Origin of the sequence: Streptosporangium carneum, from assembly GCF_027922005.1 — a bacterium.
GTDB classification, from domain to species: domain Bacteria; phylum Actinomycetota; class Actinomycetes; order Streptosporangiales; family Streptosporangiaceae; genus Streptosporangium; species Streptosporangium carneum.
Window position 1 is genome coordinate 283663 of the sequence record NZ_BSEV01000002.1, and the last position, 57671, is coordinate 341333.

Consider the following 57671-nt stretch of genomic DNA (forward strand, 5'->3'; position numbering starts at 1 on the left):
GGTCGGACTCGCCACCGCCACGCTTGACCGTCAGCACGCCGCCCTCGACGAGGACGCCGAGCACGGGCGCGTGCTTAGGCATGATACCGATCTCGCCGTCAATGGTCTTGGCAATCACCATGTCGGCCTCGCCTGACCAGATCTCACGCTCCGGCGAGACGACGCCTACTCGCAGCTTCGCCACTTTCCTAAGTTCCTTTCGAACCAGGCACCGGTACGGCATGGCCGTACCGGTGCCGAAGGCGACTAGCGGGCGAGTTCCTTGGCCTTGGCGATGGCCTGCTCGATGCCACCGACCATGAAGAACGCCTGCTCGGGCAGGTGGTCGTAGTCACCGGCGCACAGGCCCTTGAACGAGGCGATCGTCTCGTCCAGCGGCACGAACTCACCAGGCTGGCCGGTGAACGCCTCGGCGGCGTACATCGGGTGCGACAGGAAGCGCTCGATGCGGCGGGCCCGGTTGACCGTGACCTTGTCCTCTTCGGAGAGCTCGTCGATGCCGAGGATCGCGATGATGTCCTGCAGTTCCTTGTACTTCTGCAGGATCCGCTTGGTCTCCTGGGCCACGCGGTAGTGCTCCTCGCCCAGGATGAGCGGGTCGAGGATCCGCGAGGTGGAGTCGAGCGGGTCCACCGCGGGGTAGATGCCCTTCTCCGAGATCGGCCGAGACAGAACGGTCTGCGCGTCGAGGTGCGCGAACGCGTTGTGCGGGGCCGGGTCGGTGATGTCGTCCGCGGGGACGTAGATCGCCTGCATCGAGGTGATCGAGTGACCGCGGGTCGAGGTGATGCGCTCCTGCAGAACGCCCATCTCGTCGGCCAGGGTCGGCTGGTAACCCACCGCGGACGGCATGCGGCCGAGCAGGGTGGAGACCTCGGAACCGGCCTGGGTGAACCGGAAGATGTTGTCGATGAACAGAAGCACGTCCTGCTTCTGCACGTCACGGAAGTACTCCGCCATGGTGAGGGCGGACAGCGCCACACGCAGACGGGTGCCCGGGGGCTCGTCCATCTGGCCGAAGACGAGGGCGGTGTCCTTGAGAACGCCGGCCTCCTCCATTTCCAGCCAGAGGTCGTTGCCCTCACGGGTGCGCTCGCCGACGCCCGCGAACACCGAGGTGCCCGAGAACTTCAGCGCGACACGGCGGATCATCTCCTGGATCAGAACGGTCTTGCCGACGCCCGCGCCGCCGAACAGACCGATCTTTCCACCCTTGACGTACGGGGTGAGCAGGTCGATGACCTTGATGCCGGTGGGCAGCATCTCGGTGCGCGACTCGAGGGTGTCGAAGGCGGGCGAGGGACGGTGGATGCCCCAGCGCTCCTCGATCTTCAGCGACGCGGTCGGCACGTCCAGGGACTGGCCCAGGGTGCTCCACACGTGGCCCTTGACGACGTCGCCGACCGGCACGGAGATGGCGGCGCCGGTGTCGGTCACCGCCGCACCGCGGGTCACGCCGTCGGTGGGCTGCATGGAGATGGCGCGGACCAGGTTGTCACCCAGGTGCTGGGCGACCTCCAGGGTCAGGGTCTTGGTCTCCCCGGCGAGGGTGACGTCGACCGTCAACGCGTTGTAGATATCGGGCATCGCCTCGACGGGGAACTCCACGTCGACGACGGGACCGGTGACCCGCGCGACGCGGCCCACGCCGGTCTCAACAGTCTGTGCAGTCATTTCACTCTTTCCCCGCTGCGGCGTCAGCCAGCGCGTTCGCGCCACCGACGATCTCGCTGATTTCCTGGGTGATCTCGGCCTGGCGAGCCTGGTTCATCTGCATGGTGAACACGCGGATGAGCTCGTTGGCGTTGTCGGTCGCCGACTTCATGGCCCGGCGACGCGAGGCGTGCTCCGAGGCGGCTGACTGGAGCAGCGCGCTGAAGATGCGCGACTCCACGTAGCGCGGCAGCAGCGAGTCGAGCACGGCGCCCGCGCTGGGCTCGAACTCGAAGTACGGCAGCGGCGTGTCCGGCTTCTCGGGGGTCTCCTCGACCACCAGCGGCAGGACGCGCTTGACCGCGACCTCCTGCGTGAGCATCGACACGAACCCGGTCGAGACGATGTGGATCTCGTCCACGCCGTCCTCGGCCGAGAAGGCCTCGATCAGCGTGTCCGCGATCTGCTTGGCGTGGGTGTACGACGGGTTGTCGGAGAACCCGTCCCACTTGCCGCCCATCTCGCGACCCCGGAAGCTGTGCCAGCCGATGCCCTTGCGGCCCACCACGAAGGGCACGGGCGTGATGCCCTTGCCCTTCAGCAGCGTGCTCAGAGCCTCGGCCTCACGCAGGATGTTGGCGTTGAAGCCACCACAGAAGCCACGGTCACTGGTGACGATGAGCACGGCCGCCTTGGTCGGCTGCTCCTTCGTCACGGTCAGCGGGTGGTCGACGCTGCTGGTGTTGCTGACGACGCCCGTGACGGCGCGGGTGATCTCGCGCTCGTACGGCACGGCCGCCTGCATCCGCTGCTGCGCCTTGACGATGCGCGACGAGGCGATGAGCTCCTGGGCGCGCGTGATCTTCGCCGTGGACCTGACCGACTTGATCCGCCGCCGCAGCAGTCTTAGCTGGGCACCCATCGGCTACTTCTTCTCAGCCGAGCGGACGTGCTTGGTGATCTTCTCCTGGCCGACCTCGTCCGCGCCGAGCGCGGCGACCGGCTCCTCGTTGACCAGCAGCTCGCCCGCGGAGGTCTCGAAGGTCTTCTTGAACTCGGTGATGGCGTCCTTGAGGGCCGTCACCGTGTCGTCGGACAGGTCCTTCGTCTCGCGAATGCTGTCGAAGATGCCCTTGTTCTCCCGGGAGAGGTAGTCCAGGAAGTCCGCCTCGAAGCGACGGATGTCCTCGACCGGGACGTCGTCGAGCTCGCCCGTGGTGCCGGCCCAGACCGAGACGACCTGCTTCTCGACCGGGAACGGGGTGTACTGGGCCTGCTTGAGCAGCTCGACCAGGCGCTGGCCGCGCTCCAGCTGAGCGCGGGAGGCCGCGTCCAGGTCGGAGGCGAAGGAGGCGAAGGCCTCCAGGTCACGGAACTGCGACAGCGACAGACGGAGCGTACCGGCGACCTTCTTCATCGCCTTGATCTGCGCCGAACCGCCGACTCGGGAGACGGAGACACCGACGTTGATGGCCGGACGCACACCCGAGTTGAACAGGTCGGTCTCGAGGAAGCACTGGCCGTCGGTGATGGAGATGACGTTGGTCGGGATGAACGCCGAGACGTCGTTGCCCTTGGTCTCGATGACCGGCAGACCGGTCATAGAGCCGGAGCCCAGGTCGGCCGACAGCTTCGCGCAGCGCTCCAGCAGACGGGAGTGCAAGTAGAAGACGTCGCCGGGGAAGGCCTCACGGCCCGGCGGGCGGCGCAGCAGCAGCGAGACGGCGCGGTAGGCGTCGGCCTGCTTGGTCAGGTCGTCGAAGACGATGAGGACGTGCTTGCCCTGGTACATCCAGTGCTGGCCGATGGCCGAACCGGTGTAGGGGGCGAGGTACTTGTAACCGGCCGGGTCGGAGGCCGGAGCGGCGACGATGGTGGTGTACTCCATCGCGCCCGCCTCCTCGAGGCGGCCCTTGACCTGGGCGATCGTGGAGCCCTTCTGACCGACCGCGACGTAGACGCAGCGAACCTGCTTGTCGGGGTCGCCGGAGAGCCAGTTCTCCCGCTGGTTGAGGATGGTGTCCACGGCGACGGCGGTCTTGCCGGTGCCACGGTCACCGATGATCAGCTGGCGCTGGCCGCGGCCGATCGGCGTCATGGCGTCAACCGCCTTGAGGCCGGTCTGCAGCGGCTCCTTCACCGGCTGGCGCTGGACCACGGACGGGGCCTGGAGCTCGAGGGCGCGCAGGCCCTCGGACTCGATGGCGCCCTTGCCGTCCATCGGAACGCCCAGCGGGTCGACCACTCGGCCGAGGAAGGCGTCGCCGACCGGCACGGACAGGACCTCACCCGTCCTGCGGACCGACTGGCCCTCCTCGATCTTGCTGAAGTCGCCCAGAACAACGACACCGATCTCCCGGACGTCCAGGTTCAGTGCCAGGCCACGCGTGCCGTCCTCGAACTCAAGCAGCTCGTTCGCCATCGCCGAGGGAAGGCCGGAGACATGGGCGATGCCGTCGCCGCAGTCGACGACGGTCCCGATCTCCTCGCGCGCGGCGCCTTCCGGCTCGTACGCCTGGACGAAGCGCTCAAGCGCGTCCCGGATCTCGTCCGGCCGGATCGTAAGCTCCGCCATCTCTCTTCAGTCTCCCTATTCGCCTAGCCGGCCAACCGGCGGCGGACTTCTTCGATTCGTCCCGCGATGGTGGTGTCGATGAGGTCGTCCCCGATCCGCACCGAGAACCCTCCGAGTACCCGCGGGTCCACCTCGACGTTCAGATGAACGTCGCGGCCGTACGAGGTGCGCAGCCACGTGGCGAGACGTCGCTTCTGCTCCTCGGAGAGCTCGACGGCACTGCGCACCACCGCGACGAGGCGCTGCCTCTGGGCGGCGACCAGGTTGCCGAACTCGTCCAGCCCTCTGTCCAGGCTACGTCCTCGTGGGTGTACCACAAGCTGCGTGACCAGGCGGAGAGTGGGGGCGGCGACCTTGCCGTCGATCAGGGAGCCGAGCAGCTCCCGTTTGGCCTGCGCGGGGACGGCGGGGTCGGCCAGGACCCGGTGCAGTTCCACGTTCGAGGCGACGATGCGCCCGAACCGGAACAGCTCGTCCTCGACGTCGTCGAGCTTGCTCTGCGCCTCGGCCTCGGCCGCGGCGGCGACGACACCGAGCCGCTCGAGGGCGTCGGCCAGGTCTCCCGAGCCGGACCACTTCACGGAGACGGCCGTGACGACCGTCTCCAGAGCGGCGTTGCTGACCTTGCCCTCCAGCAGGCCCCGTACGACCTGGGCCTTCTGGGTCGCCGGACGGGCGGGGTCGGACAGGGAACGGCGAAGCCCGTGCTCGCGGTCGAACAGGTCGGCGACCGCGAAAAGCTCGTCGGCCAGCGAGCCGAGGTCAGCGCTTCCCGCCACGGCGTTGAAGCGCTCTTCGACCTCGGCGAGCGAAGCCCTGCTCAGACCGCGCATCAGCGGACCGCCGCGCTGGTGGTCTCGATCTCCTCGAGGAACCGGTCGACGGTGCGACGCTGACGCGCCTCGTCCTCGAGGGACTCACCGACGATGCGACCTGCGAGGTCGACCGAGAGACGGCCGATCTCCGCACGGAGCTGGGCGAACGCCTGCTGGCGGTCGGCCTCGATCTGGGCGTGAGCGGCCTCGACGAGACGACGGGCCTCGGCCTGCGCCTCCTCGCGGAGCTCCGCCTTGATCTGCGCACCCTGCTCGCGAGCCTCCTCACGCAGGCGGGACGCCTCGTGACGAGCCTCGGCAAGCTGGTCCTTGTACTGCTTGAGCAGCGCCTGGGCCTCTTCCTGGGCCTCCTGCGCCTTCTGGATCCCGCCCTCGATGGCCTCGGTCCGCTCAGCCAGGGTCTTCTGGATGCGCGGGGTGAGGATCTTGCCGACGACGATGAGAACGACGAAGAACGAGAAGACGCCGACGACGAGCTCGTAGGTGTGCGGGATGAGAGGGTTGGCGCCCTCTTCCGCCGCGAGGAGCGAAGCTGCCTGAATCATTGGTGCAGCCTTCCGTCAGTGGTTTTCTGCGTCTTACTGACCGAACATGAACGGCGCGACAAGGCCGATCAGAGCCAGCGCCTCGGTGAGAACGAAGCCCAGCAGCATGTTCTGGCGGATGAGGCCGTAGGCCTCGGGCTGGCGGGCGATGGCCTGCACACCCTGACCGAAGATGATGCCGACGCCGATGCCCGGGCCGATGGCGGCAAGGCCGTAGCCGATGGAACCGAGGGAGCCGGTGACCTCAGCGAGGACGCTCATTGTCTCTTCCTTTACTGGTCGGCCAGTGGAACTTTGTCCACCGGTCTGGATATTCGAGGGTGGTCTTTAGTGTTCGGCGTGGAGCGAGTTGCCGATGTACATCGCGGCGAGCATCGCGAAGAGGAACGCCTGCAGGAACTGGATGAACATCTCGAAGCCGGTCATGGCGATCGTCATGACGACACCGACCACGCCGAGCGGAGCACCGAGCGGCGTGAGCTTCTCGAAGAGGAACCAGAAGCCGACCAGGCTGAAGAACGCCAGGATGATGTGGCCGGCGAACATGTTGGCGAACAGTCGCACCGCGTGCGTGAAGGGCGCGATGATCAGGTTCGAGAGGAACTCGATCGGGGCCAGCAGCACGTAGATCGGCTTGGGCAGCCCCGGCGGGAACATCATGTTCTTGAAGTAGCCGATCGCCCCCTGGTGCTTGATGCCCAGGTAAACCTTCAGAACGTAGATCGTGAGCGCCAGGACGATCGGGAAGGCGATGTGCGATGCGACCGGGAACTGCAGGATGGGGACGACCCCCATCAGGTTCCAGATCCAGACAAGGAAGAAGATGCTGAGCAGCAGGCCCATCCACCGGTCTGCGTCCTTGCCGAGGAACGGCCGGGCGACCTGGTCGCGGACGAACATGTAGCCCATCTCGCCGACGTTCTGCACGCCCCGCGGAACCAACTTGGGGTTGCCGAAGGCGGACCAGCAGAAGACCACGACGATGAGCGTGCTCAGGAGCGCCAGCAGTACCGGCTTCGTGAACCAGTCGACGCCGGCGATGATCGGGGGGGAGTCGAACAGTTCGAGGCCCGGAGGCGTGAACTGGTCCTCCCCGGAAGCGAGGAGCGTCAGCGTGCTCACGCGGCGTTCCCTTCAGCGTGGTAGTGGATCAAAATGGCTTCGTCAGCGAAGCGACCGCCGCCGAAGGCTAGCGACCGTACTTCCGATAGACCAGGTAGACGGCTAGAGCGACACCGAGGATCAACCCGATCGGGGTGAAGGCGACCACGCCAGTCCACCTGGACAGCAACCAGCCGGCGCCGCCGTACAGAATCATCCCGGAGAGGAGATAGCTGGGAATTGACCATGCGGCGCTGGCGAAGTCGCGGCCGTCGTCCTCGGGCCGGATTTTCTTCTCGCTCATCGCGGGCACGACGATAGCAGCCCCGGTAAGGACTAGTCATATCGGGCCGGACAGTGCCCCCGAGGATCCTACGCCTCATCGTCGCTCACCGGGACCCTGGCGGTTTGCCGCCGGGCTCGACGTAGAGCATTTTGAGCTTCATGAAGCCGCGCATCTCGCCGACGGTCCAGGCGAGGGTGCACACGATGGCAGCCCACCCGAAGGCTTTCGGCTCGAACGCGGTGGCACTCTCGAAGGCCTTGAGCAGCGCCATCACACCGAGGATCTTGATCGCGTAACCGACGACCGCGGCGGTCATCATCGCCATCGGCGAGACGCGGCTGGCGAAGGAGACGGCGACGAGGCCGACCGTGAAGAAGACGCAGACGACCAGCACGCCGATCGCCGCGCCGAGCGCGCCCTTGCCGCCGGCCATCAGGGTTGCGACGAGGACCACGACCAGACCCACCAGGGCGGTGGGTATCGCGGCTCCTTTCAGGAGGCGCACGTCGTCGGCCTGCATCGGCACTCCAAGTAACTGTTATCAAGCGAGCGATTGCTACCTTACAGAGCTCGACCAACCGAGCCCCTGCTAGTGAAAGCTATCACAAGCTCATGGAAGAGCGCCTTTACCTGCCATTTCAAGTAAACGATCAAGAAGTTTCCGGGGAGGCGCTCAACGGAGCGTCTCAGGATCCGAGAACCCCGGGCTGGGAGCGGTGAGTGACAGGTCGGGCAGCGCGGAGAGCACGCTCGTGTTCTCCCCCGAAGGGGAACGGGGACCGGGCGCCTGGGGCGCGCCCGGCGCCTGCTGCGGACCTGGACCCCACGCCGGACCTGGAGCCTGCGTCGGAGAGGGGGCCCGCGTCGGAGCGGGCGAGAACCACTCGGAGGTGTTCTGCCCCTCGGGGCGGGAGTGACGCCCCGCGGCGTGCGCTCCCCCGTCGCCGTCACCGCCGCCGTCGCCGCCGGTGCCACCGCCGCCGCCTCTGCGCGCGCGCCAACGCGGCAGCGCCATCATCACCAGGACCACGACGGCCAGCAGGAAGGTCAGCGGGAACAACACGAGCGGGACGCCCTCGAAGGACATCGCCACCACCGCGAAGGCGAACAGGAACGTCCAGGCGTACATGATCAGCACGGTGCGCCGGTGCGAGTGGCCGATGTCCAGCAGTCTGTGGTGCAGATGGCCCCGGTCGGGCGCGAAGGGCGAAAGGCCGTTCGAGGTGCGCCTGATCACCGCCATGATCAGGTCGAGCAGCGGCAGCACCAGGATGGCGACCGGCACCAGCAGCGGGAGGACCACCGGGAAGCGGTTGATGGTGGTCGAGTCGAGCGGGGTGATGGTGATCATCGTGGAGGCCAGCACCAGGCCGATCAGCATCGCCCCGGTGTCACCCATGAAGATCTTCGCCGGATGGAAGTTGTGCGGCAGGAACCCCAGGCACACCCCGATGAGCACCGAGGTGACGACGGCCGTGACGTTGATGCTGGTGTTGCCGTAGTCCTTGGAGAGGGCGACGGAGTAGGTCCAGGTGGCCATCGCGGCGATGCCGACGATCCCTGCGGCCAGCCCGTCGAGCCCGTCGACGAAGTTCACGGCGTTGATCATGACGACCACGACGAGGATCGTTATCAGCGGGCTGAGCGTGGAGTCGAGACTGGTCTGCCCGCCCAGCGAGGTGGGCAGCGGAAGCCACGGCAGGCTGACGCCGAACGCCACCAGGATGCCCGCGGCGCCGATCTGCCCGGCCAGCTTGACCAGGGCGCTCATCCCCCACCAGTCGTCCAGGAAGCCGGTGACCGTGATCAGGCCGCCCGCCGCGATCAGCGCGATCGCGGTGTTGCCCTCGGCCAGCTTGCCTCCGGCGTACGGCAGATGGCTGGCGATCAGCAGGCCCGCGACGAGCCCGCCGTACATGGCCAGGCCGCCTAGTCGGGGGGTTGGAATGGTGTGCACGTCCCGGTCGCGGACCTCCGGCATCGCGCCGATGCGGATGGCGAACACGCGCACCAGCGGAACCAGGAGGTATGTCGCCGCCGCCGCGACCAGTGCCATGAGAAGGTATTCGCGCACGGACCTAGTTTCGCTGATAGTCCGGCCTTCTGTGACCGGAAAACCTGCCAGAACACCTCATAGTTCCCTGGGATATATCTGATGAGCTCGCGCGAGCTCCCTCGCCCGCACCCTGGTTTCCTCCACTGCGTCGGGGTTGCGGATGACCTGCGCCACCATCGAGGCCACCTCTTTCATCTCCTCGCCCCCCATCCCCTGCGTCGTGACGCAGGGGGTTCCCACGCGGATCCCCGACGTCACCGTGGGCGGCTCGGGATCGTAGGGGATGGCGTTGCGGTTGAGCGTGATGCCCGCCGAGGCGCACCGGTGCTCCGCGACCGCGCCCGAGATCCCCGTGTCCCGCAGGTCGACCAGGGCCAGGTGGCTGTCGGTCCCCCCTGAGACGGGACGCATGCCCTCGGCCGCCAGACCGTCGGCCAGCACCTGGGCGTTGGCCACCACCTGCCGGGCGTACTCGGCGAACTCCGGTCTGAGCGCCTCGCCGAACGCCACCGCCTTCGCCGCGACCGCGTGCATGAGCGGGCCGCCCTGGATGAAGGGGAAGACAGCCCGGTCGATCTTGTCCGCCAGCTCCTCCGTGCACATGATGCCGCCGCCCCTCGGGCCGCGCAGCGCCTTGTGCGTGGTGAAGGTCACCACGTCGGCGTACGGCACGGCCGACGGCAGCGCTCTTCCCGCCATCAGCCCGACGGTGTGCGCGATGTCGGCCAGCAGCCAGGCCCCCACCTCGTCGGCGATGCCCCGGAAGGCGGCGAAGTCGATCTGCCGGGGATACGCCGTCGCGCCACAGATGATCATTTTGGGCTGGTGGCGCAGCGCCAGCTCCCTGACCTCGTCGTAGTCGATCAGCTCGGTGTCCCTGCGCACGCCGTACGCCACGACGCCGAACCACCGCCCGGAGAAGTTGACCTTGGAGCCGTGGGTGAGGTGGCCGCCGTGGGGCAGCGCCATGGCGAGCACGGTGTCACCGGGCTGGAGCAGCGCCGCGTAGGCGGCCAGGTTGGCCGAGGCGCCCGAATGGGGCTGCACGTTGACGTGTTCGGCGCCGAAGAGACGTCTGGCCCGGTCGATGGCGAGCCGCTCCGCCCTGTCGACGACCTCGCAGCCCGCGTAGTAGCGCCTGCCGGGATATCCCTCGGCGTACTTGTTGGTCAGCGTCGATCCGAGCGCGGCGAGCACGGCGGGTGAGGCGAAGTTCTCGCTGGCGATGAGCTGGATGCCGTCGCAGAGCCGGTCGAGCTCGTCTGTGAGGATCTGCGCGATCTCGGGATCCTGCCGCTGCAGGAGACCGAAGTCGGGTCCGTAGTACGGCTCAGCACCCATGACTCACATCCCGGGGATGACGACTCACCCCACTGTATGCCCGCCCGTCGCCGTTTTCCCACGCCAGGGGCGCGTTTCCCGGAGCGGAGAGGTGTTCCTTCCGCCCCGGGACGCCTGCCTGTCAGGGATTTCAGGAGGACGTCGTCACGAGAACGCGTGCGGCGCCCCCGCGTTGACGGGCACCCATCTCGGGGTGTCGGCCGCCTGGTCGCTGATGGAGGTGAGGATCGCCTGCCGGTAGAGGCCGAGACGGGAGCGCCACTCGGCCATCTCCTCCACGTAACGCCCCGAGACCGGGGCGTCCCAGACATCCTTGCTCCTGGCCAGCTGGTAGGCCTTGTCCAGGCTCGCGGTCAGGGTGTCCAGCGCGGGAAGCACCTGCCGCCACATCAGGACCAGTCGCTGGTAGTCGGGGTTGAACTCCCAGGAGACGGCCGTGTCCGGAGTGGGCAGGCCGGGCGCTCCCGAGACGGGAGGCGTCTCCCCCGGCTGCAACGGCTGCGGTGCGGGCGGATCCACGAACATCACAGGCTCCTCACACTCACTTCACACCCGACTGCCCGGCGCCGGGAGACGGTTTCGGCAGCAGCGGAGCCGTCGAGTCGACGTCGGCCGCCTCGCCGTCCGACTCGATCTCCTCCGTCCAGGCGTCCTCGCCCCAGTCCCCGTCGTAGGCCTGATCGTCCGGCGTGTCCAGCGGCTCGACGTCGGTCACGTCGTCGGCGGACGTTTTGAGCGCGTCCGGGTCCGGCTGCTCCGCCTTCGCCGAGACGACGTCGTCTCCGTCGGCCGCCCACTGCGTGAGAACGCCCTCGGCCGTACCGGTCGGGTGCGCGCCCTTCGAGCCGCCCTTGGAGTCGGCGTCGCCCTTGGAGTCCGGCCCGGCCTTCGAGCCGTCGGAGCCCGAGTGCCCGTCCCTGGGAGAACGCTCATCTCCCTTTGAACCGGCGTCGCCCTTGGAGTCGGCTCCGCCCTTCGACCCGTCGGAGGCCGAGTCTCCGTCTCTCGGAGAGGTCTCGTCACCCTTGGAGTCCGGCGTGCCCTTCGACCCGTCGGAGCCCGAGTGCCCGTCCCCCGGAGAGGTCTCGTCACCCTTGGAGTCCGGCGTGCCCTTCGACCCGTCGGAGCCCGAGTGCCCGTCCCCCGGAGAGGTCTCGTCACCCTTGGAACCGGTGTCGCCCTTGGAGTCCGGCCCGTTCTTCGAGGAGGAGTCCTCTCTCGGTCCCTCGGAGGCCGAGTGTCCGTCCCTCGGAGAGCGCTCGTCGCCCTTGGAGTCCGTGTCGCCCTTGAGGTCGGCGTCGCCCTTGAGATCGGCTCCGGTCGGGTGCGCGCCCTTCGTGTCGGGCTCTCCGGTGTCCAACGGCACATTGTCGAAGTAGGGACTCATGCCCTGCGTGCTCGACTCCCCGCCCGCGCCCTTGGAGTCCGCCCCGGTTGGGTGCGCGCCCTTCGTGTCGGGCTCCCCCGTGTCCAACGGCACATTGTCGAAGTAAGGGCTCATGCCCTGCGTGCTCGACTCCCCGCCCGCGCCCTTGGGCTGGGGCGACTGGTCGAGGGCGGGATCGGCGTTGTCGGGGGTCGGCAGGACGGGCCCGGCCGACTTCGGCGCTTCGCTCTTCGGTGTTTCGGTCTTCGGCGGCTCGGTCGCCTCGACCTGGCCTGGATTGTGGGAGTCCGCGCCTGTGGCGTCCGAGGTGCCGTCGATCGCGGGCGAGTCCAGCGGCGGGATCTCCTCGATGTTCTTCAGCAGCTCACCCACCTCCGCCGCCGTCGGCGAGTCGAGCGGGATCTGCAGCACCTTCGTCCCCTCGACGTCCACGACCTGCGGCTTGTGCGCACCGGTCTGGTCGACGTCGTCGGGGTGGTTCTTCTGCGGAGTGTCGATTATCTCGACCTTTCCGTCGGTCCTGGGGGAACGTTCGTCTCCCTTGGAACCGGTGTCGCCCTTGGAGTCAGGGCCGCCCTTCGAGGAGGAGTCGTCCTTCGGCCCGTCGGAGCCCGAGTGCCCGTCCCGGGGAGAGCGCTCATCACCCTTCGAACCGGCATCCCCCTTGGAACCGCCGTCTCCCCTGGAGTCCGGCTTCTCCTTCGAGGAGGGATCGTCCTTCGACCCGTCAGAGCCCGACCCCCCGTCCCTGGGAGAACGCTCATCACCCTTCGAACCGCCGTCTCCCTTGGAATCCGGCTTCTCCTTCGGGTCTGGCTTCTCCTTCGGAGGGGAGTCGTCCTTCGACCCGTCGGAGCCCGAGTGCCCGTCCCTGGGAGAACGCTCATCACCCTTCGAACCGGCATCCCCCTTGGAACCGCCGTCTCCCCTGGAGTCCGGCTTCTCCTTCGGGTCTGGCTTCTCCTTCGAAGAGGAGTCGTCCCTCGGGGAGGTCTCGTCGCCCTTGGAGCCGCCGTCCGGCTTCGCGTCGGGCTTGGGGTCTGATCCGGTCCCGTGCTTGGAATCGGGTTGCGAGTGGGGCTTCTGGTCGTCTCTGGGGGCGTTGTCCGCCGGCTGGTCCCCGGCCTGGTGTCCGTTTTCGGGCCGTACGGCGGGCTTGAGGTCTTCGGACTTGGGGGTGTCCGGCTTCGCCTCCTTGCCCTTCGACTCTCCGGTGTCCGCGCCCTCTTTCGGGGTCTCGGCCTTCGGGGCCTCCGGCTTCTCGGCCTTGGGAGTCTCTCCTCGCTCGTCCGAGACCTTCGACCGCTCCGCTCCGTGGTCGCCGCTCCCCTGGCCGCCCGTCTTGCTGTCTCCGGCCGCCGGTCCCGCCGAGGATCCGCCCTCCTGCTTGACCTTCTTCTCCAGGAGCTCGACCCGGGTGGAGACGTCGCGAACCATCCCCTCGCAGGCGTCCGCGATCTGGGAAGGCCGATGGGCGGACTGCGAGGGCAGGCCCGCCGCGCTCAGTATGCGGGCGACCTTGCCCTCCGTGTCCCGCATGCGCTCGGCTGCCTGTCGCACCTCGGACAGCAGATCACGGACCAGCTTGGGGTCCATTCCGTCCAACTTGCCCATGGAGGTCTCCCGGATGTGTCGGCCACCTCAAGGTACCGGCGGGACAGCCCGGCGTCACGATGATAATCAGACGATATGGATCACGATATGAGCTGTGGATCCGCTGCTCAGTCGTCGGAGGCGGAGTCCGAGTCCGTCGCCACGTAGCCGACCACGCCGCGGATCTTCTCCACCGAGATGACTCCCCTGCGCAGCAGCCGGGGCACCGCCGTGGTGAGGTCGAGGATCGTGGAGGGGACGTTGCCCGCGGTCGGGCCGCCGTCGAGATAGACCCCGACGGAGTCGCCCAGCTGCTCCTCGGCCTCGGCGGCTGTGGTGGCGGCGGGGGCTCCGGAGCGGTTGGCGCTGGAGACGGCCAGCGGGCCGGTCTGCTTGAGGAGCTCGAGGGCGAGCGGGTGCAGCGGCATCCGGAGGGCGACGGTGCCCTTCGCGTCGCCCAGGTCCCATGACAGCGACCGGTTGACGCGGCAGATCAGGGTGAGCGGCCCCGGCCAGAAGGCGTCGATGAGGTCCTGGCCGTAGGGGCCGAGGTTCTCGACCAGGGCGGTGGCCGCGCGCACGGTCCCGACCAGCACCGGCGGGGGCTTGTCACGCCCGCGCCCCTTGGCGTCCAGCAGCGCCGTGACGGCGGGCGGGATGAAGGCGTCGACGCCGACCCCGTAGACGGTGTCGGTGGGGAAGACCACGAGCTCGTACTTCGGTATGGCTATAAGGGCGTCGGCCAGACCTGCTTCTCGCTGCTCGGGGTCTGCGCAGTCATAACGTCGGCTCACGGCATGCCATCCTATTCCTGGCCGAAACGGGCGGTGACGAAGCGATCCCTGCGGGTGAGGTCCTGGCGGCTGCGGACGTCACGCCAGCCGTTGTCCTCAGGGAAGATCAGGTAGACCGGCGTGCCCTGCTCGTCCGCGTGCTCGACCGCGACGAAACCGCCTGGGCGCAGCAGCCGCCTGGCCGTCCGCTCGACCGCCCTGACCTCGTCGAGGCCGTCGCTGCCCGAGCCGTACAGCGCGCGGCGCGGATCGTAGTCGCGCACCTCGGGGTCGCGGGGAATCGCGCCGGGCGGGATGTAGGGCGGGTTGGAGATGACCAGGTCGACCTGGCCGTTGAGCTCGGGAAGGGCGTCCGCCAGGTCCTCGGGGTGCAGGTGGACACGCCCCTGACCGTGCTCCAGGATGTTGCGCTTGGCCCAGCGGTAGGCGTCCGGGTCGACCTCGACGGCGTGCACCGTGGCCAGCGCGATCTCCTGGGCGATGGACAGCGCGATGGCGCCCGATCCGGTGCCGAGGTCGACGACGACCGGCGAGGCGACGTCCATCTCCCGCAGGCGCTCGATGGCCCAGCCCGCCACGACCTCGGTCTCCGGGCGCGGCACGAACACCCCGGGCCCGACCTCGAGGGACAGGTAGCGGAAGTAGGCGCGTCCGGTGATGTGCTGGAGCGGCTCGCGGGCCTCGCGCCGCGCGATGCCCTCCCAGAACAGCGCGTCGAACTCCGAGTCCGTCACGTTGTGCAGCTCGCTGCGCCGTACTCCGTGGACGAACGCGGCGATCTCCTCGGCGTCCGTGCGCGGCGACGGCACACCTGCCTCGGCGAGCCGGGCGGTGGCGAGGGCGATCTCGTCCAGCAGAAAGGTCATGGGCGCGTTCTATGCGTGCTCTGCGAGCTTCTCCGCCATCTCGGCGTCGAGCAGCGACTGGATGACGGCCGTGAGGTCGCCGTCCAGCACCTGGTCGAGGTTGTAGGCCTTGAAGCCGACGCGGTGGTCGGAGATGCGGTTCTCGGGGAAGTTGTAGGTGCGGATGCGCTCTGAGCGGTCGACGGTCCTGATCTGGGACTTGCGCTCGGCCATGGCGGCGGCGTTGGCCTCCTCCTCCGCGATGGCCTGGAGGCGGGCGCGCAGGATGCGCATGGCCGACTCCTTGTTCTGGAGCTGGCTCTTCTCGTTCTGGCAGGAGGCGACCACGCCGGTCGGAAGGTGCGTGATCCGCACGGCCGAGTCGGTGGTGTTGACGCTCTGCCCGCCGGGGCCGCTGGACCGGTAGACGTCGATGCGGAGGTCGTTCGGGTCGACCTGCACGTCGACCTCCTCGGCCTCCGGGTAGACCAGGACGCCCGCCGCGCTGGTGTGGATGCGCCCCTGCGACTCGGTGACCGGCACGCGCTGGACCCGGTGCACACCGCCCTCGAACTTCAGCTTCGACCACACGCCGTCGTCGCCCCTGGCCTTGACCGCGACGGTGACGTCCTTGTAGCCGCCCAGATCGGAGTGGGTGGCGTCGATCAGCTCGGTCTTCCAGCCGACCCGCTCGGCGTAGCGGAGGTACATCCGCAGGAGGTCTCCGGCGAACAGCGCCGACTCCTCGCCGCCCTCACCCGCCTTGATCTCCATGATGATGTCCTTGTCATCGTTGGGATCACGCGGGATCAGCAGATGCCTGAGCTTCTCCTCGAGCTCGGGGACGCGGGCCTCGAGCTCCTTGGCCTCCTCGGCGAACGCCTCGTCCTCCGACGCCAGCTCCTTGGCGGTGCCCAGGTCGTTCTGGACGCCCTCGAGCTCCCGATAGGTGTTGACGATCGGGGTCAGCTCGGCGTAGCGCCTGCCGAACGTGCGCGCCTGCGTGGGGTTGGCGTGCACGGTGGGATCGGCGAGCTTGAGTTCCAGCTCGGCATACTCACTGAGCAGCTCGTCGAGATTCACCGTGCGTCCTTTCGAAGTCTTGCGGGTCCTGCCTAATCACCACGAACGCCGACCCGGGGCACCCCCTGCGGAACGAGGGGGATTCCGAGCCGGCGTCGGGGGTGCGAGCTACTGGCCCGTGGACTTCTTGCCGAAGCGCTTCTCGAAGCGCGCCACCCGGCCGCCGGTGTCCAGGATCTTCTGCTTGCCCGTGTAGAACGGGTGGCAGGCGGAGCACACGTCGGCGTGGATCGTGCCGTTCTTGGCGGTGCTGCGGGTGGTGAAGGTGTTACCACAGGTGCAGGTCACCTCGGTGGTGACGTACTCCGGGTGAATGTCGGGCTTCATGTCCTTCAGTTCCTCTCCAAAGCGCGGTCGCCGGGTCGCCACTGTCTCTCGCCTGTGAGGCTTGCGCGCTGTAGCACACCAGGGTGCGCGCGGGCGGGAACCGGAACCGCTGCGGTTCGGCTACCAGTGTGCCAGATGCTCCAACCACCCCAGGCCACGGGACATTCCCCGCACCCGATGACCTGGTTTCGGTGGACGAGACACATCTGTACCACTAGGCTCCGGTGCCCAAACCGTAACTTTTACCATTATTTTTACCTCAGTTAGGGGACCAATGATGAGGAACGGAATGCGGTTGCTTCTTGCGACCGCAACGGGGGCCGCCGTCTTCGCCAGTGGTACGGCGACAGCTTTCGCCTCCCAGTCCACCTTCTCCAAAGCCGCCGCGGCCGACCCCAAATGCTCGGGTTCGGCCGAGTTCACCAAGGTTGAATGGACCGAGGCGTTCGTCCCGCTGAAGGACAACAACGAGGTCACCGTCACCGCCACGCTCAAAAACCCTTTCAAGAAGGGCGCCGACGGCAAGTGGGTGAAGGAAGACGGCAAGGCTGTACGTGACATCACCGGCCTCAGCGGAGAAATCGTCAAGGCTGGGGCGACGACCGGCACGAAGGTCGACCTCGACCTTCCCGCCGTTCCCGCCATCACCGCGGACAACGAGCAGGCGGTCGCCCTCGGTGAGGCCAAGGTCACCGGCAAGTTCACCATCGGCAAGGACGACAAGGACGGGAAGTGGACGCTCAAGCTGAGCCCCGTCCGCAACACCACCGCCCAGCCCTGTGTCGAGGAGATCGCGGTTGACCCGCAGGTCAAGTTCGTCAGCGCCGCGGTGACCGACCCGGTCGTCATCACGGCGGGCGAGGACACCAAGGTCGCCGTCAAGGCGAACATCCTCGGCGCCTCCTCCGTCTCCGCGCGGCTCTACAGCAACGACGGCAACGACTCCGTCGACCTCACGCTCTCCAAGGGCAACAACGCCAACTCCTGGTACGAGGACACCTGGTTCGACAGCGACTTCACCACCGGGAGCTGGACGCTGGAACTGACCGCCACGCGCGGCAAGGAGAGCATCAAGTACGAGAAGGCCGACACCTTCAGCGTTCAGGCCGGCAAGTCCAAGTCGAAGAAGGCCAAGTCGAAGGTCTCGTTCGACGTGAGCGCGAACAAGGTCAAGAAGGGCAAGTCGATCCGCCTGTTCGGCACCGCCTACCGGAGCAGCTCCGCCTACTCCGGCAAGATGGTCGAGCTCTACTACAAGAAGAAGGGCACTTCCGGCTGGAAGTTCCTCTCCTTCTCGAAGGCGAACAGCAAGGGCAAGTTCAGCAAGGTCGTCAAGCCGAAGTTCGACGCCTACTGGCGCGCCGTCGTCCCGGGCACCAGCAAGACCTACGGGGCCACCTCGGGCGCCGAGTTCGTGGACGTGCGCTGAACGACCTGACGTGAGCGGAGTCGCGACCCTCACCAAGGCGAGAGCAGCACCACCACACAGCACCACAGCCGCCGCACCACAGGGCGGAACCGCGTGTGCGACTCGCGTCCCCAACCCCGGGCGCAAGCCGTACAGGCGGTGAACAGCAGGACCCGGGACGGCTCCGGATCCGCAGGACAACGGAACGCCCGGGGGCATCGGCCCCCGGGCGTTCTCGCGTTCCCGGCGCCTTTCCCGGTCGCCGTCCTCCCCCGCCTCTCACCGCCCCAGATAGGCCAGTACGGCCAGCACCCTGCGGTGGTCGTCGGGGGCGGGGCCGAGGCCGAGCTTGGCGAAGATGCTGGAGATGTGCTTTTCGACGGCGCCGTCGGTGACGGTCATGCGGCCGGCTATCGCCGTGTTCGAACGGCCCTGCGCCATCAGGTCGAGAACCCGCCGTTCCTTGGCCGTCAGGGAGTTCAGCGGGTCGTCGCGCCGGTAACGCCCGAGCAGCTGCCCGATCACCTCGGGATCGATGATCGTCGCTCCCGCGGCGACCCTGCGCACGGCGTCGAGGAAGTCGGAGACGTCGGCGACCCGTTCCTTGAGCAGGTAGCCGACGGCCGCCGCGCCCCCGCCGATCAACTCGGTGGCGTAGCGCTCCTCGACGTACTGCGACAGCACCAGGATCGGCAGCGAGGGGCGCGACGACCTGGCCTCCAGCGCGGCGCGCAGCCCCTCGTCCGTGTGGGTCGGGGGCATCCGCACGTCCACGATCGCCAGGTCGGGGTCGTGGTCCGCGACCGCGGCCACCAGCCCTGGGCCGTCCCCCGCCACGGCGACGGTCTCGATGCCGCCGTCCTCCAGGAGTCTGACCAGCCCCTCCCGGAGCAGCACGGAGTCTTCCGCAATCACCACTCGCATGCGTCCAAGTGTTCACCACTCGCAGGGCAGTTCGGCGCGGATCAGGGTGGGTCCGCCGGGCGGGCTGTCCACGACCAGGACGCCGTCGATCGTCGCGGCCCGGTCCGCCAGACCCGCCAGGCCCCCGCCCGCGCGCGGCGCCGCGCCGCCGACCCCGTCGTCGCGGACCTCGACGAACACCCGCTGGTCGCGCCTGCTGACCCGTACGGACGCCTCGGTCGCCGCCGAGTGCTTGGCCATGTTGGTCAGGGACTCGGCCACGACGAAGTAGGCGATGCTCTCGACCGCGGCGGGCGGCCGGTGGGAGACCTCGACCGACAGGGACACCTGTACGGGCGCCCTGGCCGCGAGCGAGGACAGGGCGGCGTCGAGCCCCCGGTCGGTGAGGATCGCCGGGTGGATGCCCCGTGCGAGGTCGCGCAGCTCGGCGATGGCGGCCTTGGTGCCCGCGTGCGCCTGGGCGAGGAGATGCCGGGCCGCCTCGGGGTCGGTGTCCATCTTGGCCTGGGCACGGCCCAGGTCCATGGCCACGGACAGCAGCCGCTGCTGGGCGCCGTCGTGCAGGTCGCGCTCGATCCTGCGCCGCTCCGCCTCCGCCGCGTCGACCCCGCGCGCCCTGCTGGCGCGCAGGTGGGCCGCCCTGGCGATCAGCAGGCCCTTCTTGCCGGGGCCCAGCAGCGCGACGGCGAACAGCGTGTGCAGGCGCGCAATCCCCCGCGTCGCGTACAGCGCGGTGACGAGGAGCCCCGCTCCCGAGGGCAGGCACAGCAGCGCGTCCGGCACGCTGTCGGCCACCAGCCCGTAGGCGATCGACACCTCGCCGACGCCGGCCAGCAGCAGGAACGGGGTGGCGAACAGGCCGACGGCGAGGGACCACAGGACCCCGGCGACGACGAACTCCACGACGCCGACCGGCAGCAGCAACAACAGGTACAGCAGGTCCTTCCAGGTCGCGGGGTCGACGACCATGTCCTTCCAGCGCAGGAACAGGTTGCCGCCGCCCTCTGAGGGCCGGTAGGGGTCGGGGATCACGACGCCGAAGGCCAGCCTGAGCGTCCGGCGTTCGAGCATCGCCGCGGCACGCCAGGCGACCATGGTCAGCGCGAGCAGCGGAACCCCGACCCAGACGGCGACCAGGGTCAGCAGGAACGGGACGACGGAGACCAGCGCGGCGCAGCAGACAAGGCCGTAGAACATGCCTCCCAGGAGGTACGGCACGGCGCGCCAGGTCATCGGGTCGACGAGCAGTCCCAGTGGCCCGTGCGGCCCGAGCGGCACGCGTCGCCGCAGCGGCGCGCGTGCCGTGGGCGCGCTCGCCGCCGTCTCGGCCGTCATGCGCCTCTCCGCCTCCACACGGTGCGATCACGGCCTCCGCGCGGGAGGCCAGGGCCTGAAACCGTCCAGCATGCCGGAACCGGGCACGTCGCGTGATGAGGCGGGCCGCCGTCCCCGAGGTATGGATATCCCGAAGACACGGATCGTACAAGGGAGAACCGGATCCCGCCGGGCCTTCCGAGGGGACGCGGCGAGGCCGTGGAACGGCGAACGCCCCGGCCGGTGGCCGGGGCGTTCGCCGTACAGCGGGACCGCACAACGGGGCCCGTGCAGCCGGGGCCCCGCGGTGAGGCGGTCTAGTCGCGGTCGGAGCTGACCGTCGTCTTCTGGACCTGGAGGAGGAACTCCGCGTTGGACTTGGTCTCCCTCATCTTCTCCAGCAGGAGTTCGAGCGCCTGCTGCATGTCCAGGGCGTGCAGCACGCGCCGCAGCTTCCAGGTGATCTGCAGCTCGTCCTTCGACATGAGGATCTCTTCCTTACGGGTGCTGGACGCGTCGACGTCCACCGCGGGGAAGATGCGCTTGTCGGCCAGGGAGCGGTTGAGCTTGAGCTCCATGTTGCCGGTGCCCTTGAACTCCTCGAAGATGACCTCGTCCATCTTGGAGCCGGTCTCGACCAGCGCCGTGGCGAGGATCGTCAGCGAGCCGCCGTTCTCGATGTTGCGGGCGGCGCCGAAGAAGCGCTTCGGCGGGTAGAGCGCGGTCGAGTCGACACCACCGGACAGGATGCGTCCCGAGGCCGGGGCCGCCAGGTTGTAGGCGCGGCCGAGGCGGGTGATGGAGTCGAGCAGCACGACCACGTCGTGGCCGAGCTCGACCAGCCGCTTGGCGCGCTCGATGGCGAGCTCGGCGACCGTGGTGTGGTCCTCGGCGGGACGGTCGAAGGTCGAGTGGATGACCTCGCCCTTCACCGACCGCTGCATGTCGGTGACCTCTTCGGGACGCTCGTCGACCAGGACGACCATCAGGTGGCACTCGGGGCTGTTGCGGGTGATCGCGTTGGCGATCGCCTGGAGCACCATCGTCTTGCCCGCCTTGGGCGGGGAGACGATGAGGCCGCGCTGGCCCTTGCCGATCGGCGAGACGAGGTCGATGATCCGCGTGCTCAGGACGTTGGGCTCGGTCTCGAGACGGAGCCGCTCCTGCGGGTACAGCGGGGTGAGCTTGTTGAAGTCGGGCCGCTGCCGCGCCTGCTCCGGGTCCATGCCGTTGACCGTGTCGAGGCGGACGAGGGCGTTGAACTTCTCACGGCGCTCGCCGTCGCGGGGCTGGCGCACCGCGCCGGTGACGACATCGCCCTTGCGCAGGCCGTTGCGGCGGATCTGGGCGAGCGAGACGTAGACGTCGTTGGAACCCGGCAGGTAGCCGCTGGTCCGCACGAACGCGTAGTTGTCGAGGATGTCCAGGATGCCGGCGATCGGGATCAGGACGTCGTCGTCGCCGACCACGGGCTCGTTGCTGTCGAAGCGGTCGCGCCCCCGGCGGTTGCGCTCCCTGAACCGGCCGCGGCGGCCACGGCGGTCGTCGTCGTCGCCCACGCCGTGCTGGTCGCCGCGGTCCTGCGGGCCGCGGTTCTGCGGGCCGCGGTCGCCGCCGCGGTCGTTGCGGTCACCACGGTCGTTGCGGTCACCACGGTCGTTGCGGTCACCGCGGTCGTTGGCGCGCTCACCGCGGTCGTTGCCGCGGTCGTTCACGCGCTCGCCACGGTTCTGGCCCGCGTCGGCGGCGCGCTGGTCGGTGCGCTGGTCGGTGCGGCCGTCGCCGCGCTCGCCGCGCTCGCCACGCTCACGGCGGTCGTTGACGCGCTCGCCGCGGTCGCTGTTGCGGCCACGGCGCTCGCCGCGCTCGCGACGGCTCTCGCCGCGCTCGGGGCGGCCCTCGGCCTGCGCCGGCTCGGCCTGCTGCTCCACGACGGGAGCGGCGGCGACGGGCTCGGCGGGGGCGGTCACCGGCGCGGGAGCGGTCGCCTGCGGGGCGGCGGCCGCGGGCTGCGCCGGCTCCACCGCCGGTTCCGCGACGGTGGCGGGACGGGAACGTTCCCTGCGGCTGCGCGCCGGGCGCTCGGCGACCGGCTCGGCCACGGGGGCCGGAGCGGCGGTGGCCTCCTTGCTCGCGACGGGAGCCGGGGCGCTCTCGGTGGTTACGCCCTGCTTCTCCTGGATCGCCGCGATGAGTTGGCTCTTGCGCATCCGCCCGGTCCCGCTGATGCCAAGGCCGGAGGCCATGGCCTGCAGCTCAGGCAGCACCATGGCGGACAGCCCGGTGCCGGAGCGACGACGCGGCTTGGCCGCGGCGCGGGTGGGGGTGTCGCCGGCCTCCGGCGATGCGCCGGTGGCGTCGGAGAGGAGTTCGGTGGTGTCGCTCACTAATGGGTCCTTCCCAGGGGTCGGGCGTGGCCATGATCAGCCAATCGTCCCGGTGGTGCGATCGACCCGGTGGGACAGACCGGGTCGGGTTGCACGTCGCGATCCTCGGCGGTCCCTGAGGACCGCCGCCTCTGTCGGGGAAGGGCACATCCATGCCGTCACCATCGAGATTCGCCGACGGTGGGGCTTGGAGGACACCCCCCGGATTGCTACCGGCAACCAGATGTCGAGGTAGTTCGAACGCGCATGTCCCCTCAAACGCCGCCTCTCGTTGCCCCAACCGAATGTGGGGCATTCGGAGGCGACGGATTCGGGGAGGCCACTGCGGCGCTCACATCCCACGAGGTGGGACATGATGCAGCGATGTGTGGCTGACAAGCACGCACCCAACAAGGGGGCACCTGGTGCGGCTACCAGCCTAACATCACCAGCGCACACAGCTATTCCCTGAAGGTCGAAGAGGTATCAGCGTGTCTCGGGAGAGACAACACGGGCACCGCGGGTTTCGACATCCAGTGGCTGGATGAGCCAATCCGTACCCACTTCCGGTGCGATCAAATCCTGCGTATCCACTGTCGAAAACGCAAGAATGGTGGGACCCGCTCCCGAAACGACCGTAGGGACGCCGATCCCGCGCAGACGTTGTACCAGATCCGCTGTCTGCGGCATCGCAGGCGCGCGGTAGTCCTGGTGCAGCCGGTCCTCGGTGGCGGCCAGCAGCAGTTCCCGGTCCGGCGTCGCGGTCAGCGCCGCCACGAGCAGAGCCGCCCGCCCGGCGTTCGCGGAGGCGTCCGCGTGCGGAACGGTCTCGGGAAGCAGCCCCCGGGCGACCTCTGTGGAAAGACGGTGCCGGGGAATGACGGCCACGGGCCTGATGTCGGCGTGTGGGACCAGTTTCAGCATATGCGGGGCGTTCGACTGGTCGGTCCACGCCACGGTCAGTCCGCCCGCCAGGCACGGGGCCACGTTGTCCGGGTGGCCCTCGATCTCGGTGGCCAGCGCGAAGACGTCGTCGTCGGTGAACACGGGCGTGTCGTCCCCGTGGACGGCGGGCGCCGCCTGCGGGTCCCGCGTGCTCTCCCCCGTGATCTCTTCCGTGGTCTTCACGGCCGCGTACGGCGTGCCCGCCAGCGCCCTCGCCGCGAGGACGCCCGCGCAGATCGCCGCCGAGGAGGAGCCGAGTCCCCGCGCGTGCGGGATGCGGTTGAGACAGCGGAGCCGGATGCCGAGCGGCTGCGGAACCCCCATCCGGTCGAAGGTCGTGCGCATCGTCCGCACGATGAGGTGGCCCTCGCCGTCGTCGAGCTCGCCCGCGCCCTCTCCCGTCACCTCGATGCCGACGCTCGGGGAACGGGGATCGTCTCCGGGGTCGACCAGGCTGACCTCGACCTCGTCGTAGAGGGCGAGGGCGAGCCCCAGGGTGTCGAACCCGGGGCCGAGGTTGGCCGACGTCGCCGGGACCCGGACGGTGACCTTGATGCTGTCGGTCATCGAGAATCTGGGGCGCAGGCCCCTGGCTTGGCCATAGGCAGGCGGCCCCTCCTCCTATCTACCTGGTGCTCTACCTGGCTGTCTGCCTGGTACGGAACGGTCTGCCCGCTGCGGGACGGTTGGCGCGGGCCGCGGCGGAGGCCGCCGCGACGCGCGGACGGAGGAGATCCCGCGAGACGGGGATCAGGCGAGTTCCAGCGCGGTGGCGGCGGCGCGGGCGTCGATCGGGATCGTCACCGGGGTCGGCGCGCCGGAGATGGCCCAGTCGGGGTCCTTGAGGCCGTTTCCGGTCACCGTGCAGACGATGCGCTGACCGGGGGCGACGAGCCCCTGGTCGTGGGCCTGGAGGAGACCCGCGACGCTGGCGGCGGAGGCGAGCTCGACGAACACGCCCTCCTCCTGGGCCAGCAGCTTGTACGCGGCGGCGATCTGACGGTCGGTCACGGCCTGGATGACGCCGCCGGAGTCGTCGCGGGCCGCCTCGGCGAGCTGCCAGGACGCGGGGTTGCCGATGCGGATCGCGGTGGCGATCGTGTGCGGGTGGGACACCGGGGCGCCGTTGACGATCGGCGCGGCGCCGCTGGCCTGGAAGCCGAACATGCGGGGCGACTTCGTCGCGACGCCGTCCTTGGCGTACTCGGTGTAGCCCATCCAGTAGGCCGAGATGTTGCCCGCGTTGCCGACCGGGATGCAGTGGATGTCGGGCGCGTCGCCGAGGGCGTCGACGATCTCGAAGGCGGCGGTCTTCTGGCCCTGGAGCCGGAACGGGTTGACGGAGTTGACCAGCGCGATCGGGTAGTTCTCCGACAGCTCCCTGGTCATCTCGAGGCAGTCGTCGAAGGAGCCCTCGACCTGGATCAGCTTGGCCCCGTGGACGAGCGCCTGGGCCAGTTTGCCCATCGCGATCTTGCCGCGGGGCACCAGCACCGCGCAGGTCAGCCCCGCGCGGACCGCGTAGGCGGCGGCGGAGGCGCTGGTGTTGCCGGTCGAGGCGCAGATGACGGCCTTCGCGCCCTCCTCGACGGCCTTGCTGATGGCCATCGTCATGCCGCGGTCCTTGAAGCTGCCGGTCGGGTTCGCGCCCTCGACCTTCAGATAGACGTCGCAGCCGGTCAGCGCCGAGACCCGGTGCGCCGGGACGAGCGGCGTGCCGCCCTCCAGGAGCGTGACGACGGGGGTCGCCGTGGTCACCGGAAGTCGGTCGCGGTACTCCTCGATGAGGCCACGCCACGCCCTGGTCATCATTGCTCCTCCCGCGCGTGACCGGCACGCGCGTTCTACCTGCGGTGTTAGGCCGCAAGTCTACGGGTAACAGGATCTGCATCGGGATCTGCTGTCCACCAAATGGACAAGCCAGACGTCAATCTACCCAGGAAACGCTAAGGAAGCGTCGATAGGGTCACCAGGTCCTGAGAAGCGGGAACGCAGACAAGGAGCACTTCATCATGACGGGCGGAACGGCTGTCGACCGGCCCCCGATCCGGCACAACGACTACTCCCCCCTGGACCCGCCGCCGCTGGGCGGCTGGGACCCGGAGCTCTCGGTCAGCGTGGTCATCCCCGCGCACGGCGGCCAGCACCGGCTCGACCTGACCCTCGCCGCCCTGGCCGCGCAGACCTATCCGGCGAGCCTCATGGAAGTGATCGTGGTCGACGACGGCAGCGACCCACCGCTGCGCCTGCCGGAGATCGTCCCGTCGAACACCCGGATCGTGCCCTCGGCCCCCGGCGGCTGGGGCATCGCGCACGCGCTCAACACCGGGGCCGCCGTGGCGGACGGGCGGATCATCCAGCGCCTCGACGCCGACATGGTCGTCTGGCGCGAGCACATCGAGGCGCTGGCCCGCTGGCACCATCTGACCGACTACCTGGTCACCATCGGCGCGAAGAGGTTCGTCGAGGACCCGCCCCTCTCCCCCGCGCAGCTGCACGAACGCGTGCGGGCGGGCTCGCTCGAGGAGGTCTTCGACCTGTCGAAGGCACTGCCCAGCTCGACCGAGCAGACGATCTTCCGCACCGACGGCCTGCGCAACAGCCGCAATCCGTACCACGTGTGCACGGGGCCGACGGTCTCGATGCGGCGGGAGACCTTCCACGCCGTGGGCGGGATCGACCCGGGCGTGCTCAGGGGCGAGGACACCGAGTTCGCCTACCGGCTCGCCACGCATGGCGTGGTCTTCGTCCCCGACATGGCGGCCAGGGCCGTGCATCTGGGCATCCCCGCCCAGCGTCGCGACCGGCAGCGGGCGGTCAGGGCCGTCGCGCCCTACCTGGCCCACCGGGTGCCGCTCCGCCGCGACCTGCGCAAGGACGGGGGCAGGCGGTGGCTGGTGCCGTACGTCGAGGTGGTCATGCACGTCGGCGCCGTCGAGGAGACCGGCGAGGAGCGGGTGCGCGCGGCGGTGAGCGCCGCCCTTGAGGGGTCCGTCGCCGACGTGCTGGTCACCCTGGTGGCCCCGTGGTCCCGGCTGCCGGAGGGCCGCCGTCCCGTGCTCGGCGACCCGTCGTTCGAGCTGCGCCTGCTGCGGGAGCACTTCTCCCACGACGAGCGGATACGGCTGGCCGACGAGGTCTCCCCCACCCCGGGGCCGACCCCGTTCCGCTACACGGGCCCGGTCTCGGTCCCGCTGGGGCGCGACTCGCTGGAGCGGATGATCGCCGCGGTCCAGGACGACAGGTCGGGCCTGCTCGTGGTCGACCTCGGAGACGAGGGCCAGGCGACGCTGGAGCGGGCGGAGGCGCTGGGCAGGGCCAGGCTGCTGGGCGCGGACGACGTCGTGACCTCGATCAAGGCGACCCACGGCGTACGGCACGGCGACCAGGCGGAGTTCTGGCCGGTGAGGCCCGCGCCCCGACCTCAGCCCTCGCCCCGCCCCCAGGCGGGAAAGCCGCTCCCCGCCCAGAGCGGGAGAGCCGAACGCCAGGGCGGGAAGGCGGAGTGCCAGGGCGGGAGGACCGCGCCGTCCACGCCGAGGCTTCCTTCGCCCTCCTCGGGCCTGTCCGCGCCGCCCAGGTCCTGGCGGGCCAGACTCAGGTCGGCGATCCGGACGTTCAGGGCCGGATAGCCGAACCCGCCGGACGTCCCCGGCCGGTCGGGAGGAGGTCCCGGCCCGCCGGGCGACGGCAGGAGGCGAACCGGGGTCAGATCGGGGAGGGGACGGCCGCGCGTTCCTCAGGCAGGGGGATGACGCGCCGCCGCACCGCCAGGCCGAAGGCGACGACGAGCAGGCCCGCCACGCCCGCGACCGCGAACGGCGCCGCGGGCCGCCACTCGCCGAAGAGCACCCCGCCGACCGTGGAGATGACGAAGATGCCGACGGCTCCGCAGACCGTCTGCACACCGTAGGCGGAGGCGCGCACGGCGGGAGGGACCTGCTGGGCCAGCAGGGGACCCGCGGTGACGATCGCGGCGATCTCCCCGAGGCCGACGAGCACGGCCACGATCATCATTCCGGAGCCGAGCGGATCGTCGATCAGCAGCGTGGACAGGTAGGCGGCCGCGGCGACGGCCTGGGCGAGGACGACCGCGTCCTGGCGGCGCATCCGATCGCCGAGCCAGCCGAACAGCGGGGCCCCGAGGGTGGCCGTCGTCTGCGCGATGCCGACCACGATCCCCGCGCGGGCCAGGGCCTGGGCCGTGGTCAGGCCGCCCTCGCCGCTGGCGTGGTAGACGACCCACAGGGGCATGAACGCGGCGACGACGGACAGGTCGGCGCGGGCCACGAACGACGCCGCGTAGGACAGGGCGACTCCCGGGTCCCGGGCGAGCGCGACGCCCTCCCTGATCAGGCGGGTCAGCGGGACACGCTCGACGCCCCCGCCGACCCTGACCCCGGAGAGGGAGAACCACATCAGCGCGGCGACGACCAGGACGACCGCGGCGACGATCAGGAACGAGTAGCGGGCCGCGGCGACCGTGGCCGCCTTGCCGTCCCCGAGGGACGCCTCGAGGGTCGCGGGGATGCGGACCAGGCCGAGCACGGCGACCATCGCGCCCAGACCGCTGAAGAGGCCGACCAGGCCGTAGGACTTGCTTCTCGAGCGGTCGCGCACGTAGTCGATGGCGACCGTGGCCAGCATCCCGCTGAGGGCGGCGACGCCGAAGGCGAAGAGCACCCGCACCGCGACGAGCACCGCCACGTCGCCCGCGAACGGGAACAGCGCGGTGCCCAGGCCGCACAGCGTGAACCCGGCCACCACGACGGGCCGCCTGCCGAAACGGTCGGCCAGCGCGCCGTACCAGGGCAGGCTGACGATCATCGCGATCTCGGCGGCGGCGGCCAGCAGCCCGACCACGCCGCCCTGGTTGCCCTCACCGTCGAGGACGCCCAGCAGGATGAACGGCTGGGCCGCGGGAAGGAAGGTGATGATCATGGTCGCGGCGAACGCCATGACCATGGACGCCACCAGGTTGCCCGGCCGGATGCCGTCGGCGAGATGGAGTCCGATGAAGCGGCGCTGAGAGGAGGCGGCCATGTCGCGATCTTGCCAGCTCCGTCGATCCCTTCTCCAGCCTTCCTCGATATGATCACGACAATTCCGGAAATAACTCCACCGGGGAGCACCGAGTGACCGACCAGGCACCAAAGGGCATCAACACCCAAATACCCAATGTCGCACGTATGTACGACTACTACCTCGGTGGTAAGGACAACTTCCCCGCCGACCGGGAGGCTGCGGAACGGGTCCTGACGGTCGTCCCCGAGATCCGGCACAGCGCCAGGTCCAACCGCGCCTTCCTGCGCCGCACGGTCGACTTCGTCGCCAGGACGGGCGTCGACCAGTTCCTCGACCTCGGCGCGGGCCTGCCGACCCAGAACAACGTCCACCAGGTCGCCCCGGGAGCCAAGGTCGTCTACGTCGACAACGACCCGACCGTGCTGGTCCACGGCAGGGCGATCCTCGGCAAGAACGAGAACGTGACCATCGTCGAAGGAGACGTGCGCCGCCCCCGCGAGATCCTGGAGCACCCGGACGTCCGCGCGGCGCTCGACTTCGACAGGCCCGTGGGGATCCTGCTGCTGGCGATCATGCACTTCGTGCCGGACGACGACGACCCGGCGGGCATCCTCGCGACGTTCCGCGAGGCCGTGGTCCCCGGCAGCCACGTGGTCATGTCGCATGTCGCGATCGACGCGAGGCCCGCGGCGGCCGACGGGGTCACCAGGGTCTACGACCGGGCCTCCTCGCCGTTCGTCGCCAGGACCGGCGCGGAGATCATCCGTCTGTTCGACGGCCTCGACGTCGTCGAGCCCGGCATCGTCAACCTGCCGGAGTGGCGTCCCGACCCCGGCGCCCCGGTCCCCTACAAGGGCATCGGGTCCTACTTCCTCGGCGGGGTCGGAACCGTCACCGGCGGGTGACCTCCCTCCCCCGCGGGCGGCGGTCCTCCGAGGACCCCTCTGAGGACAGGGCCGCCTGTGACGGTCTCCTCCCCGGCGGACGGCGCCCCCCCGAGGTCGAACCGTCACCGGCGGCGGATGATCGCCCGCTTGACGGTCGACAGCAGGCCGTACTGGACGACCTTCCTGGCGGCGGCCAGCTCCTTGCGCAGGCCGCCGACCTCCCTGCGCAGCTCGACCGCGCTCCTGCGCCAGCGCCCCGCCTCCTCACGCCACCGCGCGACCTGCCCGCGCAGCCGCTCGACCTCCTTGGCGAGGCGGGCCGCCTCGGCCTGGGCCTCAGTCCTGGCGCGGTAGGCCCCGCGGCGTCCGGTGAGCGCCCTGGCCTCGGGCAGGAACCCGTAGGTCTCCCCGTCGGCCCAGATCGTGCCGAAGGTGTCCTCGACGGCGTCGTCGAGCGCCTCGCCCTCCTCGCACACGACGGCGGCGCGGGCGAACGCGGCGGCACGCTCCAGCCTGGCCGTGACGACCCCCCGCTCGGGGTCCTCGGCCAGCAGCACGGAGACCAGGCCGTACCCCTCGCCCGTCGCCAGGTCGAGCAGGCGCGCGAGGGTGTCCTCCCCCGGCGTCCACCCGGCGGGCAGCCTCAGCCGGTACGGCACCGCCCCCCAGCCCCGCCCACCGCCGTCCGCGGGGTACGGCGTCGCGGGCTCGCCCGGCGGCGGGGAGGCGAGGGCGAAGCGCACCCTGGCGTCGTGGGCGTAGTGGCCCCGGATCAGCACCAGGTCCAGGTCGGGGTCGGTCAGGGGGGCGCGCCCCTCTCGGCCGACGCGGTCCCACGGCCCCGGGACGGTGACCGCGACGTCGGGCACGGTGCCCGCGAGCACGGCGTCGACGGTGGCGCGGACCTCGTCGTAGCCGTGGGCGCCCTCCCCCGGCTCGACGACGACCTCCAGGTAGGGGACCTTCCACTGCCTGGCCGGGTGGGAGCGGAGCCAGCGGTAGGCCGGAATCCTGTCGGCCACGAAGGCGTGGCTGACCCGGTCAATGGGCGCCTTGCCGCGCATCCGCATGGTCGGTCCCAGGTGGAAGGCGCGGGCCAGCGGCTCGGGCACGAAGACCGCGCCCGCCTGCGCGAGCCGGTAGCCCATCTCGGTGTCCTGGCCGAGGACGAGGTCGGTGTCCATCGGCCCCGCCTTGGCCAGCAGCGCGGCGTTGACCGAGGTGGCTCCGCCCACGTGCAGGCTGAAGGCGCGGTGCGGGTTGTCGGTGAGGCCGTCGGTCCGCTCGATCAGGTCGACCAACCAGGCGTGCGGCTCCGCCGGCTCGAACAGCTCCGCCAGGTCCTCCGCCGCGGCGACCGCCTCGGGCGTGGGCAGCGGCGCGGGCGTGAAGCGCAGGTATCCGGTCACCACGAGGTACGGCGCCGCGTGGTGCCAGCGCATGTGCGCCTCGACGGACCGGCGGTCAAGGACCACGTCCGAGTCCAGCCAGTGGATCACGTCGCCGGTCGCGGCCCGCAGCCCGGCGTTGCGGGCGTGCGCCCTGCCGGGCGTCGGGCAGACGACCAGCCGGGTGTCCCGCGGCCTGAGGTCGGGCAGGCGCAGCGGCGGGTCGCTGCCGTTGTCGACCACGACGACCTCGGTCAGCTCCGCCGGATAGGTCTGGCCCGCGAGCCCGGCGAGCACCAGGTCGAGTTTGTCCTGGCCGCCGTAGGCGGGCACGACCACGCTGACCCTCAGGGACGGCGTCCAGGCGCCCAGCTCGGCGGGGGTGAGGACGCGGTAGTCGTTGCCCGCGACCCGCGCGATCACGAGGCCTCCAGGATCAGGCTCGGCCTGAAACCACGCCACTGGTTGGAGGCGACACGCAGGAAGTGGGCGAGCGAGAGCCGCCAGGTGTGCTCGACGCTCATCGCGCGCCGCAGCACGTAGCCGAGGCCGTGGGTCCGGTAGATGCGCGCCCCCCGCGCGTGCGCGGCCTTCAGGAAGCCGGCGTCCACCCCTCGCGGCAGGGCGGGGAAGCCCCCGGACTCCCGGAACCCGGCCCGGTCGACCAGGATCGTGCCCCCCGCCACGTGGTCGGACCAGACCTCGCTGGTGTAGTCGGTGCGGCGGATCGTGACGTTCAGGGGCTCCAGGTAGAAGAACTCGGCCGCGACGCCCACGATGTCCGCGCCCGCGTACGACCTCGCGAGGAGGAGGTCGGCCAGGTGCTCCGGGCCGTACCAGTCGTCGTCGTCCCATTTGGCGACGTACTCTCCGTCCGCCTTCGACGCGGCCAGGTTGAGCACCTCCCCGAAGGGGGTCGCCGCGTCGGCCTCGATCACCGTGACCGGCAGGCCGCTCTCCCCGACCGCGCGCCGTACCGCACCGTGGTCGGCGGGGACGCCGTGCAGGCCCAGCAGGACCTCGACCTCGACCCGGCGCTGCCCGGCGATCTGGGCGAGCGCGGAGCCCAGCAGGTGCGGCCGCATGCTGGACATCACCACGCTGACCTTGGGAGTGGTCTTCGCGGGGGTCGCGGCTCCGGCCTCAGGGCTCCTTCGTGCGAGGCCGTGTCGGCGCAGCCGTACGCTGTGCTCCTCCCTGCGCAGGACCGTCACCGAGCGGGGCCCGCCGTTCTTCGGCGGTTCTCCCCGCGGGGACTCCTGCGGCGTCCAGGCCGCGAGCAGGCGGGCGAGGCCGGGATCGACCCAGGCGGGTGAGACGGGGGCGTGCAGGGGCACGCCGGCGGCGGCCAGGCCGGTGACCGCGCCGGTCGGAACCCGCGCGGAGGGCCAGCGGACGGTCAGGCCGAGCAGCGGCCTGAGGCGGGCCACCTCGGTGGCGTCCGGGCGCTCTCCGAGCGGTTCGCCCGCCGCCAGCCATCCCGTGCCGCTCCACGACAGCTCCTGCACCCCCTCTGTCGCCGGTCTCAGGAAACCGGCCGGAGTCGCGGGAAGGGCGGTGGACGAGGGGATCGACTGCACGAGCACCAGCGAAGGATAGCGAGGCGGAAAGATCACTTCGCTCCCCCCGCCGGACTTGACATGAGTGCTTACGGCCGTTCACTCACAGCGTTCACGCAGGTCACAAAAACCTTGGGGTTTGCGTTTATCGCCATGTCCACTCTCGAGTAGTAGATAGCCTCAAATATCCTCCCCAACCAACAGGAAACGACAGAGCGGCACGGAAGGTAAGCGCGGATGCCCACGCCCCGAAAATTGACGCTGCTGACGACAATCATCGGCCCGCTGGTGCTGATCGCGCTGGGCCTGCTCGCGGGCGCGGGCATCGTCTCGGTCACCGCGGCCGTCGTGCTCGGCGCCATCGCGGCCGTGCTGGCCGCCCAGGCCCTGGCGGTCGCCACCGTCCGCAGGGTCGACGGCAAGGCCCAGCGCATCGACAACAGGGTCAAGCGCTACGAGGCGGAGCTGGCCCAGGTCAAGAAGACCGCGGAACGACTGGACCGGCGGCTCGACGAGATCGTCTCCCTGCTCAGGGAGCACGACAGCAGACGCGACGAGGACATCAAGGCGATCCTGACCTCCCTCGGCGAGGACCGCCTCACCTCCGTCCCCCGGCGCAGGGAGATGGAGGAGATGGTCAGCGAGCTGCTGCCGAGGCTGGCGGCGGTCGAGGCCAGGGCCGGACAGCCCGCCTCAGAGGGCAAGGCGTGAGGGAGACCGACACGCCCGGAGGGCGGCGGGCGGACAGGACGGCCGAAGCACGGCAGACGGGCGGGGTCACCGGCGAGCGGCGGACGGACAGGGCCGCCGAAGGGCGGCGGGCGGACGGGGCCGCCGTCCCCCGCGTCAGGATCAGGCACAACGACTACGGCCCGCTGACCCCGCCCGCTCCCGGCCGCTGGGAGCCCCTGCTCGGGGTGAGCGTGGTGATCGCCGCCTACGACTGCCAGGAGTCCCTGGACCGCACGCTCGCCGGACTGGCGGCGCAGAGCTATCCCGCGCGGCTCACCGAGGTGATCGTCGTCGACGACGGCAGCGACCCGCCGCTGCGGATCCCCGACCTCGCCCCGGCGAACACCCGGCTCGTCCGGGTGCCGGAAGGCCGCTGGGGACGGGGCTGGGCACGCCGCACCGGCGCGGCGGCCGCGACCGGCGACGTCCTGCACTGGGTTGACTCCGACATGATCCTCGACAGGGAGCACCTCGAGGCGCACATGCGCTGGCACCACCTCCTGTCGTACGCCGTCGTGCTCGGCGACGTCCGCTTCACCCCCGAGCCGACCCCCGACTCGCCCGCTCCCGCTCCTCCGGAGGTCTTCGCGGCGGTGCGGGCCTCGAACGCGGAAGGCCTGTTCGAGGAGTCGGCCCCGCACGCCTGGCGGGCGGGCGTGCTCGCCGAGACCCGGTGGCTGCGGGACGCGGGCGCCGGAGCCTACCGGCTCCACTCGGGAGCGACCACGTCGGTCCCGCTGGCGCTCCTGCGCTCCGCGGGCGGGGTGAACGCCGCGCTGAACATGGGCGAGGACACCGACCTCGGCTACCGCCTCGCGCAGGCGGGCGCGGTCTTCGTCCCGGACCCCGAGGCCCGTGCCTGGCACCTCGGCCCCTCGACGGTCATGCTCAGGGAGAAGGAGGTCCACCGGCACAACTGGTCGGTGCTGCCCGATCTCATCCCCGACCTGCGCTGGCTGCGCACCCACCCGCGCAGGCACTGGCTGGTGCCGTACGCGCACGTCGTCGTGGACGTCGGCGACGCCTCCTACGAGGAGATCAGGACGACCGTCGACTCCGCGCTCGCGGGCACCCTCGTCGACGTCGCCGTCACGGTGGTCGGGCCGTGGGCGGCCCTTCCCGAGGGACGTCGCCCCTCCCTCGACGAGCCGCTGCTCGACCTGCGCCTGACGCGCAATCTCTACGCCTGCGAACCCCGCGTCTCCTTCGCCGAGGAGACGCCCCGCGACCGCGCGCCCGCCCCCTTCCGCCTCACCTGCCCCGCGGGGTGGGCACTCGCCCCCGACACCCTCTCCAACCTGGTCAAACTGGCCGAGCGTGAGAAGTACGGCCTGCTGAGCGTGGTGCTCGACGAGGGAGAGCGCGGGGTCAGGACCGCCAGGCTCGAACGCACCGCCGCCTTCGCCAGGGCGGCGCTGGTCCGCGACGGCGTCCCTGACGGCGTCCCTGACGGCGTCCCTGACGGCGTCCCTGACGGCGTCCCTGGCGGTGTTCCTGACGGCGTCCCCGGCGACGCTCCCGGCGCCGTCGCCGACGGTGTGCTCGACGACGTGGTGCACGAGCTGTTCGGCTCGCTCTGGGTGAGCGCGGACGAGTACGGCCTCGTGCCCTCGCAGGAGGCGCAGCCCGTCACGGGCGACACCGCCAAGTGGCGGGCGGGCGCGGCCAGGTGGCAGCGCGAGGCGGAACGCCTCGGCGGCGAGGCGGACGACCTCCGCCGCGAGGTCGAGCGCCTGCGGGCGGAGGTCGAACGGCTGGAGGGCGAACGGCGGCGCGGCCCGCTGGGAGAGATCATCGCGACGGCCATGCGGCAGAGGAAGGTGGGCTGATGTCGTTCCTGACCGGTCTGCTGCGCGAGGCGGCGGGAGGCGGTGGAGGGCGGCGCGTCCTGGTCTACCGCGCGGGCTTCGAGACGCTCGACGAGCTGGAACCGTACGGGGTGACAGACCTGGACGGCGACCTCGACGGGGCTCCCTCCGCCGAGGAGAAGGCCGCGGAGGTCCTGGTGGTCGCCAGGACGCCGACCGACGTCCGCAGGGCCGCGACCCTGCAGTCGCTGCTGCCCATGGCCACACGGGTCGTGATCGCCGTCGAGGAGACGCCCCACTGGTACACCGCGCCCGTGCTGTCCCCGACGCCCGCGCACCGCTGGCGGTCGCTGACCGAGTTGCGCGTGTACCGCCCCGAGCGCGCGGCGTGGGTGGTCGAGGCGCGCTTCTCCAAGCCCACCCCCGCCGGCCGTACGCTCGCCGCGACCGCCAGGGCGTTCGCCGGGCACCGGATGGACGCCGTCGCGGCCCCGGTCGCGGGCCTGGCAGGCCCGGGGGCGGCGCACTGGCGTCCCGGCGACCCGAACGCGGCTCCCGCGGGCGTGACGGGACCGCTCCCCGACCGGTTCGGCGCCAGGGGCGGCGACCTGGTGCTGCGCACCACGGACCAGGATCCGCCCCCCTGGTCGGGCGAGGAGACGCCGGTCGACCGGCCGGTCGCCGAGCTGATGAGCTGGGAGAGGCTCGGCCGTCCCGGCGGAGCGGGAATCCTGCGAAGCGGTCTCGGCGACCTCTCCGAGCCGCAGACCATCCCCCCCGTCGACGACCGCTCGGTCAACCCGGTGGGCTTCGTCACGGTGCCGTCGCTCGGCATGGCCGACCTGTCCGTGCGGTCGGGACGCTGGACGATCACCTGTGAGGGCAGGACGCTCACCGCGTTCGGCGCATCCGGCTGCGTCACCGACGTGGACGTCAGCCGGATCAGGCAGGCCAGAGGGGTGCGCGTCGACTGGCGGCGCGGCCACAGCGGCCCCGTGGCCGCACTGCGGGTCGTCACCGGGCTCGCCGCCGCAGGGGTGCCGCTGGTCTGCGACGCCGTGCCGCCGTGGGCGGGCGCCCTCGGCCCTGAGCTGGCCAGGCTGATCGCCTCGGTCGACGAGACAGGACTCGCCGACGACCTCGAACGGGAGGAGCACAGCGTCAGGCTCCGCCGGGAGGCGCTGCGCACCCACGGCGTCCGCAGCCGCTGGGAGCAGCTCGGCGCGCCCGCCGCGCCCGCGCCGCTGACCTCGGTGCTGCTCGCCACCCGCCGCCCCGAGATGGTGCGCTTCGCGCTGGAGCAGATGACCAGGCAGCGCGGAGCGGAGTTCGAGGTGATCCTCGCCCTGCACGGCATCCCCTCGGGCCACCCCGACGTGGCGGGCGCGCTGGCGTCCTTCGAACGGCCGATCACCGTGTTCGAGGCGGACAGGGCGACGGTGTTCGGCGCGATGCTCAACGAGGCCGCGGCCAGGGCCTCGGGGTCGTTCCTGCTGAAGATGGACGACGACGACTGGTACGGGCCCGACTTCGTCTCCGACCTGCTCCTGGCCCACTCCTACTCGGGGGCCGAGGTGGTCGGCATGGTCCCCGAGTTCGTCTATCTCGCGTCGATCGGGGTGACCGTCCACCGGGACCAGGTCACCGAGCAGATCACCAACTTCATCGCCGGAGGGACCATCTTCGCCGAACGCTCGGCCTTCGAGGCGGTCGGCGGCTTCCGCACGCTGCCGGGGACGATCGACGCCCAGTTCCAGCACGCCGTACAGGCCGCCGGCGGGCAGATCTACCGCACCCAGGGCCTGGGATACATCCTGCGGCGCGGCAACGTCGCCAACCACACGTGGCGCGAGCCCATCGGCACGTTCCTGCGGCGCAACAAACGCCAGTGGCGCGGCTTCAGGCCCAGCGCGCTCATGGAACTCCCCGGGGAGGCGGTGTGAACGCGCGGACCAGGCGTGAGGGGGGCGCGGCTCCCGCGACCTCCGCGGCCCGCGGGGAAGGGCGGGGAGACGGCGTGGACGCGCCGACGCGGGAGAAGGCCCGCGGGGAAGGGCGGGAAGAGGGCGTGGACGCGCCGACGCGAGGAAAGGCCCGCGAGGAAGGCCGGGAGCGGCGGGAGGAGGGGCAGGACGTGCCCGCGCGCCGAGAGCGAAGGGTGAGCCCGCCGAGGATCCCCGGCAACGACTTCGGGGTGCTGAACCCGCCCGCCCCCGGCACGTGGGAGCCGCGCGTGGCGGTGAGCGTGGTGATCCCCGCCAGGGGAGGCCAGAACAAGCTCGACCTCACGCTGGCCGCCCTGGCCGCGCAGACCTACCCCTCGCACCTCCTTGAGGTGATCGTCGTGGACGACGGGAGCGCGCCCCCGCTCAGGCTCCCCGAGATCGCCCCGGAGCACACCCGGATCGTCCACGGGCTCCCGGGCCGCCCCGGCATCGCCGGGGCCCTGGAGACCGGCACGGCCGTCGCGGACGGCGAGGTGATCCACCGGATGGACGCCGACATCGTCTCCTACCGGGACCACGTCGAGGCGCACATGCGCTGGCACCATCTGGCCGACTACCTGGTGGTGACGGGGACGTTGCGGTTCACCGCGATGGCCGGCACGCCGCCGACCGCCGCGGAGGTCAGGACCGCCGTCGCCGGGGACAGGGCCCGTTCCCTCTTCGAGGAGGACCCCGACCACGGGCACGACTGGATCGGCGATCTCCTCGCCGCCCATCGCGGCTTCCGGGACGCGCCGAGTCCGTTGCTGCACCGCGTCCACGTGGGCGCGACGGTCTCGTTGCCCGCCGCCCTGCTCAGGGAGGCCGGGGGGATGGACACCTCCCTGGCCCTCGGCGAGGACACCGAGCTCGGTTACCGGCTCACCCAGACGGGCGCGGTGTTCGTCCCCGACCAGGAGGCGCTCAGCTGGCATCTGGGCGTCACGACGGCCATGCGCAGGCCGGGAGAGGTCAGGCGGCACAACGACCCGTTCATCGCCGACCGCGTGCCGTACCGGCGCAACCTGCGCACCGACCCGGGCCGCCAGTGGCTGGTCCCCTACGTCGAGGTGGTCGTGGACGCCGAGGACGCCTCCTTCGAGGATGTCAGGGCGAGCGTGGACGGAGCGCTGGCGAGCACGCTGGCGGACGTGAGCGTCGTCGTGACCGGCCCGTGGGACGCCCTCTCCGAGAGCCTCCCGGGAACGCCTCCCGAAGGACCTTCCACAGGTTCTGCGGAATCCGCGGAGTCCGCAGGTTCCGTGAGCTCCGTAAGTTCCGTGGATTCCGCAGGTTCGGTGAGTTTCGCAGGTCCTGTGGGTCCCACAGGCTCCGTAGGCCCTGCGGACTCCCTGGCCCCTGCGGACCCTGCGGACTCCCTGGACCCTGCGGACTCCGTGGGTCCCGCGGGTCCCGTGGGTCCTGTGGGGCAGGACACGCCGCTGGACGCTCCTCTGCTGGACCTCAGGCTGGTCCGGGGGCAGTACGCCAACGACGGCCGTGTCCGCTTCGCCGAGCGCGTCCCCCCGACCGCGTTCCCCGCGCCGTTCAGGCTCGTCTGCCCCGCCGGATGGGTCCCGGGGGCGGAGAGCCTGGCCATGCTGGTCGAGCTGGCGGACAAGGACGACGAGGGGCTGTTGCTGGTCGCGCTCGAGGAGCGCGAGACCGGTGTCGTGGCCGCCCGCTTCGAGCGGACCGCCGCCGTCGCGCGGGCGCTGCGCGTCGCCGGGGACGACGAGTCCCTGGACGACGTGATCGCCGACCTGTACGGCGCGACCTGGCTGGACGCCGAGTCGTGGCGGTTCCGCCCGGCGGCGCGGGCGTACCCCGCCTGGGCGTCCGACCGCAACCGCGAAGCCGTACGGTGGCGTGCGGAGGCCGAGGCCCGTACCCGTGACGCCGAACGCGCCCGGCGTCAGGTCGCCGCCCTCAAGGCCGAGCTGAAGGAGCTGCGCGCCCAGGCGGCGAAGGGCACGCGCGACACCGCCAGGTGGAGGGAGAAGGCGGAGCAACGCCGCCTCGAGGCCGTCGCCCTGCGCCAGACGCAGCAACGCTCCCTCCTGCGCCGCGCCACCCGCCGCCTGCGCAGGATCGTCGAGGGCCCCCGTTAGCGCGGTGACCGCACACCTCCACCGGGTTCGCGACGTCCCGAGCCCCGGCACGAACACCTCCGGCGCCCCCGAACGACACGCGACCCGGTGAACACCCTCACCCCCGCCGGGTTCGCAGCGCTTTCAAGCGCCGGTACGGAGAGCACCGGCACGGGCCCGCCCGGCGTCTTCGGACGGCGTGCGCCCCGGTGAACGTCACCCGTCACAGCATTGGTGCGACGCCCTGACCGGGCGGCCCCGAATCAGGCGGATCAGGGCGGCGGGCACAAGCTCCCCCGAAGCCCGACATCAAGTTGACGTCACCCATGGCTTGCGATGACGCCATCATGGCGTCATAGTGACGTCATGGATCTCGCGCCGTATGTCGAACACCTCCGACGTGATCTCACGGTCGCCGCCGAAGCCGGCGGCGAGGAAGCCCTCGCCCTGGCCAAGCGGCTCACCGCGTCATTGGAGTCGGCTGCCCGGCTCGCCCTGCTGGATGCCCTGTCCGCCGCCGCGGACGAGATCACCCGCGATCTCGCGCCCGGTTCGGTGGAGGTACGGCTGCGCAGGCGTGACCCCGAGTTCGTGGTGACGTCGCCGGTCGCCCCGCCGTTCGAGGGCATGTCCGAGGACGGCTCCGCCACCGCGCCGCCCGGGGCCTCCAGGGCGTCAGGGGCGTCAGGGGCCGCCGGAGCGTCAGGCGCGTCCGCCACGGACGCCCGGCCGTCCGCCCAGCCCGAGGCCGAGGACGGCGGGACGTCGCGGCTCTCGCTGCGGATCCCCGAGCATCTCAAGCCGCGCATCGAGGAGGCGGCGGGGCGGGAGGGACTGTCGGTCAACGCCTGGCTGGTTCGAGCCGTCTCCGCCGCGCTCGAACCAGACGGCCGGGGACGCCGCCCGGATCAGCGCGCCGGGCGGCAGACCGCACAGCAGACCGGGCGGCGCTACACAGGCTGGGTCCGTTGACCGCCCGACCGTCGGCGTTCACCAGGTCACGCACCACGCACCGCCAACCGGCGTCGGTCCGCACCACCCCGCCGCCCGCCGCCCCGACGCCGTGAGCGACGGCGAGGGCACCCGGTTCACCACACCGCCGCGCTCGACGCCGCAACCATCAGCAAGGGAGCGTTATGCCTACCTTCGACACCCCCGAACCGATCTTCGCTCTCATCGACATCGCGGCCGGGGACGTTCGGATCACCGCGAGCGACCGGGCCGACACCGTCGTCGAAGTGCGGCCGAGCGACGAGTTCGACGAGACGGACGTCCGAGCCGCCGAACAGACCCGGATCGAGTACGCCCAGGGAAAGCTGCTGGTGAGAACCCCTGAGAACAACACCCGTTCGCTGTTCAGGTGGATCAGCTGGAGCGGCTCGATCGTGGTGACGGTCGACCTGCCGACGGGCTCCCGCGTCGAGGCGAACGCGACGGCGGATTTCCACTGCGAGGGACGTCTCGGCGAGTCGACGTTCAAGACGGCCACCGGCAACATCTGGCTCGACCAGACCGGCCCCCTCCGGCTGAACGCCGCCGACGGCGACATCACGGTGACCCGGTCGGTCGGACGCGCCGAGGTCACCACCGCCAACGGCGACATCCGGATCCGTCAGATCGACGGCCCCGCGACGATCAGAACCGCCAACGGCGGCATCACCGTCGGCGAGGTGACCGGCGACCTCCAGCTGAACACGGCGTACGGCGACATCACGGTCGACCGCGCCCTGGCGAGCGTCAACGCCAAGACCGCCGCGGGCAGCATACGCATCGGGGAGGCGGTTCGCGGCCTGGTCACCCTCGAAACCGCCTACGGCAGGCTCGAGGTCGGCGTCAGGGAGGGCACCGCCGCCTGGCTGGACGTGAGCGCGCCGTACGGCAGCGTGCGCAACCACCTGAACGCCGCGGACGGCCCCGAGCCCACCGACGAGACCGTCGAGGTGCGCGCTCGCGCCTACTACGGCGACGTCGTGATCCGCCGTTCCTGAACCCCGCGCTTTCCCGCCCCCGTGCGGAGCCCCGCCCTGAACTCCACGCCGAACGACGAAACGAGGAACACATGAGCACCTCCCCGCCCCGACCGGCGATCGCGGCGGTCGGACTGCGCAAGTCGTTCGGCGGCAGGGCCGTGCTGGACGGCATCGACCTGGACGTCCCCGAGGGAACGGTCTTCGCGCTGCTCGGCCCGGACGGAGCGGGCAAGACGACCACGGTCCGGATCCTTTCCGCACTGATCAGCGCCGACGCGGGCCAGGTGCGGGTGGCCGGTCACGACCTCGCCGGGGAGCCCGACGCGGTGCGTTCCGCGATCGGCGTCACCGGCCGGTTCTCCGGGGTGAACGACCTCCTCACCGGCGAGGAGAACCTGACCCTGGCGGCGCAGGCGCGCCGTCCCGGCCGGAGCGAGGGCCGGCGCCGCGCCGCCGAGCTGCTCGACCGCTTCGACCTGGCCGAGGCCGCGGGGGAACCGGTCGCGACCTACTCCGGCGGCATGCGGCGCAGGCTCGACCTCGCGACGGCCCTGGTCGGCGAGCCGCGGATCGTCTTCCTCGACGAACCGGCCACCGGCCTGGACCCACGGGGCCACCGCGCCATGCGGCAGATCGTCCGCGACCTCGCGAACGACGGAGTAACGATCTTCCTGACGGCGCAGTCCGTGCGGGAGACGGAGGGTCTCGCGGACCGAATCGCGGTCCTCGACCGCGGAAAGCTGGTCGCCGAGGGGACCCCCGACGACCTCAGACGCCTCGTCCCCGGCCACGTCCGTCTGCGATTCACCGACCCGGACGCGCTCGAATGGGCCGCCCGCGCCTTCGGCGAGACGCCGCGCGACGACGACGCGCTCACCCTGCGCGTCCCGAACGACGGCAGCGTCAGCTCGCTGCGCGCCCTGCTCAGGCGGATCGACCACGAACTGCTCGCCGTCGACGAAGTGTCGGTTCACGCCCCCGATCTCGACGACGTCTTCCTCACCCTCACCGGCCGCTCCGCCCCCTGATCGATCGGTCCGCCGCCGCCACCGGCCCCCTGAACGCGTGACTCCTTCCGGCGACTTACCGCCGAATAAGGAAAACTCTTAAACGATAATCTCGCCCAGCAGAAACCTCTTCAGTTTCCGGACCCGGATTCGCCTCCTGCGACCGGCCCGTAATCCACACACCCGAATCGCAAATCATTCCTCTATGGATGTCCACCACGACCGCGGTTAGCATCGGGAGACGAACAAAACACCAAACACCGAAAGGAGACGGTCAATGGGCCGCATCAGAAAACTCGGCGCTTCGACGGCCGCCGTTATCGCAATCACCGCCGCGACGTCCCTGCTGTCACCGGCTCTCCCGGCTCAGGCGGCTCAGGCGGCGAATTGCACCAGCGGCGGCCAGATCGGCACGTATGGCGGATCCGGCTGGGCGACGTGCAGCGGCATCGGAGTGAACCAAGGACAGGTGATAATTTTCTGCGAGGACAACAGCGGTGCCTATAACACCGTTTATGGCCCTTGGGTCAGCAGCGGCTCCACATCCACTGCACGATGCAGCAGGGACACCGTGCTGATATCACTCGGCTATCGCTACCGGTGAGCCGATCTCCTTCTCATCCGGCCGCGGCGAAGGACGACAGCGGTTCGAAAGAGACGATCAGGCGACCGGACGAGAAGACAGGCCGAAGGGCTCTCCCCATCACCTGTCCGTGATGCGACGAATCACCTCGGCACAGACAGGTGATGGCGTCGCCGCCCGATGTTCGTCGCCGCCCTGCCCCGACCGCTCGCCCTCTCAGCCGAGACTCCCCAAGGCGGGTCATCCACGGGGCAGGGGGCGGTAGCGGGCGCCGACGGCGCTCTGAAGGGTCTTGACGACCGTGCCGCGGGCGCTGCGTCCCGCCAGCCAGTCGAGGAACTCGTTCATGATCTTCGGTGGGACCGAGTAGACGCCGCAGTCGTCGCAGACACGGTGGAACACCAGGGGCAGGACCCCGCCTCCGCCCTTCTCCGCGTTGAGGACCTGCTGCTTCATCTGCCGCAGAGAGGTGTCCTCGCGGACCGAGCCGGGCGTGCGGATCCCGTAACGGTCCTTGGGGCGCGGCGTCTCGGTCGCCGGACATCCAGGGCAGTTCCACTGCCTGAGCCCGCCGACCGTGCGGGCCGCGTCGTAGCCGCACTCCCGTGCCACCGCCTTCGCGTCGGCGTCCACCGCGCCGAACGGGTAGGCGAGGGTGGCGGGGCGCAGGCCCCACGCGACCAGTGTCCTGCGGTCGTCGCAGATCTGCGGGCCCTGCTCGTCACGGGTCAACTCGTTGAGACGGACGTGGGTCAGTGTGTGACCGCCGATCTCGTGTCCCGCCTTGGCGAGCGCGGCGATCTGGCGGCGGGTCAGCTTGCCCGTCCGCCCGACGGTCTCGGTGTTGACGTAGAACGTCCCGCGCATGTTCCTTCGCTCCAGCGCGCGAGCCACCGACGGGTGGGTCGCGTCCCCGTCGTCGAAGGTGAGCGAGACGATCGTCGTGACCTTCTCAGAAGGAGCCGCCGCCGGAGGAACCGTCGCGGTCTGGGAGGTCGCCGCCTCGGCGGGGAGCGTCAGCGTCGACGCCGCCAGAGCGGCCAGTGTCGCCAGCAGCGTCCTCGCCAGGTGAACGATCTTCATGCGAGCCGCCCCTCCGGACAACGGGCCAAAGTATGCAAACCACCATATAAGGCCATGCTTCGCTTAAAGTCCTCGCCGTCAAACATCCAAGGATCGCCCCCTCGTGCCGGTGCGACGCCGTACGGCAGGCCCTGTCTCGCCCGGCGCCCGGCAGGCGGTGACTCGGGCCGCACCGACGCTCGGCGTTCCCGACGAACGCCCCGGATCGGTCGGCCCACGAGGCGCCCCCGGCATCGAGGACGCCCGGGAGGCCAGGAGGCCGACCCGGTGACCGAAGACGTTTCGCTCACCGGGTCGAGCACCTCGCACCGGCGCCGATCCGTCCCGCCTCACCACTCGCCGTACCGGCGCTCAGACGGTCACGAACACGATGAGGGCGGGTCGCGACGGAAGCACACAACCACCACACGATGAAGGTGACCAGCCACCACGGCGAAGGCGGGCAGCCGTCGACACGGTGAGGGCGGGTCACCGACACGGCGGAGGCGAGCGGTTACCCCGTCAGGAGGCGTCCTCGCCCTCGACCCGCATGACGCTCACCACGTCGCGGACGATGTCCATCTCCCGCAGACCCTCGATGGTGGCCGACAGGGCGGCGTCGGTGGCCCTGTGCGTGACCAGGACGAGCTGGGCGTCGTCGCCGTGCCCCTCCTGCCGGACGGTCTGGATGGACACGTCCTGCTTGGCGAACATGTCGGCGACCCGGGCGAGCACGCCCGGCTTGTCGGCCACGTCCAGGGAGACGTGGTAGCGCGTGACGGTCTCGCCCATCGGGTGCACGCTCAGGTCGGCGTAGGTGGACTCCTCGGGACCCCGCGTCCCCGCCAGCAGGTTGCGCCCGACGGCCACGATGTCGCCGAGCACCGCGCTCGCGGTGGGAGCCCCGCCGGCGCCCGCGCCGTAGAACATGAGCTGCCCCGCCGAGCGGGCCTCGACGAAGACCGCGTTGTAGGCCTCGCGGACCCCGGCCAGCGGGTGCGTCCTGGGGATCATGGCCGGGTGCACCCGCACGCCGAAGGATCGTCCGTCCTCGGAGCGGGAGCAGATCGCCAGCAGCTTGATGACGTATCCCATCGCCTTGGCACTGGCCACGTCGGTCGCGGTGATCTCGGTGATGCCCTCGCGGTGCACGTCGGCGGCCGTCACCCTGCTGTGGAAGGCGATCCCGGCCAGGATCGCGGCCTTGGCGGCGGCGTCGAAGCCCTCGACGTCGGCCGTCGGGTCGGCCTCGGCGTATCCCAGCGCCTGGGCCTCCTCGAGCGCGTCGGAGAACGACGCGCCGGAGGAGTCCATCTTGTCGAGGATGTAGTTGGTCGTGCCGTTGACGATGCCGAGCACCTGGTGGACGTGGTCGCCCGCCAGCGACTCGCGCAGCGGCCTGATCAGCGGGATCGCGCCCGCGACGGCCGCCTCGAAGTACAGGTCGGCGTTGTTGGCCCTGGCCGCGGCGTGAATGGTCGCGCCGTCCTCGGCGAGCAGCGCCTTGTTCGCCGTGACGACCGACTTGCCGCTGTTCATGGCCGCCAGGATGAGCGACCTGGCGGGCTCGATGCCGCCGATCACCTCGACGACGATGTCCACGTCGTCGCGGGTGACCAGGGCCTCGGCGTCGGTGGTGAGCAGGGCGGGGTCGACGTCGGTGTCCCGCCTGCGGCCCAGACGCCGTACGGCGACGCCGGCGATCTCCAGCGGCGCTCCGATGCGCGCGGCCAGATCGTCGGCCTGCTCGTGTATCAGCCGGATCACCTGGGAACCGACGACGCCGCACCCGAGAAGAGCGACTTTCAGTGCCATGCGACCGCACTCCTCATCTCGTTCGCTTCGCGAGCGGTCTGTCCCGCTCCCGCAGGTCCGCCCACTCGGCGGGCCGCCGCTCCAGATCGTTTCACGCCTGCCCCCTCAGGAGGTCGTCCTCGGTCTCGCGGCGGACGATCACGCGGGACTCCCCGGCCCTGACCGCGACGACGGCGGGCCTGGGAAGGTAGTTGTAGTTGTTGGCGAGCGAGCGGCAGTAGGCGCCGGTGCCCGCGACGGCGATCAGGTCGCCGGTGGCCAGGTCGCTCGGCAGCCACAGGTCGCGCACGACCATGTCGCCGCTCTCGCAGTGCTTGCCGACCAGGCGGGAGAGCATCGGCTCGGCCGTGCTCTCGCGCGAGGCGAGCCGCGCGGTGTACTCGGCGCCGTAGAGGGCCGTGCGGATGTTGTCGCTCATGCCGCCGTCGACGCTGACGTAGGTCCGCAGCCCCTCGACGTCCTTGATCGTGCCGACCTCGTAGAGGGTCACACCGGCTCGGCCCGCGATGGCGCGGCCCGGCTCGACGGTGAGCCTGGGCGCCGGCAGGCCCGCGGACTCGGCCACCTTGGCCACGATCTCCCGCAGGCTGTCGGCGATCTCCTTCACGTCGGGCGCGACGTCGCCCTCGACGTAGGGGATGCCGTAGCCGCCGCCGAGGTCGAGCTCGGGCAGGACAACGCCGTGCTCCTCCTTGATCTGCACCAGAAGCGTGGCCAGGCGGCGCGCGGCCACCTCGAACCCGGCGGTGTCGGTGATCTGGGAGCCGATGTGGGAGTGCAGGCCGACGAGCTGGAGCTGGGGCAGCGCGAGGATGCGCCTGGCCGCCTCGGCCGCCGCGCCGCTGCTCAGCGAGAAGCCGAACTTCTGGTCGTCGTGGGCGGTGGCGATGAACTCGTGGGTGTGCGCCTCGACGCCGACGGTCACCCTGATCATGACCTGGGGCCGCTTGCCGTGCTTCTCAGCGAGGAAACCGAGGCGGGCGATCTCCTCGAAGGAGTCGGCCACGATGTGGCCGACTCCGACCTCCACGGCCTTCTCCAACTCGGCGAGCGACTTGTTGTTGCCGTGCATCGTGATCCGCTCGGGCGGGAACCCCACGCTCAGCGCGATGGCGAGCTCGCCCGCGCTGCACACGTCGAGGCCGAGACCCTCCTGCATGATCCAGCGGGCGACCTCGCGGCACAGGAAGGCCTTGCCCGCGTAGTGGACGTCGCCTCCGGCGAAGGCGTCGCGGTAGTCACGGCACCGCGAGCGGAAGTCTTCCTCGTCCACCACGTAGAGCGGGCTGCCGTGCTCGGCGACCAGGTCTCTGACGTCCGCGTCACCGATCGTGACCGAGCCGTCGACGCGGCCCGACGTTCGCGGCCAGATCGTGGGGTCGAGCGTGTTCAGGTCGGCAGGTGCGTGCGGAGGGCGGTCCTCGGGCAGCACTTCGGCGTGCCGGTCACCGGCGGGGTGGGCGAATCGACTCACCCTATCGAGGCTATCGGACCCGGTGATCCCCATGGGACGAGTGCCCATGTACCGAGACGCGATCATCTCGGAAAACGCGTATTTTTCGCGTAATCAATGGATCAGGACGGATATTTTTGTGTTTACGGATGGTCCGGCCGTCAGGACACCTCGTCCGCCGGGGCGCCCCAGGTGTTGCACGAGGCCACCTTGCCCCCTCGTTTCCCACGGGCTATCCAGGCGGCGCTGCTGGCTCCCGAACCGTGCGACCGGCGATAGCTCTCGGCCTGGTCGTCCGCGGCGTCGGTCTCGCCCTCGGCCAGCAGCAGCTGATTTTCCAGCACACGCGAGTCCACGCCACGCAGCGTCACCGCGGCGAGGCAGTCGGCCTGCAGTTCGAGCCTGCGCGACCAGGCCTCGTCGAAGACCTCCGCCCCCTGCTGGTCGGCGATCCCGCTGATCTCCTGGACGTGGTGGGCGTACTCGTGCGCGAGCGTGAACATCGTCGAGAGGGCCTGCTCCTCCTCGACCAGCACGTTGACCACACGCCGGTCGGGACAGTAGACCCCCGCCCAGTCGTAGTCGTCGACCCCGCACGCCGCCTCCCCGGGAGCAGCGACCAGCCGTACCTCGTCGGGGCGCTCGTAGTCGACGTCCGCCTCCGCCAGCGTGGCCGTCCACATGCGGTCGAGGCAGCGCGAGAGGGCGTTCAGCGTCTTCCTGACGTCCGCGTCCGGGTCGGCGGGCAGGGTGTCGCACCGGGCGTCGACGGGCCCCGTCTCCCGGTAGACGTGGTGCGTGGCCGGGGCCGACCTGGGCGAACCCGGCGCGGTCCCGATCAGCTCCTGCAGGTCGCCCCGGAGGTAGGCGACGCCACCGAGGACGACGACGAAGGCGAGGGCCGCGGGCAGTATCCGCCGCGCGATCCCCCGCCTGCGCGGCTCAGCCACCGACCAGTCCCGCGGACCGCTCACCCGTCCCCCTTCCGGCTGTGCTCACGGGTTCCCCCGAGATCATCAGGCTCGCAGGTTTCCCGACTCACGGGGTGCCGGATTCACATTTTTCCGGATTTTATGATCTTCGAAGCTGATCCGGCCCGCCCACCTGCCTGGACGCCCGAGAAAAGAACCTGACCGAGGCGGTGCGACACGTGATGTGGATGACGGCGGAGCCGTAGGCGGCCCGGGTCAGGGGGCGGCGGTGTCCACCACCGTGTACTCCGCCCACTCCGAGCGCTGCTCACGATGACCGGTGACGGTGTGACGCAGCCGCAGCACGCCGTTCTCGGCGGCGCGCCGCAGCTCTCGCACCGGCACCCGGAAGCACAGGTACCCCTCCATCTGGGCGGCGCCCAGGATCAGCGAACCGACGCTCAGGACCACCGCGTCGCGGTACCGGCCCGCGACGCCCACGGTCAAGGTCACGGTGTCCCCGCCCTCCACCGGGTATCCGCAGTCGGTCAGGACCTGGACGACCTCGGGCGACACGGCCAACTCCAGCCTGCCACCGGTGGCCTCGGCGATGACGGGGGCGGGCAGCGAGGACACAACGGTCATGAACGTCCCTTCTCGACGGCACAGGCGTGCCCGCGCGGGCACCAGGGCGTCATCGCGGGAGGCACCGGCCGAGTATCCCGCACCGCCGGGACCAGGGTGTTCCGTACAGGAGCGCACTCCGGTGACATTTCGGGATCATGACTGGGGTCTGCGCCCCGGCCGGGGCGGTCCAGCGCCGGTTCTCCGCGTCCCAGATCTCCCCTCTCGCCGCGTGTCCTGGCGAACAGCACGGCGCGGGGCGCTTCACCGTCGGCTCTGGCGTTCTACCGGCAGGCGGGAGCTGCGAGGGCGGGGTTTTCGTCGGCCCGGCCCTCTCGCTTCACCTCGGATCGGCTGGAGCTTCGCCGGCGGATCAGCACCAGTCTCCCGGCCTGGCCCAGGTGAGGAAGCCCTCCTGAGCCCCGGCGGGTGACGCCGGGGGTTCGGTGACGGTGTAGCCGCCCCGGTAGAACAGCAGGGGCCGCTCGCCCGGGCCTGCGCCCAGATCGTGCACCCGGCCCACGGCGATGTAGTGGTCGCCCGCCTCGTACACGGCCTCCAGCGAGCAGTCCACCCAGGCCAGCGCCCCTTCCAGCAGCGGCGAGCCGCTGGGCGAGCGCCGCCAGCGTGTGCCCGAGAACCGGTCCGCGCCTCCCCGCCCGAACAGCGTGCTGGTCTCGCGCTGGTCGTGGGCCAGCACGCTGACGGCGAAGCGGCCCGACCGCTCGACGGCCGGCCAGGTGCCGGATGACCTGGCCGGGCAGAACAGCACGAGCGGCGGGTCGAGCGAGAGCGCGGCGAAGGACTGGCAGGCGAAGCCCACCGGCCGCTCGTCCCGCATGGTCGCGACGACCGTCACACCTGTGCAGAAGTGGCCCAGGACCTGCCGGAAGAGCGAGGGGTTCACAACATGCCCACCGTGACGTCCTCGCCGAACTCCCCGTCGCCGAAGAGCTTGAGCGCCGCCTCCGGGTCGTTGGCGACGTGCACCCGCGCCGCGTGCGCGTCGCGCCAGAACCGCTGGATCAGGGTGCCCTCGGCGAGCGCGCCTGCCCCGGAGTTCTCGAAGAGCTGGTCCACGGCCGCGATGCACCGTTCGGAGGCCCGCACCTGGTCGCGGCGCAGCCGCAGCCGCAGCGCGGTGGGGATCGACTCGCCACGCCGTGCGGTGTCGTAGATCTCGGTGATGTTGCGGGTGAGCTGCAGCCAGGCGGCGTCCACCTCGCTGGCCGCGCGGGCGACGCGGACCTTCGCGAACGGGTCGTCCTTCACCTTCTCCCCCGCGAACACCCGCACGCGCTGCCGCTGGTGCGCCACGTGCGCCTCGTAGGCGCCGGTGGCCATGCCGACCAGCGGGGTGGCGATCGTGGTGGTCATCAGCGAGTAGAGCGGGATGCGGTACAGCGGGCCCGGGTTCACCTCCTGCCCCGGGCAGGCGCAGCGGAAGGAGTCGGCGAAGCTGAGCGCGCGGTGCGCGGGGACGAAGGCGTCCTCGACCACCACGTCGTTGCTGCCCGTGCCGCGCAGGCCCACAGTGCGCCAGACGTCGCGGACGGTGTAGTCCTCGCGCGGCACCAGGAAGGCCACCCAGTCGGCGGGCCTGCCGTCCTCGCCCATGATCAGGGCCCCAAGGACGGCGGCGGCGGCGTGGTCCACCCCCGAGGAGAAGTTCCACGTGCCCGACAGGCGGTAGCCGCCGTCGACGGCGGTGGCCCGGCCGACGGGCGCGTACGCGGAGGAGACCAGAGCGGCGGGGTCGCACCCCCAGAGCTCCTCCTGGGCCGCGGCCGGGAAGGTGGCGACGTGCCACGCGTGGGCACCGAGCACCGAGGCGACCCAGCCGGTGGAGCCGCAGGCGCTGGAGATCAGGCGCACGGCGGTGTAGAAGGTCACCGGGTCGGCCTCGTGGCCGCCGAAGCGCGCGGGCTGCAGCAGACGGAAGAAGCCCGCCTCGCGCAACTCCTTGATCGATTCCGCGGGAACCACGCGGGCGTCCTCGGCCGCCTGTGCGCGTTCTCTGAGGACGGGCAACAGGTCGCGGATCGCGGTCAGCACGTGCTCGCTCATCTGGCTGGGCTCCTGTGTCGGAGGGACGGTGGCCAGAATCTTCCAGCCGGTTGGACAGGGCCGCTAATACCTGTTCGCTCGGGACATATGCCCAGAGTGCGATGGTCGGCCAGGGTATACCGGCGGCTCGAAACGGTATTGGCGGCGAGGGCGGGCCGCACAGGACGCTGGGAGCCGTGAACACCCTGACTCTGCACGGACACCCCCTTGACCACGACGTCACCGGCTCCGCCGGTCCGACGCTGCTCCTGCTCAGCGGCTGGTGCCAGGACCACCGCCTGTTCGACCCGTTGGTGCCGCTGCTGGCCGGCGCGCACCGGGTGATCAGGGCGGACTGGCGGGGCCACGGCGCCGACCGCTCCCCCGTCGCCGACTTCGGCTACGCCGAGCAGGCCGAGGACCTGGTCGCGCTGCTCGACGCGCTCGACGTGGATCGGGTGGTGCCGGTCTCCACCTCGCACGGCGGCTGGGCGGCACTGGAACTCGCCGACCGGCTGGGGAGCGACCGGGTGCCGCGGGTGGCGGTCATCGACTGGCTGCAACTGGAGGCGCCCGCCGCCTTCCTCGCCGATCTGCGAGCCGGGCAGGCCCCCGAGCTGTGGGCACTGGGGCGGCAGCGGCTGTTCGACACGTGGCTGGACGGCGCCGATTGCCCGCCGGTGGCCGAGCACCTGAGCCGGGACATGGCCTCCTTCGGCTTCGAGATGTGGGCCCGCTCCTGCTGGGTGATCGAGGCGGCCTACGCGCACTGGGGCTCGCCGCTGGCCCGGATGGCCGCGCTCAGGGAGCAGCGGCCGATCCTGCACCTGTACTCGCAGCCTGCCGAGGACGCCTACCACCTGGCCCAGCTGGCCTTCAGCGCCGAGCAGCCCTGGTATCGCGCCCAGTGGCTGGGCGGGCGCACCCATTTCCCGACCCTGGAGTCGCCGGCGGCCCTCGCCCGGCATCTCGCGGAGTTCGCGCGGTGAGTCCTGACGCGGGGTACGACGTGCGGGCCGGGGTGGGCGAAGCGGAGTTCGCCCGGGTGATGGAGCGCTACCGGACCGAGTCCGCCGCCGCGGTGGCCGGGCTGCCCGGCCGTCCCGGCCTGCCGTACGACGGCTCAGGAGAGATGCTCGACGTCTGGGGCACCGGCGCGCGGCCGCGGCCGGTCTTCGTCTTCCTGCACGGCGGCTACTGGCGGATGCTCTCCCGGCACGAGTCCGCCTTCATGGCCCGCGTGCTCGCCGCCCACGGCATCGCCACGGTGGTTCCCGATTACACGCTCGCGCCCCGCGTGAGCCTGGAGGAGATCGTCCGTCAGGTGCGCACGGCGATCGCCTGGATCCACCGCCACGGCCCCGGACACGGGCTCGACCCGGCCCGGATCGTCGTGGGCGGCAGCTCGGCGGGCGGGCACCTGGCGGCCATGACCGCGGTCGGCGGCTGGCAGGAGCCGCTCGGCCTGCCGCCGTCGGCCGTCCGCGCGGTGCTCCCGGTCAGCGGCCTGTTCGATCTGCGCCCGCTCGTCCGCACCTACGTCAACGAATGGCTCGGTCTCGACGAGGCTCGCGCCGCCGCGCTCAGCCCGCTGCTGCATCCGGTGGAGCCTGGCTGCCCGGCCCATGTCGCGGTGGCCGAGCACGACGGCGCGGGCTTCCTGGAGCAGGCGGCGCGCTTCCACGCGCGATGGCCGTCCGAGCTGCTGACCGTGCCCGGACGGCACCACTACGACGTCATCCTGGACCTCGCCGACGCGGATTCCGCGCTCACCCGTGCCCTGCTGAACCTGTTCTGATCCCCGCCGGCCGCCGGTTCCAGCGCGGAGGCGCGTTCGCGCAGGAAACCGATCAGCAGCCCGGCCGCCGGCGTCAGCGACCGCTCCTGCGGGACGGTGACCCCCACCGCCCGCCGAATCCCCTCCAGCGGTACGGCGAGCGGCGCGAGATCGCCGTCGGCGGCGGCGATCAGCTCCGGCAGCACAGCGATCATGTCGGTCTCCCGCACAAGGGTGCGCACAGTGAGGATCGAGGTGCACTCGACCACGTCCGCGGGCAGGTCGAGGTCCTCGGCGCGGAAGGCCTGCTCCACCTCCTGGCGCAGGGCGGTCTGCGCCAGCGGCAGGATCCACGGGTAGTCGAGCAGGTCGCCCAGGCCCAGTCCCGCCCGCCCGCGCACAGGGTGGTCGCGGCGGGCGACCAGCCGCATCGCCTCGCTGTAGAGCCGGATCTGCCGCAGTCCGCCCAGGCCGCCGAGCGGAGTGAGCCGGCCCACGATCAGGTCGAGCTCCCCGGCGAGCAGCCGCAGCACCTGCTTGTCGAAGGTCGCCTCCGACACCACCACGGTGACGCCCGGGTGCGCCCGCTTGAGGTCGGCGATCGCCCGGGGCAGGAGCTGGCTGGAGCCGGCCAGCAAGGTGCCGACCCGGACCGTGCCCAGGCGCCCGTCGGCGAGGTCGGTGATCCGCTCCCCCGCCCGCCGCAGCTCGGCCAGCGCGGCCCGCGCGTGCTCCAGGAACGCCTCGCCGTAGAAGGTGGGGCTCACCCCGCGCGGCCCGCGGACGAACAGCTCCACGTCCAGGATGCGTTCGAGCTCGCGCAGGCAGCGGGTCACGGCGGGCTGGGCCAGGCGCAGGTGCTGGGCGGCCCGCACCACGCTGCCCTGCTCGGCGATGGCCACCACCACGATGAGGTGACGGAGCTTCAGCCGTCCGTTGAGCAGGTCGATCTCGGGCTCCTCACTGGCTCGAAGATATGATCCAAAGGTGGATACATCTGACAGGTCGCGAACGGGCGACGCGGTCACGCTGGTGCACGAGGAGCTCCGGGAGCTGATCCTCAGCGGGCGCATCCCGCCCGGTCAGCGGCTCACCCAGCGCGAGCTCGGCGAGCGGCTCGGCGTGGGCCGCACCCCGCTGCGCGAGGCGCTGCGGATGCTGGAGGCCGAGGGGTTCGTGCTCTCCCGGGCCAACCACGGCGTCACCGTCGCCGGACTCGACCTCGACGAGGCCGAGGAGCTCTACGCCGCGCTGCTCATGCTGCAGGCGCCGATGGTGCCCCGGGCGGTCCGGGAGATCTCCGAGGAGTCGCTGACCCGGATGGCCGAGCTGTCGGCGCTGATGCGCGGCCGACCCCAGGAGCCACGCGACTTCCACCGCGACCACGCCGCCTTCCACGCCCTGCACGAGGCGACCTTCGGGCCCACCCTGTCCAAGATCGCCCATGACCTGTACCGGCGACTGTCGCGGCTGCAGCGCTTCTATTACCGCAGCCGCCGTATCCCGGCCTTCGCCGTCGAGCTCGACCGGGCCCTCCTGGAGGCGATGCGGCGCCGGGACGGCGCGCGGGCGCGGCGGGTACAGGAGCTGCACGTGCTCAGCTCCGCGATCGGGCTGATCACCGACGCCGACCCCTGGCACCGCTTCGGGCCGCTGGTCGACGCCGCGGCGGGGCTGGGGATCACCGTGCCTCTCTCGGCGGACGGCACGCTCGCGCCGCCGGTCGAGGTCGCCTGGGCCGTGGAGCTGCCGGGATACGAGCCGGTGACCACGGATTACGTCGTGGACGTGACGTCTGCCCATGTCCACTCCCACCAGGGCCAGAAATTGGATCCACTTTAGGATATCTCTGCCGCCATCCTGCGTCGCCCGCCCGGCGCTGTCCAATACGCTTTCCGTCGCGAGCCATAACCAGGATGAGATACCTCCGAATCGGCATACCTCGCCGCCTAAGCGGCATTGGCGCACCCCGCTCCCCCGCCGCCAGCATCGGACCGTCACCCAACCCGTTCGAGCCCGCGGAGCCGTACACGATGAACCGCACACTGATCACCGGCGGACATGTGATCACCATGGACGACACCCTGGGCGACCTGCCCGACGGAGCCGTCCTGGTCGAGGGCGACCGGATCGCCGCGGTCGGCCGCACGGCCGAGGAGTTCGCCCACGTCGACGCCGAGCGCATCGACGCCGCGGGCGGCTTCGTCCTGCCCGGCATGATCGACAGCCACCGGCACACCTGGATGGCGCTGCTGCGCGGCCACTCGGCCGACCAGTCGCTCCTGGAGTTCCTCGCCTCCACCTTCTACGGCATCGGCTCGCTCGTCACCGCCGCCGACCTCGGCGCCGCCGCGCAGGTGGGTGCCCTGGAGGCACTCGACGCCGGTGTCACCACCATCCTCGACTGCTGCGACTGCGTGAACAGCCCCGAGCACGCCGACGCGGCCGTGGAGTCGCTGAAGGCGTCCGGGATCCGGTTCGTCTACGCGTACGGCATGCAGGCCTTCGACTTCCAGCCTCCCGCCTTCGCCGGCCACGCCGACCGGCTGCGTGACGCCCGCCGCCTGCGCGCGGAGCACTTCGCCGCCGACGGCCTGGGCCGGATGGGCCTGCTTTACAGTGACTTCGGCATCCTGCCCTTCGAGCAGACCGCCGAAGAGATCCGCACCGCCCGCGACCTGGGTGTCCTCGGCGCTTCCCACACCGGCGCCGCCACCGGCTCCATCCTGCTGCGTGGCCTGCGCGAACTGCACGACCACGACCTGCTGCTGCCCGGCCACCTGCACATCCACTGCCCGGCCCTGACCGATCAGGAATGGAAGCTCCTCGCCGGAACCGGAGGCAAGGTCACCATCGCCCCCGAGACCGAGATGCAGATGGGCATGGGCCACCCGCCTTTCCGCGCCGCCCTCGACCACGGACTCGCCCCCGCGATCAGCACCGACATCGTCTGCGTCGGCTCGGGCGACCTGTTCTCCCAGATGCGGCTCGGCCTGCAGTTCCAGCGCTGCCTCGACCACGACGCCGTGCACCGCACCGGCACCATGCCCGTCCGCGTCGGTCTCGGCGTGCGCGACGCGCTCAACTGGGCCACCCGCAACGGCGCGGACGCCCTCGGCCTCGGCGCGCTCACCGGCTCCCTCACGCCCGGCAAGCAGGCCGACCTCATCGTCGTGGCCCCGCGCATGGACCTCGTCCGCTCCAGCCACCCGACCGGCTCCGTCGTGCTCCAGTCCACCGCCGCGGACGTCTCCACCGTGCTCGTCGCCGGTCAGACCCGCAAGCTGTACGGCAGGCTCACCGGGGTCGACCTCGCCGCCGTACGCCGCCGCGCCAACGCTGCGCTGGACCGGCTGCAGCAGGCCGCGTCGGCGCTTCCCTCACTGGCGCCGGAGGCTGTTCACGGGTGGTTCACCCAGGCCGAGCGGATGGCTTCGGCGAACTTCGCCCGTGCCTACATCCAGCAGCCCCAGGGTCTGTCCGGCAGATCTTGATCTCGTCGGTGTGACTGGACAACGGACAGCCAGGCACCGGGCACCGGGATCGGATGCTCGCGCGCCCCCGGCGACCGGGCTGTCAGGACACGCGCTTGGCGTGGACGCCCCAGGTGTCGCACGAGGCCACGGTCCCCTCCCGCTCTCCTCGCTTCATCCAGGCGACGGTGTGGGCCCACGAACCGTGCGTGCGCACGTATCCCTTCACCCAGTCGTCCGCCGGCATCTTCGCGTACTCCTCGAACATCCGCCGATGGAGATCCAGCTCTCCTGGCAGGGCGGTTCGCAACGTCACCGCGGCCAGGCAGCTGGCCTGCAGTTCGAGCCTGCGCGACCAGTCCTCGTCGTGGCGTCGCGTCATCAAGCCGTCGGCGATCGCCCCGACGAACTGGGCGTGGTGGGCGTACTCGTGCGCGAGCACGAACATCGGGCGGATGTCTTCGCCGAGCCGTACGTTGACCACGTTCGTTCCGAAGCAGTAGAGCCCGCCCCACTCGTACGCGTTCAGCGCGCAGGCCGCCTCCTCCGGAGTGCGGACCAGGCGCAGCTCCGGCCTGGTGTAGGCGACGTCCACCTGCGCCAGCGTGGCGGCCCACATGCGGTCCAGGCAGAGCGCGAGGGCCCGCAGCGTCTTCTCGGTCTCCATGGTGCCCGGCAGGCTGTCACAACGCGCGTCGACCGGGCCGAGCCCGCGGTAGGAGCGATGTGTGACTCTCAGCCACACAGGTTGGCTGGGCGTGGCCGTCGGGAGCGCGGGCACCCCGGGCGTGACAGTCGGGGGCACGGACGCCCCAGGTGTGGCGGCCGGGGGCACGGACGCCCCGGGCGTGGCGGCCGCCCGTGCGAGAGGGCCGGGCGTGGACCCGGTCAGCTCCTCGAAGCGGCCGCCGAAGTAGATCGCGCCGCCGACGAGGGCGAAGGCGCAAAGGTAGGCCAGCGTCCGCCGGACGCCTCCGAACCGCGGTCGCTCGTCCCTCGTCCGGTCCCGCGGGTTCTCCACCCGCTCCCCCTATGACTGTTTCCGATCTTCCGGGCTTACCGGATTTATCACAACCTGTCAGGCGGCGTCTCGCCGATCGCCGCAAACGCCTCGGCGAGCACATCCCGTACGGCCCGCGCCAGCCGTACCCGGGCGGTGTGCAGCGCCTTCGGCTCCTTGTCTCCGCTGGGCAGCGCGGGAGCGCGCTCGAAGGCGTCGTGGTAGGCCAGGGCGAGCTGCTCGGCGTAGGCCGCCCATCCGGGGTCACGGCTCACCCGCCTGCCGTACACCTCGGCCAGCGCCCTGAGCACCGCCCGATCCTCCCGTCCGTCCAGCAGCTCAGGCCTGAACGTCCCGCCGACGCCCAGCTCGGCCGCCCAGCGCTGCACGGCCACCGCCCGCACGTGGGCGTACCGCACGACGAACCCCGGGTTCTGCCACGTCCTGGGGAAGTCGTCCCACGGCGACGTCCCCGCGCCCCGAAGGATTCCGGGGACTGCGACAGGGGCGGAGACGGCGGAAGAGGAGGCCGTGGCGGAGACGGCGGCGGAGGGCGCGTCGGCGAGGCCGGGCGGGACGGGGCCGACCTCGGTCACCAGCTCCCCCGGAACAGTCACCACGATCTCCAGCCACCCGCCGGGTCGCACCCGCACCTCGGCGACCCCCGGCAGCGCCCGCAACCGCGCGGCCATCTCCTCGGGAACCTCCCCCCGACGCAACGCGGCAGGAGAGGCGTAGAGCGCCTCCTCCTCCCACGTCCCCCGGGGAATGGGCGGCATGCCGAGGACCTCACCGAGCTGACCGGGCGTCATGCCCGCAGCCTATGGGGAGTGGGCTGCGCCAGGCGGGGCGATTCCAGCCCACCCGTGAGGCCCGCACTCCGGTGATGCACCCGATGCCCACCCCACCCACTCTCGGCCTGTTCCACAGGGATCGGGAAACGCTCCACGAGAAGCGGGAGACCGATGGCGCGGTTTCCAGCTGGCCGAGGTGCGGCCCAGGTCCCTCCTCCTGGGCCGCACGCGGGGTGGTACGGCGGCGCGCGCCGGGGAAGGGCGCCGCCGTACCGGCTTCGGGGACGATCGTCAGAGGGGGGC

Annotated in this window: 52 protein-coding genes (2 of these 52 only partly in view); 15 read left to right on the plus strand and 37 right to left on the minus strand. The window is 70.8% G+C overall.

Features of this window, described 5'->3' with window-relative positions; all coding sequences use genetic code 11:
- The 18 genes from PKF00_RS07350 to rpmE all read right to left on the minus strand — a co-directional run.
- Positions 1-184 carry the beginning of a F0F1 ATP synthase subunit epsilon gene (locus PKF00_RS07350; RefSeq protein ID WP_271216610.1) on the minus strand. Its footprint begins 224 nt before the window's first position, so only the first 184 of its 408 coding nucleotides appear in the window; the start codon lies at positions 182-184; its stop codon lies off the left edge, out of view.
- Positions 185-246: 62 nt separating this feature from the next.
- On the minus strand, positions 247-1674 hold the full coding sequence (gene atpD, locus PKF00_RS07355) for a F0F1 ATP synthase subunit beta (protein WP_271216611.1): 1428 nt from the start codon (positions 1672-1674) through the stop codon (positions 247-249).
- 1 nt (position 1675) lies between these two features.
- Complete coding sequence (locus tag PKF00_RS07360) at positions 1676-2575, minus strand: F0F1 ATP synthase subunit gamma (protein WP_271216612.1); 900 nt, start codon at positions 2573-2575, stop codon at positions 1676-1678.
- A 3-nt stretch (positions 2576-2578) separates the two neighbouring features.
- Complete coding sequence (gene atpA, locus PKF00_RS07365; RefSeq protein ID WP_271216613.1) at positions 2579-4228, minus strand: F0F1 ATP synthase subunit alpha; 1650 nt, start codon at positions 4226-4228, stop codon at positions 2579-2581.
- 23 nt (positions 4229-4251) lie between these two features.
- A complete protein-coding gene (locus PKF00_RS07370; RefSeq protein ID WP_271216614.1) occupies positions 4252-5061 on the minus strand; it encodes a F0F1 ATP synthase subunit delta in 810 nt (269 codons plus the stop codon).
- Positions 5061-5609, minus strand: a complete 549-nt coding sequence (locus tag PKF00_RS07375; protein WP_271216615.1) for a F0F1 ATP synthase subunit B — start codon at positions 5607-5609, stop codon at positions 5061-5063. The genes PKF00_RS07370 and PKF00_RS07375 overlap by 1 nt, the downstream gene beginning before the upstream one ends.
- Before the next feature lie 33 nt (positions 5610-5642).
- Positions 5643-5870, minus strand: coding sequence for an ATP synthase F0 subunit C (gene atpE, locus PKF00_RS07380; protein WP_155347320.1), 228 nt, complete (start codon positions 5868-5870; stop codon positions 5643-5645).
- 66 nt (positions 5871-5936) lie between these two features.
- Positions 5937-6731 carry a F0F1 ATP synthase subunit A gene (gene atpB, locus PKF00_RS07385; RefSeq protein WP_271216616.1) on the minus strand — a complete coding sequence of 265 codons (795 nt, stop codon included), beginning with the start codon at positions 6729-6731 and terminating at the stop codon, positions 5937-5939.
- A 67-nt stretch (positions 6732-6798) separates the two neighbouring features.
- Complete coding sequence (locus tag PKF00_RS07390; protein WP_271216617.1) at positions 6799-7014, minus strand: AtpZ/AtpI family protein; 216 nt, start codon at positions 7012-7014, stop codon at positions 6799-6801.
- 85 nt (positions 7015-7099) lie between these two features.
- Complete coding sequence (locus PKF00_RS07395) at positions 7100-7516, minus strand: Cg1360 family ATP-synthase-associated protein (protein ID WP_271216618.1); 417 nt, start codon at positions 7514-7516, stop codon at positions 7100-7102.
- Between the two features lie 153 nt (positions 7517-7669).
- Positions 7670-9070 carry an MraY family glycosyltransferase gene (locus PKF00_RS07400; RefSeq protein WP_271216619.1) on the minus strand — a complete coding sequence of 467 codons (1401 nt, stop codon included), beginning with the start codon at positions 9068-9070 and terminating at the stop codon, positions 7670-7672.
- A 57-nt stretch (positions 9071-9127) separates the two neighbouring features.
- Entirely contained in the window at positions 9128-10393 is a 1266-nt protein-coding gene (gene glyA, locus PKF00_RS07405; RefSeq protein WP_271216620.1) for a serine hydroxymethyltransferase, read from the minus strand.
- Between the two features lie 144 nt (positions 10394-10537).
- The gene (locus PKF00_RS07410; protein WP_271216621.1) at positions 10538-10918 is read right to left on the minus strand and encodes a frataxin family protein; all 381 of its coding nucleotides are present in this window, start codon (positions 10916-10918) and stop codon (positions 10538-10540) included.
- Between the two features lie 16 nt (positions 10919-10934).
- Positions 10935-13394: a hypothetical protein gene (locus tag PKF00_RS07415; RefSeq protein WP_271216622.1), complete on the minus strand. Its 2460-nt coding sequence runs from the start codon at positions 13392-13394 to the stop codon at positions 10935-10937.
- Between the two features lie 107 nt (positions 13395-13501).
- A complete protein-coding gene (locus PKF00_RS07420; protein ID WP_271216623.1) occupies positions 13502-14167 on the minus strand; it encodes an L-threonylcarbamoyladenylate synthase in 666 nt (221 codons plus the stop codon).
- A gap of 11 nt (positions 14168-14178) precedes the next feature.
- Positions 14179-15033, minus strand: a complete 855-nt coding sequence (gene prmC / locus PKF00_RS07425; RefSeq protein ID WP_271216624.1) for a peptide chain release factor N(5)-glutamine methyltransferase — start codon at positions 15031-15033, stop codon at positions 14179-14181.
- A 9-nt stretch (positions 15034-15042) separates the two neighbouring features.
- On the minus strand, positions 15043-16095 hold the full coding sequence (gene prfA / locus PKF00_RS07430; protein ID WP_271216625.1) for a peptide chain release factor 1: 1053 nt from the start codon (positions 16093-16095) through the stop codon (positions 15043-15045).
- 108 nt (positions 16096-16203) lie between these two features.
- Positions 16204-16422, minus strand: a complete 219-nt coding sequence (rpmE, locus tag PKF00_RS07435) for a 50S ribosomal protein L31 (RefSeq protein WP_271216626.1) — start codon at positions 16420-16422, stop codon at positions 16204-16206.
- Positions 16423-16711: 289 nt separating this feature from the next.
- On the opposite strand from rpmE, the gene PKF00_RS07440 reads away from it, so the two are divergent.
- Complete coding sequence (locus PKF00_RS07440; protein WP_271216627.1) at positions 16712-17851, plus strand: COG1361 family protein; 1140 nt, start codon at positions 16712-16714, stop codon at positions 17849-17851.
- Positions 17852-18109: 258 nt separating this feature from the next.
- On the opposite strand, the gene PKF00_RS07445 is transcribed toward PKF00_RS07440, so the two are convergent.
- The 5 genes from PKF00_RS07445 to thrC form a co-directional block, all read right to left on the minus strand.
- Positions 18110-18754 carry a response regulator transcription factor gene (locus PKF00_RS07445; RefSeq protein ID WP_271216628.1) on the minus strand — a complete coding sequence of 215 codons (645 nt, stop codon included), beginning with the start codon at positions 18752-18754 and terminating at the stop codon, positions 18110-18112.
- Between the two features lie 12 nt (positions 18755-18766).
- Positions 18767-20089: a sensor histidine kinase gene (locus PKF00_RS07450; protein WP_271216629.1), complete on the minus strand. Its 1323-nt coding sequence runs from the start codon at positions 20087-20089 to the stop codon at positions 18767-18769.
- 296 nt (positions 20090-20385) lie between these two features.
- Positions 20386-22455 carry a transcription termination factor Rho gene (gene rho, locus PKF00_RS07455; RefSeq protein ID WP_271216630.1) on the minus strand — a complete coding sequence of 690 codons (2070 nt, stop codon included), beginning with the start codon at positions 22453-22455 and terminating at the stop codon, positions 20386-20388.
- A gap of 465 nt (positions 22456-22920) precedes the next feature.
- The gene (locus PKF00_RS07460) at positions 22921-23946 is read right to left on the minus strand and encodes a homoserine kinase (protein ID WP_271216631.1); all 1026 of its coding nucleotides are present in this window, start codon (positions 23944-23946) and stop codon (positions 22921-22923) included.
- Between the two features lie 183 nt (positions 23947-24129).
- Entirely contained in the window at positions 24130-25188 is a 1059-nt protein-coding gene (gene thrC, locus PKF00_RS07465; protein WP_271217031.1) for a threonine synthase, read from the minus strand.
- A 203-nt stretch (positions 25189-25391) separates the two neighbouring features.
- Between thrC and PKF00_RS07470 the strand changes: the two genes are divergently transcribed.
- Positions 25392-27011, plus strand: a complete 1620-nt coding sequence (locus tag PKF00_RS07470) for a glycosyltransferase family 2 protein (protein WP_271216632.1) — start codon at positions 25392-25394, stop codon at positions 27009-27011.
- Between the two features lie 76 nt (positions 27012-27087).
- Here PKF00_RS07470 and PKF00_RS07475 read toward each other — a convergent pair whose 3' ends face one another.
- Positions 27088-28422, minus strand: coding sequence for an MFS transporter (locus tag PKF00_RS07475; protein WP_271216633.1), 1335 nt, complete (start codon positions 28420-28422; stop codon positions 27088-27090).
- A 92-nt stretch (positions 28423-28514) separates the two neighbouring features.
- On the opposite strand from PKF00_RS07475, the gene PKF00_RS07480 reads away from it, so the two are divergent.
- On the plus strand, positions 28515-29309 hold the full coding sequence (locus PKF00_RS07480; protein ID WP_271216634.1) for an SAM-dependent methyltransferase: 795 nt from the start codon (positions 28515-28517) through the stop codon (positions 29307-29309).
- Positions 29310-29413: 104 nt separating this feature from the next.
- On the opposite strand, the gene PKF00_RS07485 is transcribed toward PKF00_RS07480, so the two are convergent.
- On the minus strand, positions 29414-31102 hold the full coding sequence (locus PKF00_RS07485; RefSeq protein ID WP_271216635.1) for a glycosyltransferase: 1689 nt from the start codon (positions 31100-31102) through the stop codon (positions 29414-29416).
- Positions 31099-32265: a glycosyltransferase family 2 protein gene (locus PKF00_RS07490; RefSeq protein ID WP_271216636.1), complete on the minus strand. Its 1167-nt coding sequence runs from the start codon at positions 32263-32265 to the stop codon at positions 31099-31101. The genes PKF00_RS07485 and PKF00_RS07490 overlap by 4 nt, the downstream gene beginning before the upstream one ends.
- Before the next feature lie 210 nt (positions 32266-32475).
- Between PKF00_RS07490 and PKF00_RS07495 the strand changes: the two genes are divergently transcribed.
- The 8 genes from PKF00_RS07495 (at position 32476) to PKF00_RS07530 (ending at position 42434) form a co-directional block, all read left to right on the plus strand.
- The gene (locus tag PKF00_RS07495; protein ID WP_271216637.1) at positions 32476-32949 is read left to right on the plus strand and encodes a hypothetical protein; all 474 of its coding nucleotides are present in this window, start codon (positions 32476-32478) and stop codon (positions 32947-32949) included.
- Positions 32946-34799, plus strand: a complete 1854-nt coding sequence (locus tag PKF00_RS07500; protein WP_271216638.1) for a glycosyltransferase family 2 protein — start codon at positions 32946-32948, stop codon at positions 34797-34799. Before PKF00_RS07495 ends, PKF00_RS07500 begins: the two co-directional genes overlap by 4 nt.
- Positions 34799-36721 carry a glycosyltransferase gene (locus PKF00_RS07505; protein WP_271216639.1) on the plus strand — a complete coding sequence of 641 codons (1923 nt, stop codon included), beginning with the start codon at positions 34799-34801 and terminating at the stop codon, positions 36719-36721. Before PKF00_RS07500 ends, PKF00_RS07505 begins: the two co-directional genes overlap by 1 nt.
- A 74-nt stretch (positions 36722-36795) precedes the next feature.
- The gene (locus tag PKF00_RS07510) at positions 36796-38874 is read left to right on the plus strand and encodes a glycosyltransferase family 2 protein (protein ID WP_271216640.1); all 2079 of its coding nucleotides are present in this window, start codon (positions 36796-36798) and stop codon (positions 38872-38874) included.
- 345 nt (positions 38875-39219) lie between these two features.
- Entirely contained in the window at positions 39220-39825 is a 606-nt protein-coding gene (locus PKF00_RS07515) for a hypothetical protein (protein WP_271216641.1), read from the plus strand.
- A 164-nt stretch (positions 39826-39989) separates the two neighbouring features.
- Positions 39990-40841, plus strand: a complete 852-nt coding sequence (locus tag PKF00_RS07520; RefSeq protein ID WP_271216642.1) for a DUF4097 family beta strand repeat-containing protein — start codon at positions 39990-39992, stop codon at positions 40839-40841.
- 71 nt (positions 40842-40912) lie between these two features.
- On the plus strand, positions 40913-41851 hold the full coding sequence (locus PKF00_RS07525; RefSeq protein ID WP_271216643.1) for an ATP-binding cassette domain-containing protein: 939 nt from the start codon (positions 40913-40915) through the stop codon (positions 41849-41851).
- 256 nt (positions 41852-42107) lie between these two features.
- Positions 42108-42434 carry a hypothetical protein gene (locus tag PKF00_RS07530; RefSeq protein WP_271216644.1) on the plus strand — a complete coding sequence of 109 codons (327 nt, stop codon included), beginning with the start codon at positions 42108-42110 and terminating at the stop codon, positions 42432-42434.
- Between the two features lie 219 nt (positions 42435-42653).
- Here the strand turns inward: PKF00_RS07530 and PKF00_RS07535 are convergent, their stop codons facing one another.
- The 7 genes from PKF00_RS07535 to hsaA form a co-directional block, all read right to left on the minus strand.
- Positions 42654-43496, minus strand: coding sequence for a polysaccharide deacetylase family protein (locus PKF00_RS07535; RefSeq protein WP_271216645.1), 843 nt, complete (start codon positions 43494-43496; stop codon positions 42654-42656).
- A 501-nt stretch (positions 43497-43997) separates the two neighbouring features.
- Positions 43998-45290, minus strand: coding sequence for a homoserine dehydrogenase (locus PKF00_RS07540; protein WP_271216646.1), 1293 nt, complete (start codon positions 45288-45290; stop codon positions 43998-44000).
- Positions 45291-45381: 91 nt separating this feature from the next.
- Positions 45382-46764, minus strand: coding sequence for a diaminopimelate decarboxylase (lysA, locus tag PKF00_RS07545; RefSeq protein WP_271216647.1), 1383 nt, complete (start codon positions 46762-46764; stop codon positions 45382-45384).
- A gap of 140 nt (positions 46765-46904) precedes the next feature.
- On the minus strand, positions 46905-47717 hold the full coding sequence (locus tag PKF00_RS07550; RefSeq protein WP_271216648.1) for a neutral zinc metallopeptidase: 813 nt from the start codon (positions 47715-47717) through the stop codon (positions 46905-46907).
- A 213-nt stretch (positions 47718-47930) separates the two neighbouring features.
- On the minus strand, positions 47931-48299 hold the full coding sequence (locus PKF00_RS07555; RefSeq protein ID WP_271216649.1) for a hypothetical protein: 369 nt from the start codon (positions 48297-48299) through the stop codon (positions 47931-47933).
- 352 nt (positions 48300-48651) lie between these two features.
- On the minus strand, positions 48652-49185 hold the full coding sequence (hsaB, locus tag PKF00_RS07560; protein WP_271216650.1) for a 3-hydroxy-9,10-secoandrosta-1,3,5(10)-triene-9,17-dione monooxygenase reductase subunit: 534 nt from the start codon (positions 49183-49185) through the stop codon (positions 48652-48654).
- On the minus strand, positions 49182-50345 hold the full coding sequence (gene hsaA / locus PKF00_RS07565) for a 3-hydroxy-9,10-secoandrosta-1,3,5(10)-triene-9,17-dione monooxygenase oxygenase subunit (protein ID WP_271216651.1): 1164 nt from the start codon (positions 50343-50345) through the stop codon (positions 49182-49184). The genes hsaB and hsaA overlap by 4 nt, the downstream gene beginning before the upstream one ends.
- A gap of 176 nt (positions 50346-50521) precedes the next feature.
- Between hsaA and PKF00_RS07570 the strand changes: the two genes are divergently transcribed.
- Together PKF00_RS07570 and PKF00_RS07575 are read left to right on the plus strand one after the other, a co-directional pair.
- Positions 50522-51313 (plus strand): alpha/beta fold hydrolase, encoded by a 792-nt coding sequence (locus PKF00_RS07570; protein ID WP_271216652.1) that lies wholly within the window; start codon positions 50522-50524, stop codon positions 51311-51313.
- Positions 51310-52122, plus strand: a complete 813-nt coding sequence (locus tag PKF00_RS07575) for an alpha/beta hydrolase (RefSeq protein ID WP_271216653.1) — start codon at positions 51310-51312, stop codon at positions 52120-52122. Before PKF00_RS07570 ends, PKF00_RS07575 begins: the two co-directional genes overlap by 4 nt.
- Here PKF00_RS07575 and PKF00_RS07580 read toward each other — a convergent pair.
- Positions 52053-53129 (minus strand): LysR substrate-binding domain-containing protein, encoded by a 1077-nt coding sequence (locus PKF00_RS07580; protein ID WP_271216654.1) that lies wholly within the window; start codon positions 53127-53129, stop codon positions 52053-52055. The genes PKF00_RS07575 and PKF00_RS07580 overlap by 70 nt on opposite strands.
- Here PKF00_RS07580 and PKF00_RS07585 point away from each other — a divergent pair.
- Together PKF00_RS07585 and PKF00_RS07590 are read left to right on the plus strand one after the other, a co-directional pair.
- Positions 53089-53943, plus strand: a complete 855-nt coding sequence (locus PKF00_RS07585; protein WP_271216655.1) for a GntR family transcriptional regulator — start codon at positions 53089-53091, stop codon at positions 53941-53943. The two genes, PKF00_RS07580 and PKF00_RS07585, sit on opposite strands and share 41 nt — an antisense overlap.
- A 191-nt stretch (positions 53944-54134) precedes the next feature.
- The gene (locus PKF00_RS07590; protein WP_271216656.1) at positions 54135-55595 is read left to right on the plus strand and encodes an amidohydrolase family protein; all 1461 of its coding nucleotides are present in this window, start codon (positions 54135-54137) and stop codon (positions 55593-55595) included.
- A gap of 82 nt (positions 55596-55677) precedes the next feature.
- Here the strand turns inward: PKF00_RS07590 and PKF00_RS07595 are convergent, their stop codons facing one another.
- The 3 genes from PKF00_RS07595 to PKF00_RS07605 form a co-directional block, all read right to left on the minus strand.
- Positions 55678-56595, minus strand: coding sequence for a neutral zinc metallopeptidase (locus tag PKF00_RS07595; RefSeq protein ID WP_271216657.1), 918 nt, complete (start codon positions 56593-56595; stop codon positions 55678-55680).
- Positions 56596-56642: 47 nt separating this feature from the next.
- Positions 56643-57386 carry a DALR anticodon-binding domain-containing protein gene (locus PKF00_RS07600; RefSeq protein ID WP_271216658.1) on the minus strand — a complete coding sequence of 248 codons (744 nt, stop codon included), beginning with the start codon at positions 57384-57386 and terminating at the stop codon, positions 56643-56645.
- 273 nt (positions 57387-57659) lie between these two features.
- Positions 57660-57671, minus strand: the final stretch of a protein-coding gene (locus PKF00_RS07605; protein ID WP_271216659.1) for a hypothetical protein. Its footprint extends 288 nt past the window's final position; the window shows 12 of its 300 coding nt (coding positions 289-300); the start codon falls outside the window, past its right edge; its stop codon occupies positions 57660-57662.

Bases quoted from the DNA above. Each gene is read 5' to 3' on its own strand.
- PKF00_RS07520 (WP_271216642.1), top strand. From the start codon at position 39,990: ATGCCTACCTTCGACACCCCCGAACCGATCTTCGCTCTCATCGACATC.
- glyA (WP_271216620.1), bottom strand. From the start codon at position 10,393: ATGGGTGCTGAGCCGTACTACGGACCCGACTTCGGTCTCCTGCAGCGG.
- PKF00_RS07540 (WP_271216646.1), bottom strand. From the start codon at position 45,290: ATGGCACTGAAAGTCGCTCTTCTCGGGTGCGGCGTCGTCGGTTCCCAG.
- PKF00_RS07415 (WP_271216622.1), bottom strand. From the start codon at position 13,394: ATGGGCAAGTTGGACGGAATGGACCCCAAGCTGGTCCGTGATCTGCTG.
- PKF00_RS07525 (WP_271216643.1), top strand. From the start codon at position 40,913: ATGAGCACCTCCCCGCCCCGACCGGCGATCGCGGCGGTCGGACTGCGC.
- PKF00_RS07370 (WP_271216614.1), bottom strand. From the start codon at position 5,061: ATGCGCGGTCTGAGCAGGGCTTCGCTCGCCGAGGTCGAAGAGCGCTTC.
- PKF00_RS07445 (WP_271216628.1), bottom strand. From the start codon at position 18,754: ATGCGAGTGGTGATTGCGGAAGACTCCGTGCTGCTCCGGGAGGGGCTG.
- prmC (WP_271216624.1), bottom strand. From the start codon at position 15,033: ATGACCTTTCTGCTGGACGAGATCGCCCTCGCCACCGCCCGGCTCGCC.
- PKF00_RS07505 (WP_271216639.1), top strand. From the start codon at position 34,799: ATGTCGTTCCTGACCGGTCTGCTGCGCGAGGCGGCGGGAGGCGGTGGA.
- PKF00_RS07470 (WP_271216632.1), top strand. From the start codon at position 25,392: ATGACGGGCGGAACGGCTGTCGACCGGCCCCCGATCCGGCACAACGAC.
- hsaA (WP_271216651.1), bottom strand. From the start codon at position 50,345: ATGAGCGAGCACGTGCTGACCGCGATCCGCGACCTGTTGCCCGTCCTC.
- PKF00_RS07440 (WP_271216627.1), top strand. From the start codon at position 16,712: ATGCGGTTGCTTCTTGCGACCGCAACGGGGGCCGCCGTCTTCGCCAGT.
- PKF00_RS07555 (WP_271216649.1), bottom strand. From the start codon at position 48,299: ATGACCGTTGTGTCCTCGCTGCCCGCCCCCGTCATCGCCGAGGCCACC.
- PKF00_RS07460 (WP_271216631.1), bottom strand. From the start codon at position 23,946: ATGACCGACAGCATCAAGGTCACCGTCCGGGTCCCGGCGACGTCGGCC.
- PKF00_RS07395 (WP_271216618.1), bottom strand. From the start codon at position 7,516: ATGCAGGCCGACGACGTGCGCCTCCTGAAAGGAGCCGCGATACCCACC.
- rpmE (WP_271216626.1), bottom strand. From the start codon at position 16,422: ATGAAGCCCGACATTCACCCGGAGTACGTCACCACCGAGGTGACCTGC.
- PKF00_RS07410 (WP_271216621.1), bottom strand. From the start codon at position 10,918: ATGTTCGTGGATCCGCCCGCACCGCAGCCGTTGCAGCCGGGGGAGACG.
- PKF00_RS07375 (WP_271216615.1), bottom strand. From the start codon at position 5,609: ATGATTCAGGCAGCTTCGCTCCTCGCGGCGGAAGAGGGCGCCAACCCT.
- PKF00_RS07360 (WP_271216612.1), bottom strand. From the start codon at position 2,575: ATGGGTGCCCAGCTAAGACTGCTGCGGCGGCGGATCAAGTCGGTCAGG.
- atpA (WP_271216613.1), bottom strand. From the start codon at position 4,228: ATGGCGGAGCTTACGATCCGGCCGGACGAGATCCGGGACGCGCTTGAG.
- PKF00_RS07475 (WP_271216633.1), bottom strand. From the start codon at position 28,422: ATGGCCGCCTCCTCTCAGCGCCGCTTCATCGGACTCCATCTCGCCGAC.
- PKF00_RS07390 (WP_271216617.1), bottom strand. From the start codon at position 7,014: ATGAGCGAGAAGAAAATCCGGCCCGAGGACGACGGCCGCGACTTCGCC.
- PKF00_RS07495 (WP_271216637.1), top strand. From the start codon at position 32,476: ATGCCCACGCCCCGAAAATTGACGCTGCTGACGACAATCATCGGCCCG.
- atpE (WP_155347320.1), bottom strand. From the start codon at position 5,870: ATGAGCGTCCTCGCTGAGGTCACCGGCTCCCTCGGTTCCATCGGCTAC.
- PKF00_RS07535 (WP_271216645.1), bottom strand. From the start codon at position 43,496: ATGAAGATCGTTCACCTGGCGAGGACGCTGCTGGCGACACTGGCCGCT.
- PKF00_RS07450 (WP_271216629.1), bottom strand. From the start codon at position 20,089: ATGACGGCCGAGACGGCGGCGAGCGCGCCCACGGCACGCGCGCCGCTG.
- PKF00_RS07590 (WP_271216656.1), top strand. From the start codon at position 54,135: ATGAACCGCACACTGATCACCGGCGGACATGTGATCACCATGGACGAC.
- atpD (WP_271216611.1), bottom strand. From the start codon at position 1,674: ATGACTGCACAGACTGTTGAGACCGGCGTGGGCCGCGTCGCGCGGGTC.
- PKF00_RS07530 (WP_271216644.1), top strand. From the start codon at position 42,108: ATGGGCCGCATCAGAAAACTCGGCGCTTCGACGGCCGCCGTTATCGCA.
- thrC (WP_271217031.1), bottom strand. From the start codon at position 25,188: ATGACCAGGGCGTGGCGTGGCCTCATCGAGGAGTACCGCGACCGACTT.
- PKF00_RS07515 (WP_271216641.1), top strand. From the start codon at position 39,220: ATGGATCTCGCGCCGTATGTCGAACACCTCCGACGTGATCTCACGGTC.
- PKF00_RS07600 (WP_271216658.1), bottom strand. From the start codon at position 57,386: ATGACGCCCGGTCAGCTCGGTGAGGTCCTCGGCATGCCGCCCATTCCC.